Here is a 57,671-nt window from a genome sequence, read left to right on the forward strand (position 1 = left end):
CAAATCCTTTCGGATTTGCTATATAAGCTGATATCAACCTCAGTTGACAAAGAGCCGTTAAAACGTGGACGAGCAAGCAGATCCCGGCCATATAAGCCCTCTAACTTGATATTCCAAGAACAGGAATATCAAGTTAGAGGGCTTATATTCTGGGATCTAACCGCTTGCTCGCCCACTCTGTCATCCCAGTAAATAGGTAACCCCGGTTGATTCAGGACCAATAAAGCTTGCCATTTCTGGATTTGTTGCGATCATTGAAATCGGAACAAATGGGAATTCATCGCTCAACATTTTGTATAAAAAAGTTGCGCGTTGTGAGCCACCAGAATGAAGAATGGCAAGTTTAACAATTCGTTCATGGTGCATCGTCCTTAACTGCTGATCCCAAAATTTGTTAACCAGCTCCTCTTTTCGCCCCCGAGTGACGAATGAGAATTCATTGTTAGTGAATTGAAGAATGTATTGGACGTTCATTTGACGCTCTAGCAATCCACGCAGTTTTCCGACAATTTGATGGTTAACTAATTGAAGATTGCACTGGACGGAAAAGTAGATTCGGGTGTTGTTGCGAATGTTTTCAAGATCAGATTGAATTTCATGTAATGGTTTTCCCGTTTGAATGTCTTTTGCGGCGGTGGTGACTTGGTAGGCTAGGCCAGCGGCAGTGACTTGGCTATTAAGCACGGTTACCCGACTATTTGTCTTTTTCGCAGCTTTAACAGCATTAGCGTAAGTATCAGTTAGTTTGTCGCTGAGATGGATTGATAGAATTTGACTACCATCCGCACCAAGTTCATCATATGTTTTAACAAGTTTGTCAACGCTAACTTGGCCAATGACGGGTTTCTTAGTAGATTGGTTATAAAGTTGCAGGAACTTCTCACTGCTAATCTTATTAACATAACCGTATAATTTGCCATCCACTAAAATTGGTGGGTTCATGACGTGGATATGATAATTGTGGATATCAGCTGGGGATAAATGAATGGCGGAGTCCGTTACAATTTTGATATTGCTCATAAAGTTCACCTCTTTGCGAATTTGATGTCATAGTAGTTATTGTACCGCAAAAAATCGATAGTTGATAAGGTTCGCAAAATAATACCAGGAAAGTCTAATTTTGGGCATAATTAGATAAAGCACACAAGCGGTTTTGAAATTATTTATATGGGCATAAGGTTCTCTAATATTTAATGAGTCATTAGTAAATATGAGTGAATCATTTATAATATAAGTCAGGCACTATTTCAAATGAAAGGACTCGGAAAGATTGAAAGGTAAATATAAGGTTTCTCAGTATATTGGTGTTCCACTTGAAACGGATGATTCTGGAAATTATCAAATTAAACAGGATGAACAAGGAAATTTTAAACTTCACAGTTGGCGAACGGGAAAACATACAAAAGGAAAATATCAGAAACTGGGACAGGTATTTATCACAGAGAATAACTTAATGGTCGCAATTGTTAAAACTATCCCGGTCGCATTTAAGGATCGTCACGAATACACGCCATTGCAACGGTTTACGAGCGAATTTGTTTCAAATAAGTTGTTGGATAAAGCCCAAGGGAAGCTATAAAAGTCGGTATGATAATTATTGTGGGAAAAGGTTAGGCAATTGAAGACTTTTTTGTTAAGCGACTGGGGCAATAATCATTTTGCTCAGTTCCTTTTGGATAGTCATAATTATTACTAAGTGGGAATGTAAAAAACACCTAACACGAGTTGTGTTAGGTGTTTTTGGCCGAAAAAAATTACTTTTTAAGTAACTTTTCAGCGTCTGCTTTAAGATCATCGGTTGACATGTCCATATATTTTTCCATGTCTTGACCAGTTTTCATGGTATCGTGATCGTTCTTTTCCATGTAATAATCCCAAAGAGCATCTCGTACTGGAAGTTTACTATCGCTCCAGTCGAAAGCCTCATTCATATGCTTATTCAATAATGGGGATTCTGCACCTGGTTCTTCATTAATATCTTCTGCCATAAGTAAAACTACCTCCTTTTTGTATCTATATCCATTATAGATCAAATTTGAAATATGCAACCATTTTTAACTCAATTCATGAAAGAATTTCATTTGGCAGGTCTGATTTTCACGATCCAATTGGTTTTAGGATCGGGTTGATTCAACCGATCAATATCTTTACCAATCTCCTTGTTACGGTCAATGACTTTTCCAGCAACGGGTGATTTAAGCGTCTCTACCGACTTGTCACCTTCAATGTCTAATAGGTCATCATCAACCTGAACATCGGTAAGCTGAGTTGGAAAATCCGCGAAAGTAATCTTGCCAATTTGCTGATAAACAGATTCGTCAATTCCCAATAAATAATTGGCATCTGGATCGACTGTGTACCAGATGCCATCTTTGACCTTGGCCTCAACTGGTGCAGCTGCTTTTTTACCAGTGAAAAAAATTTTGACTTTTTGCCAGAAAGAAATTTTTGCCATAATGACACCGCCTCGATATTATTTACTTCAAGTATAACGTATAATGGACAATAGAGTTTGAAAACGGTTTATTTTGCAACATTTGAAATGAAAAATAGTGGTTTATTGGAGGGATTTACCATGTACTTAATTGATATTTCTAGAAACGGACAACCAAGCTACGACGCTCGGGTCAATCAATCACTGGATAATTATTTTGTTAACGATTTAAAGTTACCCGGCCATGGATTCATGTTTTATATTAATAAACCATCTGTTATCATTGGGCGAAATCAGAATGCGTGGGCAGAAGTTGACATTGACTATTTGCATGAACACAAGATTGAACTAGTTCGGCGAACATCTGGTGGTGGCGCTGTTTATCATGACATGGGAAACTTTATTTTTGAAAATATTTTAACCGATAATGCTGACGACTTTGGTGATTACGCACACTTTGCAGAACCTGTCCTGAAAGCTCTCCGTAAGTTAGGCTTAGATGTCCAAATGAAAGAAAACAGCAGCGACTTGATTTTAAATGGCAAAAAGTGGTCAGGGATGACGATGTTTAAGAGTGGTCAGGGTTTGGCAGCCGGTGGCACGATTATGTACGATCTTAACATTGAGAATGCCAAGCGGAGTTTAACCGAGAATCAACTTGAGAAGCAAAAACGGTTGGGCGTGTTGTCAAAACGGAGTGAAATCGTCAATTTGAAGGACTATTTACCAGATGGGATGACAATGGCCGATCTTCGGGAGTACCTTTTAAAAGAGATTTTTCAAGTGAAGTCGTTAGATGACATTGAAACCTATCACATGACCGATGAGGACTGGCAGCGTGCGGATAAACGATTAGAAGAGACGTATGGCACTGATGCTTGGAACTTTGGTCATAATCCCGGATATTATGACTACGCGGATAAAGAGCTGTCAGCGGGGAAATTAGGGATAAATTGGACCATTGATGATGGTAAGGTTGAACATCTAAAGCTTAATCCCTTCTTTAAGCTTGATGGTGACGTGGATACCATTGAGGCTTATTTAACTGGTAAAAAGATAAGCGAACGAGTTGTAAAAAAAGCGGTTAAGAAGGGTCACTTTGCTAATATTGATCCTGATGAATTAGCCGATTTCTTGATCGAAAAATTAGATTAATTATTTAAAGAGTGGGGCAAAAAACGCTTTGCTTCCAGAGTAAGGGGCTTATCCAAATATTCCGATCCTGAATATTTGGATAAGCCCCTTACACGGCCGGAAGCTGTTTTTGAGGCCTGGTTTAGTGACTAATCATTATTTGTTATCAACTTTTTTGTGGCACTTGATTAGTGAATAAAATTAATAAACATCTTTGTTACTAGTGTTTAATTTGTTTGGTTAACAGTCTGACAATTAGGGATGTTAATCTGAATAAAAAGAAATCAAGTGAGAAGGCAAACCGGTCAAACCCTATTCCAGTTAGTAACCGGGTTCGCATTTTTGAGGATCAAGAAGTCATAATTTATAGTAGTTAATGGGGCGAATACAAACCGAAAAGTGATCGCAAACCAACCAACCTTAAACGAGTGAAAAGTTAGATCATACCAATTTTGATTTCGCATCAATCCGGTTCGACAGCCAAAGTAATTATCGGAACGCTAAATCTGTATTCACATTATTTTTTAAAAAACTGTTGACAAATTCTAATCAAGTACTCATAATACGAACTATCAATTTGAATAACACGTTCACGTTAATTCAATTACAGAGAAGTTATCCGTGGCTGAGAGGTAACGTTGGATTCGGCGAACGTTTTGTTCATGCTTTATTTTTAAGTTGGTGAGCTGAAAGGTTAGCCAGCTTCGGCGTTGGCCGTTAAAGCAATTAACGAGTGAACACAGAATCTGTGTTTATGAAGGTGGTACCGCGGCCGAATGTCGTCCTTTTGTCAATCTGACAGAAGGGCGTTTTTTATTTGCGATTTTTTGAACTATCCAGTTAATTGTTTTAACGACGATTCTTACATAAGAAAATGAGAAAGGAAGTTAGTATTATGAAATATACAGTGTTAGGTGCAGGTGCAATGGGATTGCGTTATGGTGTTTTACTTCAAGAAGCAGGTTACGATGTTGATTTCGTTGATACTTGGGACAAACAAGTTGAAACAATTCGCGCGCAAAAGGGGGTCTATGTATCCCGAGACGGTCAAAATAAACATCTTGTCCCGGTAAATATTTATTACCCCGAAGAGTATCAAGGCGATCCAGATGTGTTGATTGTCTTTACTAAGCAGTATCAACTCACAGATTTTCTGAAACGCTGTGAGCGATTCTTTAATGATAAGCAGTATGTTGTGACTTGTATGAATGGAATGGGCCATGTTGAAAAACTTAACCAATATTTCCCTAAAGAACGATTATTAGGTGGAACGGCATTAATTGGAACTGTCCTGAATAAAGCCGGCGATGTTGATTTTATTGGGCCTAAGGGTGCCGGCTCAATGAATATTGCCAATGAAACTGAAGAGCCCGACCAAATGACGCATCAGATTGTTGATGAATTTACTCAAGCTGGGTTAAATCCTAATTTGACGACTAATTTCTTAGGTACCTTAATGGCAAAAGTAATCTTTAATTCAGTTATCAATACCCTTTGCACAATGTTTAAGATCCGAATGGGTGAATATATTCAATCACCAGTTGCTAAAAAGCTGGGCGTTCAATTAATTGATGAAGCCTTCGACGTGTGCGAACGGGCCGGAATTACTTTATTAAACACCCGACAGGAGGAATGGGAGACCGTTTCCTATGTTAGCCGGGTTTCTAATCCACTTCATTTCCCATCTATGTATCAGGATATTTCCAAGAATCGCCAAACCGAGGTTGATTATATCAATGGTTACATCTATGAATTAGGATTGAAGCATCATTATGAAGCTAAAACCCATGATTTTTTGAGAAATCTAGTTCACCTTGCTGAATTTTCCGGGACGTTTGACGTTGATGGTTATATTCAATCAGTTCTTGAAAGTGATAAGAAAAATGTTCAGGCGACCCAACAAGCTGAAGCATAGTTGGGGATGACCCGATCACATATTAAGCTTAAATGGTTACTATTCAAGTTAAGCTTAAATTCTCGTTATTTTGACATTTTGATTTCAGAAAATTAGCATGGACTTAGATGGATTTATAATAATTAAGTTCTTCCTGCCCAAATTCAAATTGTTGAAAGAAGGGAAATCGTCTACCTCAATTTGAGGTAGCATTCATAAAATGGATAAAGAATTACTTGAAAAGTTGCCAATTAAACCAGTTATTGACTACCATTCCGTTGGTGGCGGTGATGTCAATCAAGCATATAAGTTAACAAGTGAGGACCACCAAAATTACTTTCTGCTGATGCATCAAAGTGATACCAAAGATTTCTATAAAGAAGAGATTGCCGGTCTCTACTTACTTGGTCAAACTGCTGAGACACCGAAAGTGTTAGCCAATGGCATGTGGAAAAATGATGCCTATCTGCTACTGAGCTATATTAATTCTCAATCATTTGGTGATCAGTACGCGCTTGGCCGGGTTGTTGCCAAAATCCATAAGCGGACCAGTGTGAATGGTAAATTCGGCTTTAACGCTGATGATCCGGAGGGCAAGTCTGATCAAGGAGGTGTTTGGTATCCTGATTGGGCCTCGTTCTTCATCAATGAGAAGTTGGAATATCGCAAACAGATTATCATCAAGCGTGGATTGTGGACAGGCGAGATGGATGCTATGTATCAGCGCGCATTAACTCGTTTTAAAGAATTGATGACAACTCATGATTCGAAGCCGTCACTGCTTCACGGTGACTTCTGGTCTGGCAATTTCATGTTTGACTCAAAAGGGAACCCGGTTATTATTGATCCCGCAACTTTTTACGGTGACCGTGAATTTGATATTGGTGTCACCCAGGTATTTGCTGGATTTGAACCGGAATTTTATCAAGGATATCAGGATGAATATCCATTTGATAAGGGATACGAAGATCGGCTGCCGTTCTATCAGTTATATTACTTGATGCTTCATCTAGGTAAATTTGGTATGACTTATCAAGGAAGCGTTATGCAGTTATTGAGGATGGTGTCATAGAACAAACTCATTAATGTTATAAGGGTGCAGGATATGGTCGAGCCGTTATTGGCTTCGATCACATCCTGCACCTTTATATGTTGAACTCCATTGAAATGTACTGAATGAGGATAATTGAGAATGAACTGGTTAACAATCGTCATTTGTCTGCTAAAATAGATATGAACAGCATCTGAAAACGCTTTCGATATAGGTAAACAAATGAAAGGATGATTCATAATGAATACACTAGATGCGATTGTTAATAGAAAATCAGTTCGCAGTTATACTGGGGAGCCGACTTCCAAGGACGAACTTGATACGGTTTTGAAGACAGCTTATGCGTCACCGGTTGCGATGGGAAAATATGGGGATGTTTCGCTAACAGTCATTTCGAACAAGGAACTTCTTCAAAAGTTGGATCAAAATGCTCAGCAAACATTTCACACTGATCGATCAATGCTCTATGGTGCACCAACGTTTATCATTGTTTCGGCTAAACTGGTTGGATCACCAGCCGATAATTCAGCTTATTCAAATGGCGCAACGATTGTTGAAAATATGAATCTTGGCGCAGTTGAATTGGGGTTAGGTGCCTGCCATATTTGGGGTGTCATTGCCGCTTTAAATCAGAACCAGGCATTGCTTAAAGAACTAAATATTCCAGAAGGCCAAACACCGGTTGCTGGAATGACCTTGGGTAAGACCACCGAAACTTATGATCCACGTAAGGTTGATACGAGTCGAATTCAGACTAATATGATTGATTAATCCATAAAAATTTGATGAGATGGTATTAAAAAATGCAAGTTGATTCATATGTTGAGATCAACTTGCATTTTTTGAAATTATCATAATTAAAGTTTGTTGCCTGGTAACTTAATTTCACGATTAAAACATTCCCCGTTCACAGAAAATTCAAAGTCTACTAATAAAATATAACACAACCGATTAATTTTTAGGGAGTGTTTGAATGAAATGGGTTGGAGCAAGATTTAAGGTTAAACCTATGTTGGGGTTATTCATTATCATAGTTGCGATTATCATTTCTACATACACCATAAGGCGAAATGAATCGCCTGCCCAAGCGATGCCGACCAGTGTAAGTGGGCAGCAACTCAATAAGAAAAGCGTGATAGTATTCACTATTGATACTAAAGGAAATCAAGCCGTTTTCGGATTTACAAAAGTGCCAGTAAAGCAAGCACCTGTTTTTTTAGTTGTTCAATACCGGGACAAAGTTTTTGGCGGGTTCAAAAATGGGCGCAAAATGATTTTTAATTTAACGAGTGAGGAACGTAAATTCAGTTCAGTGGATAGCAGCGGTACTCATGGCTTTATGTTTGGAGTAGTAGCGAAGGGGCAACCAACACCGTCATTTGGTCATTTAGAAAAACAATCAGCCAAGGCCATGAAGAAAGCTTCAATTATTAACTATGCTAATCATAGAGTGTGGTATACATTTGTACCAGATGAAAAAGACAACTTGGCTAATTTCACGGGTAAGTTGCAGCAATAGTTTTTTGTTGTTCGGAGAATGATGTATTTCAAGGAAGCTGGAGAGTGCTTCTCTGCTTCCTATTATTAGTCGTTATTTGTCGTAAAGATGATAATTGGAAGGCAACCAATAGTGATTAAGCTGTCTGGACTCTGGAAGTTAAATGATCTTCGTTACCATATTGAGTTTAATAAAAAATGATATTAAAAAAGCCAGCGAAAAATCGCTGGCTTTCGAGTTAATAACTATTTAATTAGTCGTCAACAACAGTAACGTTGGCAGCTTGTGGTCCACGGTCGCTGTCTTCAACGTCAAGGGTTACGTGTTGGCCTTCGTCTAATGACTTGAAGCCGTCTTTGTTGATAGCTGAGAAGTGAACGAATACGTCACCATCGTCAGTAGTAATGAAGCCATAACCTTTATCAGCGTTGAACCATTTAACAGTACCTTGTTTCATAATATATGAAACCTCCTTGCGCTTTTTGCGCATCATAAATTTTAATGCATCTAGTTGAACTGATTCCAAGGAAGTTATTTCATAAAACTATAAAACAAGTACCTTTGAAAATCGACTCCTGAAACACATTGACTATAATATACCAATATTCGGGTAACCTGTCAACGTATTTTGCTTGGATCAATTACTTAGCACCTACGGATTCCGTTGATTTGGTAGGAACCACTGCAATTTCATCTTTATTTAAGGTAACATTGAAGTCTTTAACGTCTGGGTTTTCAAGATAACTGTTTGTCAGTTTATCAGTGATTTCTTTGGTGATAACCCGATGCATTGGTCGCGCACCTAATTCTTTACTATAACCCATGTCGACCAATTTGCTTTTAGCATCAGCAGCAACTGTGAAGCTGATACCACGTGACTTGTCAACCAGTTTATTCAAATCCGTTAGCATGAGATCAAGAATCTTTAGCAGATCAGGCTTGGTTAATGAATTAAATTGGATGATATCATCAATTCGATTCAGAAATTCAAGCTTAAAGTAGGGCTTCAATCGATCAATGACGTTTTGTTTGTTATCGGTTTCGCCTTGGCCAGCATTACTTGTCATAATGATAACGGTATTGCTGAAGTCGACGGTACGACCTTGAGCATCTGACAATCGACCGTCATCCAGGATTTGAAGCAAAAGGTTTAAGACATCTGGATGGGCCTTTTCGATTTCATCAAGCAGAATCAAACTATATGGGTGGCGACGAACCTGTTCAGTTAATCGACCGCCTTCTTCGTAACCAACGTAGCCGGGTGCTGAACCAATCAGCTTGCTGGCACTAATCTTATCCATATATTCTGACATGTCATAACGAAACATTGCTTTGGTTGTGCCAAATAGTTCCTTTGCTAAGGCCTTGGCAGTTTGAGTCTTACCAACTCCGGTTGGGCCAACGAAGAGGAAGCTGCCAATTGGCCGGTTGCCTTCAGTGAAGCCGACCCGGCTACGTTTGATGGCGGCTGAAATGGCATCAATGGCGTTATCTTGACCAATAACGTTGTGTTTCATGTCCTTTTCGAGATTATTTAATTGACTGACATCATTTTTATCAACATCTGTAACCGGAACGCCAGTCATCCGTTCAACAACATTTTTAATTGTTTCCGTCGTAACTTTGGGAACTTCAACTTTTGTACCATTATCAATGGCCTTAATTTGACCATTAACTTTATCTAACTTGTCACGTAACTTGGCTGCTCGTTCAAAATCTTCTTTCTTAGAAGCCGCAATCTTTTGTTTGTTAAGTTCACTCGCTTCTTGCTGCAAGGCTGACTTATCTTTGGTAATTGATGAGCCCATTGCAACTTTTGCGCCGGCTTGGTCAATCAAATCAATCGCTTTGTCAGGGTTCATTCGATCCTGGATATAACGATTGCTGAATGTCACAGCAGCTTTCAATGCGTCGTTGGTATAGTGAACATTGTGGAACTTTTCGTATTTTGGTGCTAATCCTTTAATAATAGTCAGTGTATCGGCTTCACTTGGTTCATTAACCATGATTGGCTGGAACCGACGGGCAAGCGCCTGATCCTTTTCAATGTCACGGTATTCATTACTGGTTGTTGCACCAATCAGCTGGAAGTCACCACGAGCCAACTTGGGCTTGAGGATATTACCGGCATCCATCTTGTCGCCTTCGCCAGTGGAGCCGGCTCCAATGATTTGGTGAATTTCATCAATAAACAGGATGACATTCTTATTCTTTGAAACATCATCGATTAATTGCTTCATTCGTTCCTCAAATTGACCACGGATACCGGTTCCCTGAACAAGTGAAACGACGTCAATTGAAATGATCTGCTTGTTTAAAAGTTTCTCGGAAACATCACCATTAACGATCTTTTGGGCTAAGCCTTCAACAACCGCGGTTTTACCGACACCGGCTTCACCGATCAGTACTGGATTGTTCTTAGTCCGGCGGCTTAAAACTTCTTCCATTTGCTCAATTTCTTTATCACGGCCAATTACAGGATCAAGTTGGCCTTCTTTAGCCATTTTAGTTAAGTCGGTTCCGTATTGATCTAATAATGTCTGTTTGTTTTGAGGAGTGCGCTCTTGTGTTTGAACTGGAATTCGATGCATTTCTTGGTGACCGTTACCTGCTGGAAAATTCTGCTTGAAGAATGGGTCATTAAAAAGATCATCAAAACCAGCGTCAAAAATATCATTAGCCATATACAATTCCCCCATATTTGTCATTTTTTTGATTGTGCGTTCCAAGAAGGAGAATGTCTGTTCCCCTAATGGACAACTATATATTATCATGAATTAGTTATGATGGCAAGAATTTACTTTAAACTTTTAGTTGGCTAAATGCTGTCAAATGGGGATCTATAAAATTAATTATAAAAAAATAGTGGTAAAAAATAGCACTCTTTTATTAGAGTGCTAACGGTCATTGTTATCTTATTAATTTAAAGACTGCTTTTAAAGTTGTTTGCCAATCTGACAATCACTTAAAATTGGATGAGGCCGTGAAAAATGACATTTTACCCAGCATCCTTTGTGACGATCAAAATTATTACCAGGTGAAGATGTGGAAAAATAGGCAACTTCCGGCCATGTAATTGAATTATCCAAGTATTCAATCCCGCAATATCTCGTTGAAGTTTTTTCTTAGTAGAAAAAACGTGGACCAGCAAGCAGACTCCGGCCATATAAGCCCCCTAACTTAATATTCCAAAATCAGGAACATTCCGTTGAACTTGTTACTTAGTTAAAACGTGGACCAGCAAGCAGACTCCGGCCATATAAGCTCCCTAACCTTAATATTCCAAAATCAGGAATATTAAGGTTAGGGGGCTTATATTCTGGAGTCTAACCGCTTGCTGGTCCACTCTGGTTCATTTAATCTCAAAAGAAAAGTCAACTGCGTCCTTTAATGTATTATGGACGGTACAGAGGTGAAGCGTTTCTTCGATAAACTTTTGGTTTTCCTCAGGTGGCAGATTGGTTTCACAATCCAGTGTGACGTGAATTTTACTAACACGGGATGATTTATCAGGGAACCGTTCTGTTTCGCCGTCGACTTCAACATCGAATTTTTTAATCTTGATATTTGAACTGGGGCGATGGACAATTGAAGCTGCACTTGCCCCCAAACAAGCACCAACCGATCCAAGCAGATATTGAACCGGGTTTGGACCCGCATCGGTTCCACGAAAGATGGTCGGTTCGTCAGCGATAAATTGATGAACTCCGGCCGTATTAATTGTTTGTGAGCCAATGTTTCTTAAAGTTGTATGAACGTTGTATTTTGCCATTGTTTTTCTCCTTTATTCAAAACGTGTTACGATACAATATTAATGAAGGACTTAATGAGAACCCGTGGCGGCAGAACGCCCGGTTTTTCCAATAAACATTGAAATGAAGTGATTAGTTGAAAACATTAATTATGGTTTCACATCCCAATATTGAACAATCAGCCACCGAAGCCTTTTTTAAAACCAGTGCTGATTTTGTTGATGAGAGTACTTGGTATTCTTTGGATCATCTTTATTCTAAAGCAAAAATTGATCCTGATCGAGAACAACGATTTATCCAAAATTTTGACCGTATTATTTTTCAATTTCCACTCTATTGGTATTCTTCACCGGCTAGTCTCAAACAGTATATGGATGATGTTTTCACCCGCAAGTTCATCGTTGCAACCCAGTCTCTAAAAAACAAGGAATTGGGAATTGTGGTGACGACAGGAGATGCATTAACAGATTTTCAAGCGGGTGGCAGTGAGCGATATACAATGTCAGAGATTTTGCGGCCATTTGAAGCGTTTGCCAACAAAGCGGTGATGGTTTATTTAAAACCATTCGTGGTTGATCAATTTAACTATAAAGAGGTTACTGATAAACAACGGTTATTAGTGGCCTATTTACAGTATCTAAATGCACCGATGCCGTTAAGTTTGGAAAATCGGGAGAAGTGGCTATTAGCTCAACTAAAACAAAGCAAACTCGATACAGCACCTCAACAGCAGCAAATACTTGATTTAGTAATTGGGGCAATTGATGATCAACAGGATCAAATTGATGATTTAAAAATGAATATCAAGTTAATTCGAGATCAGGAGGAGTGATTGAAATGACAGATACCAATGAGTGGTTGATCAAACAATTAGGGCAGTTGGAAAATGAGGAGCAGTCATTTATCAAAAAATCACTTTATTTGGCAGCTCAAGATTTGGTAAGGGAGCAGGGGAAGCGAATCGAACAGGCACAGCAGGAAATCGATGGGCGAATTTGGAGTCCGGATAAATGGTAACTTATCAATGAATGAGGTGAGAACAAAATGATCCTTGACAATTATTAAAATAAGTTTAATAATGAAACTGTTTCATATGGAAACACGAAAGGAGATTGTTTTGAAGGACTCTCAATTGATTGATCGCCTTGTTAAACCATTTGAACGGGTGGCAAGTTTATACAACGAATTAGAGCAGACAACTGATGATTATGGGACGGGAATTCCATTATTTCCATCTGAAATCCATGCGATTGCAACAATTGAAATGTATCCCAATGTTGCTTTAACCGAATTAGCTGGATATTTGGGAATAACCAAAGGCACAGCAACAAAACTCATTCAAAAATTGGTTAAGAAGAAAATGGTTATTAAGGGATTTGCTGAAGGCTCGGAAAATCGAGTGGCAATTAATTTGACGGAGCAGGGTAAACGAGCTGCTGATAGTCATCATCAGTATGTGAATGCAATGAATCAACAGTTGATTACGATCTATCAAGGGGTGTCAGAAGAATCCCTTGCAGATTTGATATCGATTAGCGATCAAACAGAAAAATTTTTACGAAAACTAATTAAAGAACGACAGCGGCAATAGCCGTTTATTTTTTAAGAAACTGTTTCATCATGAAACAGTTTCCAGAGAAAACGAATATAAAGGAGTACAAATGAAAAATAATTTAAAACAAAAGCTAGGATTGCTTGCACTTATGTTAATTATGTTTGTTGTGACACTTGATACCACGATTACGAATATTGCGTTACCGAACATTACAGACTATTTTGGTACAAAGCTTACAGTTAGCAATTGGGTGAGCACAGTTTATGTGCTAATACTATCTGTTCTAATGATTCCCGCCGCGAAGCTGGGGGATCAGTTGGGTCGTAAAAAAGTGATATTAAGTGGATTAATTATTTTTGGCTTCGGATCATTTTTATGCAGTATATCGCAAGCAATTGAAATGTTAATAATTGCTCGCGGGTTACAAGGTGTTGGAGGTGCAATTACAACGCCAATTCTTATTCCACTGTGTGTATCACTATTTGGTCGCAACCAAGCCAACAAAGTTGTTGGTGAGATTGGTGCAGTTGCTGCTTTAGCGGCTGCAATAGGTCCTGCTGCCGGTGGCGTAATCATTCATTATTGGACTTGGCATGTTATCTTTTTAGTGAATATACCAATTACGATAGTTACGATGGTTCTTGTTATGATTTGTTTTGAGGAGTCCTATGACCCAACAATTTCTCAACGAATTGATTACATTGGAATTACCATGTTAAGTGTGGCACTGTTTTTAGTCACGTTTATTTTATTAAAAGGATATGACTATGGTTGGACGTCTCCACGCATTCTCTCATTATCAATTACTGCAATTATTATAATAATTATTTTTATTATCAGTGATATTAGAAAAAAAGAATCTTTATTGGAGTTTTCACTTTTTAAAAATTTAACTTTTACGGCATCCACGTTAATCTATTTTACATGTGGATTTTGTATTGTTTGTTCCAGCGTCGTTTTTAATTTCTTTCTTGAAAATATCCGTGGTTATTCGCCATTGCGTGCTGGATGCATTATTATGTTTAGCTCAATAATGGTAATGATTGCGATGCCGGTAGGGAATAAATTAGGACAGCAATTGAGTTTTCGTTGGCCACTTATGGCAGGTACCTTAATGATGGCAACCGGTTCGCTTTTGTTAACACAGCTGACTTATTATGTCACTATTTTTAATATGATATTTGCCATGTGTGTGTTGGGACTAGGATTTGGTCTTGGTAGCTTATCCTTGGTGTCAGCAGTTCAGTATATTCCTGAGGAAAAAGCAGGAATTGCTTCTGGAATGGTGAATGCAGCCAGGCAATTGGGAACTTGCCTTGGGATTGCACTTCTTGTCGGTATGTTAAATCACAATGTTGAAGTTGGAGTTCGAACGACCCGGAATGATGCCATCAGAATTTTCCAAACAAAAAGTTTTTCAAAGAATTTGAGGAAAACGGGATTGCGTGAAATGAATCATCAGTTCAGATATAGCGGAAATTCGAACATTGATCGTCGAATAGATGTCAGTAAACTGCGTAAGGCGGCTGGTTCGATTAATGGATTATCTCAGCCTTCAAGAAAGTCCGATCTTTATTTCCTTTATCAGATTAATGATAAGCTTCATAGAAAAAATGTTGAATTAAGAAATGGTAAAAATGCATTTGTTACGCGGATTTTACGAGTTGCTGATAATGCTGGACTGACTAGTGGTAATCCAAATAATGATTTTGACAAGATTGTGATTGAATCAGGGAAACTTCGACAGGGTGATTCGCGGTTGGTATTAGGGCAATCAAAATTAACGACCATGATTTCCTTGTTCGCACAGAAGCAGGCATTATCCCAAGCCCTTAATCAAATAAAGAAGGATAATGATTATCAATTAACCCATGCGTTTACAAAAACTTTTATTGTTAGTACAGTCTTTCTTACTATCATGGTTCCAGTATCATGGTGGACAGATCGAGATATTACAAAGAAAAAGGAGCAATATTGACTTAAAGTAGTATCAGCATCATAAAAAGTACCTGTCGCAAACTAAGACGAGTTTGCGACAGGTACTTTTTATGATGACCGATTTGTAAAATGAGATTATAATTCGTCGGCCGGTGCCCAATGGTTAATTGGACCAAATTTGTGACCCACTTGAATCTCGTTTTTAATCGCAATATCTACAAACTTCTTAGCAATTCGAGCAGCTTGTTCGATATCGGTTCCTTTGGCTAATTCAGCAGCAATACATGCTGAAAGACTATCCCCGGTTCCGTTTTTTCGATCCGTTGGGAAGAAGTCGCCGGTTAACCAAAAACTCTTACCGGATTCCAAAAGTACGTAATCGGAAACCTTTGTTTGACCAGGGTTGTGGTGACTGCCCTTTAAATAAATATTCTTAGCGCCAAGATCCTTTAATTTCTCGGCGGCTGTTTTCATGTCTTCATCAGTTTTGATTTCCATTTCAGCCAATTTTTGGGCTTCAAAAAAGTTGGGCGTAATCACGTAAGCCAATGGGATTAACTCGTCCCGCAACGTTTTATAAGCGCTTTGTTCAAGTAACATGTTACCGTGTTTAGTTGTGATCACGGGGTCAACAACAAGGGGACCAAAGTCGTATTTTTGATAATTTTTAATGACAGTTCGAATTAAATCCGAGTCTGATAACATCCCGGTTTTACTTGCTCGAATATGATAGTCATCGGCCAAATCTTTAAATTCTTGGTTAATAAATGATTCTGGTAAATTAACGGCATCGTGAATCCCGTAGCTGTTTCCAGCAACGCACGCCGTCATGACCGATGCACCATAAACATGTCGTCTGAAGAAAGTATGCAAATCTGCTTGCATCCCTGCGCTACCGTCACTATCTGAACCTGCAATTGTAAGAGCTTGTGGAAATTCGTTTGCCAAAATAATCACCTCAAAATGTATTTTTATACTATTAACTACTAAGAATAACACAAAATAAGGAAATTGTTAGAGAAAATCTAATTTTAAAAAAGGAGATTGATTTGCGTTTGAGTGGTAATCTGTATTATAATAGTTTAGTCTATTGGAATTTAGAAATGTAATAATAAATAAGGAGAGTCTTATTATGCGTATTTGTCATCCACACGGCGTACAAGGACGTCGTCCAGTTAACCGTAAGAACGATCTTAAGCGAAACAAAGAATTAGCAGATTTGCAACACTTCTTGAAGCAAAAGCCTGCTAAGTAATGCAAAATCCAACCGGAGCTAATCTGGTTGGATTTTTTTTATACCTAAGTATTAGGAAATTTTGACTGAATGAGCGTGGGTGGCGGCTTGGAGTGAGGCAAAAGGCAACTGCCATGCAGCCAAATTATCCCAATATTTAAACCTGGAATACCTCGTTTAACTTCTTACTTAGTTGAAATGCGGTCCAACAAATAAAACCCAGCTGTATAGCTCCTTAATTTAATATTCCAAGATCGGGAATAGCTCGTTGAACTTTTTATTTAGCTGAAACGTGGCCCAACAAGCAGGCCCCGGCCATATAAGCCCCCTAACTTAATATTCCAAAATCGGGAATATCCCGTTGAGCTTTTTATTTAGTGGAAACGTGGGCCAGCAAGCAGACTCCGGCCATATAAGCCTCCTAACTTAATATTCCAAGATCGGGAATATTAAGTTAGGAGGCTTATATTCTGGAGTCTAACCACTTGCTGGCCCACTCTGGTTACTTAGTTGCAACCTCCTCAAACCTTTCGACATCTTTTAATGTTCCGATGATCGTGATGACATCTCCCTGTTCGATCAAGGTTGCCTGATTGGGGATCGCCGCGCCCTCCGTATCTGCGTGTGAGATGGCAATAACCGAAATTCCGTATCGGTTGGTGAAGTTAAGATCTTTCAGTGTCCGGTTGAAGAATTTAGAATTGGTTAATTCAAATTCAACGATTGATAGTTGGCCATTTAATTTTAAATCGTTAAGGATTTTTGGCTCCATTACGTGTAATGCGATTCGCTGGCCCATATCGCGTTCTGGCTGAATAATCTCATCGGCACCCAACTTTTCTAGTACTTGGGCGTGACGGGCATTTTCGGCCTTACAAACGAGATGTTTGACGCCCAGGTCCTTGCAAATTAGGGTTGTCATAATGCTGGCTTCCAAATCGGTTCCAATTGTGACGAAGACATTGTCAAAATTACCAATTCCCAACTGTTGTAAGGCCAGTTCGTTTTGGGTGTCAGCGACGATTGCCTCGGTTGCAATATCACGAAAGGAATTTACCCGGGCTTCATTTTTATCTATGACCAAGACTTCCTGATCGTGTTCCAGTAGCGTGTTGACAACACTGCTACCGAAAAGGCCAAGGCCGATGACTGCATAGTTGCTTTTCATAAAAATCCTCCTTGTCATTTGTAATTGTTATATTGATGTGTTCAGCCGATTTAGCCGATCATAATATTTTCTTCTGGATACCTGAATGCGTCTTCGGGGCGTTTGGATGTCAGTAATGAGTACATGACTGTGAAGACACCAACCCGGCCCATAAACATCAACACGGCAAAGATCAATTTACCGATAATGGTGAGGTGTGGTGTTAGCCCCAATGTTAATCCGGTCGTTCCAAATGCCGAAACGACGTCGAACAGAATATATTCAATCCCGAAATGTTTTGGAATCGTTTCGGTAATCGTTAAAATCAGCGTCGCAATTGATAGCACTACAGCAACTAAGAAAACCAAGGTTAATGACCGCTGAACATTGTCATCTGAAAAGCGGCGGCCCCAAAAAGTTGCATCCCGTTTACCACGCAACGTTGCCCAAACTCGAATTAACAGGATGCCAACGGTTGTTGTCTTTAAACCACCTGCAGTAGATCCTGGTGTCCCACCGATTAACATGAGAATCATGGTGAAAAACATCCCACCCATTGATACCTTGGTCATGGGATAGCTGTAAAAACCAGCGGTTCTGGGCGTTACTGACATAAAATAGGTGTTCATTAGTCGCTGAAAAACAGTTAGGTGTGATTCATTACTGAAGTTACCCTCAGTGATTAAGAAGACAATAAAGCTGATGATAATCAGGCCCAAGTAAGTTGTGAGTGCTAATTTGGTATGTAGACTCAGATAATGATCCTTGCGATATAATAACAGGTCCTTCCACACTAAAAAGCCCAAGGATCCGGAAATAATCAAGCAGGTCAAGACGAATAAGAGGTAGGGGTCGTTTTGAAAGCGGACGAGACTATTATTAAACAAGTCAAACCCCGCATTACAGAACGCGCTGATCGAATGAAAAATGCTATACCCCAGTCCTTTGACAAAACCATAGCGTGGGTAAAAATCAATAAAGATGAGTCCGGTGCCAAGCAATTGAATCGACAGTGATAATTCAATTACCAGCATGACAATACTTCTGGTGTTGGCGAAGGATTGTAAATTCAATGATTGCTGTGTAAGCAGCTGGGTTGTTAAATCCATTTTGCGGCGCATGAAAACAAACAGTAGGACCGCAAAGGACATAAATCCCAAGCCACCAATTTCAACTAAAATTAAAATGACAATTTTGCCAAATAGGCTCCAGTGTAACGCCGTATTAACAACCGTCATTCCCGTGACACAAGTTGCCGAAGTTGCCGTAAAGAATGCGTTAATGTAACTAGTGGCGTGTCCGGCGGCGCTTGAGAACGGTAGTGAAAGCAAAATAGTTCCGATCAAAATAATGCTTAAAAAGCCCAATGTTAAAATTTGTGGTAGGGCAAGTCTTCCCCTTGAACGCATGAGATCTGCCACCTTTCGATAATATTCTATGTGTATTATCTCACATTTGCGGGTGATGTGTTGGATCGAGTGAATGCCTTTTTCTTAATCAGCCAGGGGAATCAGTGTAAGTGCGGTATAATATTGATGACTAATTTTGCAATGGAGGATTAAAATGTTAATAAAAAATGTCCATATTCAGAATGCCCAACCACAGACAGACGTTCGAATTGAAGACGGCAAGTTTGTTGAAATTGCGGCGGATCTTGAACCTAAAGATAATGAACGGGTGATTGACGCGACTGATAAATTGATGTTGCCGCCGTTCGTTGATCCACACGTTCATCTGGACGCAACCCAAACTGCCGGTGATCCGGAATGGAACCAGACCGGGACGTTGTTTGACGGTATTCGGATTTGGAGTGAACGCAAGAAAAAGCTCACAATCGATGATGTGAAATCACGGGCAAAAAAAGCGATTAAAATTCAAGTCTCAAATGGTATTCAATTTGTCCGGAGCCATGTTGATGTCACTGATCCCAACTTAACTGCCTTAAAAGCATTGATTGAAGTGCGTGATGAGATTAAGGATCAGGTTGAATTACAACTGGTTGCGTTCCCTCAAGAAGGTATTCTATCATTTCCGCACGGCAAAGAATTAATGACTGAAGCGGCTAAGCTTGGTGCAGATGTTATCGGTGGCATCCCTCACTTTGAATTTACTCGTGAGTATGCGGTTCAGTCGTTGCAATTCTTGATGAAATTAGCTGAGCAACAGAATAAATTGGTGGATGTTCACTGTGATGAAATTGATGACCCACAGTCTCGAAGCTTGGAAACATTAGCGACCCTGGCTTTAGAAAGTGGCATGGGAGATAAAGTCACTGCCAGTCACACGACAGCGATGGGATCGTACAATGATGCTTACACGTACAAGTTGTTTAGACTGTTAAAAATGTCGCGAATTAACTTTATTGCCAATCCACTGGTCAATACCAATCTGGGTGGCCGATTTGACACCTATCCCAAGCGACGCGGAATGACCCGGGTTAAGGAATTGGCCGCTGATGGGATTAACGTTGCCTTTGGTGAAGACGATATTAAGGATCCATGGTATCCAATGGGGAATGGTAACATGTTGGATCCGGTTGAAATGGGGATTCACGTTGGCCATTTGATGGGCTATGATGATATTCTAAATTCTTATCAATTTATTACCACAAATGGTGCCAAGGCGATGCACATTACTGATCACTATGGCATTAAGGTTGGCATGCCGGCTAATTGTATTATTATGAATAATGATAATTTCTATAACGCATTAAATGAACGTTCTGAAATCCTGTATTCAATCCATCAGGGTAAGATTTTGGTTGAAACTAAGCCTAAAGAAGTTACTAATCACTTTACATTCTAAAAAGATCAAAAAAGCACACTAAGATAAGTTTTGAATTTTAAATCAAAAATCAAAACAAATATTAGTGTGCTTTTTTGAACCGGGCATCCCGGGAATAAATGTTTTTTAAGTGGCGTTGTCCTGATCGTTAATGATACAAGCGATGTCTCATCACGTACCGAATCTGATATTAAAAGTTGAAGGCTACAGGACCAATTATCAACTAAGCGCCCTTGTGTGCCGGGTTTTTCTTAGGTTGCTTCTTTTTAGCCAGTGCGGCTTTGCGCTCTCGTGAACGTTCCTTTAAAATGTTCTTGAGCGTATTAATGTCTTCTTCGTGTTTAACTTTCCACTGCTTATAAGATGTATTAGTATCAGTATCAGTTGGTTTGAGCCCTGTATCCAACCAGAATAGCGATTCCGTTAAGCTCGGAAAATTATGCATCCAAAGTGTCTGCCCATTTTCTGAATCAAACGCAACGTACGAACGGGCATGGCGTTGCAAAAATGTATGTTTACGAATCTTGAATGCTTCCCGTTTTCGAGTTAGACGGTAATCGGGTAAAATATACTTACCTTGTCTTTTTAATCGTGGGAAACGTTCGTTTATTTGATCTGAACGGTCTTTGAGTAACGCCTTGGCTTCATCGACCGTGATCAATGTGGCATTAGTTTGGGTCATATGAATTTGCCCCCTTTATTATTCATTTTCGCATAGATTTATCTAATTGAAAAGTAGATAGAAAGATTATAATCAATTATTAACATTTTTTCTGAAAAATTATTCATTAGGAGCGAAGTTATGAAATACTACGCAGTTAAAAAAGGCCGAAAAACCGGAGTATTTACATCTTGGAACGAAACTGAAAAGTTAGTGAAAGGATATCCCGGAGCCAAATATAAAAGTTTTAAAAATCGAGAGGAAGCTGAAGACTTTATTGGTAAAGCTTCAGCCACGCAATTAGATTTAGGACCAATTAATTCTAAATCCAAGCCAAAAACTGCTTCTCGTAAGCATGAATCAGCTGAAAATTTTGACTTTTCTGATGTGATTACTGAAGAAGGGACAATCATTGTATACACAGATGGCGGTTCTCGTAATCATGGTAACCATTTAGGCGGTCATGTTAAGGCCAGTGACAAGGCGGCGTGGGCTTATTTGATACTAACTGAGACACAACAGGTTTCTAATTCCGGTGGTGAATTTGGCGCGACTAATAATCGAATGGAGATTATGGGATTGCTTCAGGCACTGAACTATTTGATAACGAATGATCTGGAAAAAGAAAAGGTTACGGTCATTACTGATTCAAAGTACGTGTTGGATGCCATTACGAAAGGGTGGCTAGCTGGTTGGAAACGCAAAGGTTGGAAACGTGGCAGTTCGTCTCAGCCGACTGAAAAGCAAACGCTCAAGAATCGAGAACTTTGGCAGCAAATTGACGCTAATTTAGGTAAATTTAGGCAGCTTAATTTTAAGTGGACAAAAGGCCATGCCAGTAATGAGGGTAATAACTTTGTCGATGAATTGCTAAATGAAACGATGGATCGAATGGGGAAAGCCGATTATCAAGCATCGCTGACACCTAAAATAGAGAAACGAACGATGATGCAACAGGCTAAATCAGCCAAAGCGCAGGATCCATCAGATTCCAAACCTTCAAGTAAGAGGATCGGGCAGACTCAGGGTAGTCCAGTTCATGAAAAAATGAGTGATAAAACTAAAAAATCCGTCCAAGATGTTAAGGCAGCCCTTCGGCAAATGGGATTATTTGACGACAAATAATCCGGATTGGGTGTGAAATGATTTCTGGGGAATGTGAATTAGGAGAAACGGTGAAAATGGTTATCCTGCTTAATTGAAGCATGTAACGGCTATAAAAAAATAAAAGAGTCTGGAACAATAGTCATTTATCCAGGTCCTTGTTTATAATAATCACGATTATTACCAAACGGAAACGTAGAAAGAAGGGCAACTTCTGGCAAATGCAGTTAGTTTGGAATTGACTTAACTGTGAATAATAGAATGAATGTTTACCAAAACGTGCAAAGGAGCCACAGCTTCCGGCCATATAAGCCCCTTAACACCATATTCCAAATTCAGGAATATGGTGTTAAGGGGCTTATATTCTGGAAGCTAACCGTGGCTCTTTGCACTCTCACTTATTTACATGATGATACCGCGTATCAACTTCCTTGCTCCAGAATCCGCCCGATAATTGGACAGGTTCCTGGACCATGATAAACGCATCCGGTGACAGCTCCGTAATTTGCTCCATTAAGCGCCGGTCGGCCTTTCTTGGGGCCAAAATACTGAGGACCAGCCGATCGCCATCCCGACCATAGGCCTTACTAACTGTGACACCATAACCCAGATTTCGTAAATTTTCGGCCAATTCCTCATTGTGAGCATGGATCGGATTCTTAGGATCCACTTGAACGGTAACTTGGAAATTGACATATCCTAACGCAATTTTATTCTCAATCACAATGCCAATATAAATCCCGACCCCAAAACCAATTGCATAAGCAGCAATGTTTAATGGACTATCAATATGCTGCAAAGCAATCGCCAGAGCCATAACATAAACAAATTCTTCAAAAACTGCAACGATTGGTGCCAAAAATTGGTGCCCTTTGACGACTAGCATCGTTCGAAAGGTATTGATGGAAATATAAAGCGCATTTAAAACAAAAATTGTAATGGCAAGTTGCATGTCGAATTTCCTCCCAAGTTTAATTTGTAAATAGTGTAGCACTTTTATGATCTAAAACTGTGAAAACATGTTCGAAACGGTTCATTTTGATTAATAGCTACTACTAACGTATCGCGGTATAACAGTCGTTTAAGCACTGTTAACATTGACAACAATCGCAATTAACGGTATTCTGAAATTTGAACCAAATATCATAGTAAGGGTTGCTGACCACATGACAAATATAAAATTAATTCCATATCTAACCTTTGAAAACACGAAAAGTGCCCTTGAATATTACAAGCGGGTATTTGGAGTTACGGATGTGAAGCGCCAAGCACCAACACAAAAACAAGCTGAAGAAATGTCACTTAATCCAGATGTTAATCTTGATAATTTAACGATGAATGCTAGTTTTAGAATCCTTGGGAAAGATGTTTATTGTGCTGACAGTTTCTTAGGAAAACCAGTTGTTTCGTCATTGATTTCATTGATGTTTGAGGTTGATTTACATGATTCTGACGCAGCGTCGGAACTGGAAAGCTTGTACAAACGAGTTGCTGATTCTGAAGAAGTGAAGGTTATTATCACGTTTGAAAAGAAATCAAATGGCAATAAATATGGTCAAGTTGTTGATAAATACGGCGTTACATGGATCTTTAATGCAGTGAAATAAGTGATAATACTGATTTCACTGTATCGTGAGCTTAAAAATCTACATAGTTTGACTAATTAGGCCATTGGAATTAATTAAAAGCGGAGTTGAAAGCAAATCAGTTGTTTTCAACTCCGTTTTGAATACATAATAATAACAAGAATATGGTTGGCTAAGCAGTTGAATGATTAAAGTTGGCAATCATATCAATATCTTATCGAAATTCAAGGACAGAAAGGGATGTGATTACCATGCCTGAATTTGATCACATTAAAGGATTCTTGTTTGACCTTAACGGAATTATTACCGACTCATGGCGCTATCACAGTAAATCATGGCGTGAGATTGCAACCAAATTGGGGATCTCGTGGTCAACTCATTTAGAGGAAGCCATTAAGGGACGGGATCGGATTGACTCTTTAAATGCGATTTTAAAAGCTGGTGGGTTGGAAAATCAATTTTCTGATCAGGAGAAAGAAGCATTGGCTGACGAAAAGAATGCGATTTACCAAACAATGTTAGATAAAATGAATCCAAATGATATTTTACCCGGCATTCTCGATTTTCTTGATGAATTAACCCGTAACCATTATCAAATGATCATTGCATCGGCCTCTGCAAATGCGCCCAAGGAAATTCAAAAGTTGGAACTGCAAACCTATTTTCCATTAATTGTTGATATTAACCAAATTAAGCATAATAAACCGGCACCGGATGTTTTTGCCAAAGCAGCTGAAATTCTGGGCTTGCAGCCAGATGAGTGTGTCGGAATTGATGATGGTATTGTTGGGGTTGAATCAATTAATGCAGCGAAAATCGTTTCAATTGGGGTTGGTGATCCACGGGTCTTACATGAAGCCGACATTCATTTCACGACAACGAAAGAATTGACGTTGCAAAATATTCGTCAGGCTTGGCCTAAGTGATTTTCAAGATATTGTTTTAAGACAACGGCTTGATTATTTTCTCGATCTTTAGCGCCAAACAATAAAATGACGTTGTCACTTTTTAATTTATCCGCTACCATTGAAATAAAGTCGCTGGTTTTGGGATTATCATTAAGCTCGGCTATGTATTTGGCCTTGAAATCGGGAAACTTTTCCGGATCATGAGAAAACCAGGAACGCAACTCTTTGCTTGGGGCAATTTCCTTTTCCCATTCATCCAATTTGGCGTTGACCTTGGAAATTCCGCGCGGCCATAGGCGATCTACCAATACCCGGTATCCTGACAAGTCTTGTGGTTTATCGTAAATGCGTTCTAGTTTTAATTCCATGAAAATTCCTCCTAATAATTAATTTAAGTATCTCTGAAAGGGGTTGAGAACAATTGAGACACTATGATCCATTTTATGCCAGTGCGCCAACTAATCAAATTGCAAAAGAAATGTTGGGGATGCTGCTTACATACGATTCACCCAAAGGGCTGGTTGGTGGCTGGATTGTCGAAACCGAAGCTTATATGGGGCAAAAAGATTCGGCTGCCCACGCGTTTGGTGGTCGACGAACTGCATCCAACGAACCACTATACGGCCCCCCAGGTACAGTTTACATCTATTCGATTCATGGGCGTTATCTTCTTGATGTCGCCGCTCAAGAAAAAGATGTGCCGCAGGGGGTTCTAATTCGTGCTGTTGAGCCAACCATTGGTCAAAAAATTATGCTGGCTAATCGTAAAAAGCATGGATTTGACTTAACAAATGGTCCGGGAAAATTAATGGAAGCTTTTGGGATTGCCGATAAAGAGATGAACTTTGAGATTTTTGGCGATCATTCAAAACTGGCGATTGATCAGCAACGCAAAAAAGCCCCTGCACAAATCGAAACATCTAATCGAATTGGGGTTGCAAACCAAGGAGATTGGGCAACACGCCCGCTCCGTTATTTTGTTAAAGGTAATCCTTATGTTTCGGGAATTAAAAAACGGGATGTTGATCAGGAAAACTTTGGCTGGACAGTTCCTGTCAAGAAAGATTAAGTGAAGTGGCATATCAAGACAAATGAGGTTAAGAAGCTGGGACAATCATCGCTTTTATCCAGCTTCTTTTTTGATTTTCGATGATAATAAACTTTAAATGGAAATTTCATATTTGTTTATCTGGCTGAAACGAAACGGCTAGTTATTCTGGTGAGCAATTTTTGCTGAAACCGCACTGGCAATCGCACCCACAATATCGTCAATAAACGTGTTTGAGGTGCCGTCTTTAGCTTCGTCCAACTGTTTCACAATTCCGGACTTGTCGCGATCGATATAGCCGTAATTAGTGACACCAATTGTGCCATAGATGTTGGCAATGTTTAACGCAATTCCTTCGTCGACGCCGAAAACGCCAGAGTCATTCATGATAATACTTTCAAGGGGTTCTTTTAATAATCCCTGAGTAGCCAGTCGGTCTAATTCAAGACCAACCATTGCGTTATTCAGAACTTCTCGCTTATGCAGGACATCTGTGGTGGCCTTGCGGGCTTCGTCCATTGTGATGTCGGGAATAAATTGTTGCTGCATCTTGAATGCTAATTTAGAAATATCTTCGGGTGTAACACCACGTTCTTCTAATGCACTAATGACAAAGTTATAGGCAGCAGTATCTGGAAACTTAAAGTTTTTATTGTTCATGACTGATTTTCCTTTCTTAATTGATAATGATTAATTAATTGGTTCTCCTACTTCAAGTGTAGCGATTTGGAAGTAGAATGGCCAAGTTTAAGGCTTCTTTAATCTAAGATTTTCTTGAGAGTGATGTGCAATTAACTTCCATTTTAGATTGTTACTTAGTAATAGGTGTCATGATAATAAAAGAGACCGAGGCAAATTCATTTATTTGTCTCGGCCTCTTTTATTATCATGACATTGCGATAACGTCCTAAGTGATTTAGACACCTGATTTTTAATGTTTAAGAATTATAGTAGATATTTTTTGTCGATATCGGGGTCTTGGGATGTTAGGATCTTTGGACCATCTTTAGTGATTGCCAAAGTATGCTCGTATTGAGCGGATGGGGTTCCATCTGCTGAAACATAGTAGGTCCAATCGTCAGCTTTATCATAGCGATCTTTAATTTCCCAAGTACCAGTGTTAACCATTGGCTCAATGGTGATAGTCATGCCTTCTTTAAGCCGGAGACCGTGACCAGGAACACCATATGCCGGAACGTTTGGCTCTTCATGAATTGATGGTTGAATACCATGACCAATGAGTTCACGGACATCGCCCATGTGATTTTCGTCTTCCACATAAGTTTGAATGGCGGCACCAATATCACCAAGACGATTACCGATGACAGCTTGGTCAATGCCTAAATAGAGGCCCTTGCGAGTGACATCCATTAACTTCTTGATTTCGGGTTTGACTTCGCCAACCGCGTAGGTCCAGCAAGAATCACTTTCGAAGCCATCCTTGTTAACACACATATCAACTTTAAGCACATCACCGTTTTGTAAGGCTAGTCCCTTACGAGGAATACCATGAGCGACTTCATCGTTGATGGAAATACAAGTCGCAAACTTGTAGCCGTCAAAGCCCATTTCTGAAGGATAAGCGTCATGATCCTTAATAAATTTACGAGCAAACATTTCGATGTCCCAAGTATCTAGACCAGGTTTGATGATTTTGCGGAGTGCCTTATGAACACCAGCCAAAACTGCACCAGACTCAGCCATTTTTTCAATTTCACGTGGTGATTTAATTGTAATCAATTATTTTTGCTCCCTTAAAAATATTTTTATTAATTCTAACACTTATTTATCATACTACTAATTTTTAGCATAAACGAAAAAGGCCTCGAGCAAAACGGCAGTTCTGTCTCAACCTTGATAACCAACATTAGCCCCAATTAGGGGGGGCAGCGAGCTGGATTCAGCACAAAAGGCTATTAGACCCAGCAATTTGACACAACAAATTCATGGATCACTTACGCTTCATCAATAATTCCCTTCTGGAGTGCCTCCAGAATTAACTTGACCTCGGTAATTTTTGAATCGACCAAGTATTCCATTGTTTCATTTTTATCCTTTTTAGCTGAACTCATTTGATCATTAAGAAACTTAAGCTGATCGTGCAAGTATTCGGTTAATTTCATATCAATCACCTCACAGGTCCTCTATAACTATATTATATATCATTACTGGCAAGTTGCCATTAATATCTACCCTGGCGACTAGTTTACATGCTTTATAGCCAAAATAGCAATTGATTTGTTTACACATTAGAATTATTCTAAAGTATGGAGGCGATTTGATATGGTAAATAATATTTGGTTACGTTGGTTCTTTGTTCTATTTTATATTGTCATGTTTGTGTTACTTTACCTTGGCAGCAGCATGATTGTCATGTACATGATGGTGATTGGGATGTTGGGGGAAGCGCTGGTCAGTTTACTGCAGTATTACGAAAAGAAATGACAAACCTGGCTGACGAATGAACTAAAGCGTTACATAATGAGTTTCGGTTGTTGCTTAAGCTTGTCGCTCGGAAATAAATTAGGCTAAAAGTTTAAGCAAACATCGAAAGTGACATACAATTAAGCTGTAAGTAATTCTTGGGGAAGAAGGGATGTTACATGGTAAAGGATAAAATAGATACTCCGGCACTTTACGTAAATCCAGACCGTAGTGTTGCCGTGATCGATTACAGCAAAAAATTTGTTAAAAATGCTTTTCAACTTGCTAATAGTGATGAGTTTCGCCAATTAGCAGCGTTATATTTGGACAATGACAGTTATCACAATACGCCTTCTGAATTTAGCCAAGTGTCAGTTGACGACTTTATGAATACGATGAAGGATATTTTAATAGACCGGATGGCTGATTTAAAGTATCCTGTTCGGGATATTTTAGATACGGTAAAAGATTTCTATGCCTTTTATCGATCATTGTTACGGGTTTCAACGATTAATATGCATCAAAATGATATTGTTGCCAATAACTTTATGAATATTGACAATCATTTTAATGAATTGGTTCTTGAGCTCTATCGTAACGTTGAGGAAAAATTGCAGGGACATGCCAATCATCTTTATCGACAGGTCAACGCGGGGACCAACGCTTGTATTTTGACGCAAACAATTAAATGGCCTGTTCCGGATATTTATGAAAAGTTGGCTGGCATTCAGTTTATTGATACATTAATGGTTCGGCCACCAATGATGGTGCATACTAAGAGCAATAAGCGTGAGGGAACCTTTAGTGAGACCCGGCAAAATCCAATTGATAATTTTACTGGTCATCGTGACAGCTGGTACTGTTACCCTGCCTGGGTCGGCGAAAGCTTAGCTTATATTTACTTTGACCGTGATTACTTTGCCAATGGGATCGCACTTGGCAATCTGTTTCATTTAGCAGATCGGCAAACGGTTCAGGGACGCAAACCGGACATTATTTTATTGTTTGGTTCCAAGGGAGCGGAATCTGATAACGACGATGGCTGTCACTATTATTATGATGACCAGAATCATATTTATGTTGGTCAAGTGCCTTATAATGACAAGACAACTTATTTTGGCTACATGAAGAAGATGGTATTAACGTTGCATAATCTTCACATGATTAACGTGCATAAGCTGCCAATTCATGGTTCTATGGTTAATATTACGTTCTCAAACGGTAAAACAAAATCGGTTGTCTTCTTTGGCGATAGTGGTGCCGGTAAATCTGAAGCAATTGAAGCACTTCAGGAGGTTGCCAACGACAAAATTATCAGTATTGAAACGATCTTTGATGACATGGGTAGTTTTACATTAACCAAAGATGGTAATGATATTTATGCGCAAGGAACGGAAACAGGTGCCTTTGTCCGTTTGGATGATCTGAGTTCGGAAGTTGCTTTCAGTAATATGGATTTGGGAATTTATATGAATCCGGAGTTATCTAATGCCCGATGCATTATTCCGGCTAACAGTTATGAGGAAATCATCAAGCATCATCCAGTTGACATGTGGCTTTATGCCAATAATTACGATTCAGATATTGGGGTTCACCGGTTTGAAGACGAAGATGCGGCCAAGGATGTCTTTGTTTCAGGTAAGCGAAAAGCACTGGGAACAACGGACGAAGTTGGCATGAGTACGACGTTCTTCGCTAACCCGTTTGGTCCGGTTCAACGGCAAAAGGATACGCAGCCAATCATTGATAAAGTCTTCCACACAATGTTTAAGAAGGGAACATTTGTCGGTGAAATCTATACCCACCTGGGTAATGACAAGAAGAAGTCGAGTTTAAACGAATCGGCGGAGAAGTTGTTGGAACTGATGATGAAGTAAAGAGTGCTCAAGCAAACGGTTAGCTCCCAGAATATAAGCCCCCAATTCCAATATCCCTGATTTTGGGATGTTGGAATTGGGGGCTTATATGGCCGGGAGCTGTTTGCTTGAGCACGTTTCGGCAAAATAACCAGTCCATTTAGCTTGGAAGCATCAAAGACCATTGGCTTATATGGCCGGAGACTGCTTGGCTCAGCACGTTTCGGCATGGCAGCCAGATTGGTTTTGGGGCATGGCCGTTAAGCCGCTTGTGCCAGTCCATTTGGTTTGGAAATATTACTATTTTAGGCTCAAGTGCTACTGACATCGAAACATTGAACTTGGGCAAAGTTTCAAGCTTATAATTGCAAAGGCTAGAGCAGCTTCCTGGCCATATAAAACAGGATCCAGTCAGAAACTGACAAAATCAGCTTCTGACTGGATCCTTGTTTTGTTACATTGATAGTTAACCGCTTTTTATCCCGCGCTGCTTGTATTCTGTAAGCTAATCGTTTGGTGAATCACGCGCATACTTTAGTAAAGCTACTAATGTCGTGCGTTTTCTGCTTGATCGATCTTTTGATATTCTTCGTCTTTTTTCTTCAATTGCTCATCTTTGGCCTTTAAGTCAAATACTCGCCAACAAACCAACGCAATTGTCCAAGTTAATGCAAATAAGCAAACCAATAAAATACCTAAAATATTGAAATTCAAAGCTTGGGCCCATTTGATGATGGTTGAATGCCAGTGTAATTCAGTCCCAAGTGCCTGTAAAACATCAACAATGCCAACAAAGAAGGCGGCAGTTACTGATAATCCGGTTAAAGCTAAATTATAGTAGACTTTTCGGAACGGGGATGAGAAGACCCAACTATAAGCAGTACTCATGAACAAACCATCGCTGGTATCCATTAAGCACATTCCAGCAGTAAATAAAATTGGAAATGAGAAAACAGCAAACCAAGGAACCCCTTTACTGGTTGCGACGGCCGAAGTGGCCAGAACCGCAATTTGAGTTGCGGTATCAAATCCCAGCCCAAACAGGAAACCAACACAAATGACCTGCCAGCTGTGATTGATTAAGTTTAGACTCTTTTTGAATATTCGAAAAATTCGGGTGTTCGTCGAAGCATTTGCCTGCTTAAAATCGCCGGAATTGATCTCCTTAAACGATTTCCAAATGCCAACTAGAATCAGTAGGTTGATTGATCCCAACAAGAGCAACATGAATCCGGCAAACAATGTACCAAAAACACCGCCGAGGTCCTGTAGTTTAGGTAATTGATTTTTTGACCATTCAACGAAGAAAATGGTAATCAACGCCATGATGACCACGACTAAAGAATGCCCCAGTGAGAAATAAAAACCAACGCCATGGGTGTTTTTGCCGTCATTAACAAGTTTCCTGGTCATGTTGTCAATTGCCGTAATATGGTCAACGTCAAAGGCGTGCTGCAGACCAAAAGTGAACGATAAGAAGGCCATCGCCAATAGTGATGGGTAACGGGTCAAGTACGATAAAACCAGCGCCCAGCCGGCGATAAATAATACTAAAATATAAGTTCCAAACTTAAGAATATCCGGCCGAAGCGCATAGTGATGTTGAAGATTAGCTTCCAAAATAATTACCTCCACAAATTTTTTAGTAACTTGTGGTTAACAATAACTAAGAGAAAAACCGACTGATTGATCTTATTCAGCATTGCGTTGTTGTATCACTCTTAGTTTTGATAATTAATATTCCCTTTAGCACAGACGTTACGATCACGTTTGGTTGAAAAGTTTATTAATTAACAAAGTCAGCCCTAAGAAACTTTGTTATTAAGCTATTGTTCATATCCTGACTTGATTTCGACTGACAGCCTACATCTTCCCAGTTACCCAGTGATTGTCGTAGCGTCATCCATCATGCAGTACAAGAGACTGTAAAGGATTTGAACCCTTTTCCGAACCAATAACCTTTTTACTTAACGGGGTGAGACTAACACAGGAATTTGTGACTATTTTATTGTGATAAAAGGCGCAATGAATACTATCCTAATGGTCTTTAAATCATCCTGTTACTGTGAGTAAGACTATTTTGTCTGTTTGATTGTGAAAATACGCTAAATTTAGCGTATTTTCGTAAAAGTTGGGTATAAAAATAGCACAAAACGAGAATAAAGTGGGCTCCGACAATTCAAATTAACTTTAAAAGATGGTGACAAAGTTGGAAAAATCAATTGAAACAAAAAAACGGGCAGTTGGCATTGTAGTTTTATCGGCATTATTGTATGCGTTTTATCCACCGGTTGCAAAAATACTATTACATCATTGTCCACCAATTATTTTAGTGGCGCTCCTTTATTTAGGAACCGGGATTGGCATGCTCATTATATTCCCTATTATTTCTTGGCTTTCTCCAAAGAAGCATCATGAGCAATCGATTCAGAAAAGCGATGGATTAACATTGGTGGGGGTCATTGTTGCAAACATTATTGCAGGAATTTTAATGAACTTGGGAATTGAATATTCGAGTGCTGCCAGTGCTTCATTACTTGGAAATTTTGAAGTTGTTGCCACAACCCTTTTAGCAGCAGCTTTATTTCATGAACCGGTTAGCAGGAAGCTATGGCTTGCAGTCGGCGTTGTTTTTGTGGCCAGCTGTTTATTGAGTATTCGCAATTTTGAAAAATTCACAATTTCATGGGGCGCAATTCTGGTTATTTTGGCAACTTTTTGCTGGGGGATGGAGAATAATTTTACGAAAGTATTGTCAAAACGTGATCCCCTCCAGGTTGTCATAGTTAAGGGGTTGGGAGTTGGTGTCGGAAGCCTGTTGATTTCGGTATTGAGCCATGAAAACTGGCCATCATTAAAAACAATACTCATTGCAGGGTTATTGGGGTTTGTTTCGTTTGGCCTCAGCATATTCTTCTATATTCTTGCACAACGCTATATTGGGGCTGCCAAGACTAGTGCTTACTATGCAATTGCACCATTTCTTTCAGTGATTTTAGCAATTGTCTTTTTAGGAGAAACAATTACTTTTCAATTTATCATTGCGTTAAGTCTCATGATTATTGGCAGTTATTTGGTCACTGTGGCCAATTGACCAAGCGAAAATTAAGTAGAACAACTCTGAATTGATTCAAAAATGGATTAAGTTGTCGCGGATAGACGACAACGAGGCAGGTATTTTTAATTCATCTGTAAAGAAGTAAACATAGTGAAATCTTGATAATTCAGCAATGTAATCGGTACCATTTTGACATTTGTTAATTTTTTGCTTTCACACTCAACATTCATGTCATTTTTAATGGTAATACTATGAAAATAGTCCTAAGCGACCATGCTAAAATAAAAGCGTTAATTGTGATTTAACAAACTAATCAAAGGTGGGTGACATGTATGCATGGTTTTATTGGTGAATTTTTTGGCACAATGATTCTCATTTTATTCGGTGCCGGTACAGGTGCTGGATTAAATTTGAAAAAAACATATGCCAAAGGGTCAGATTGGACGTTTGTGTGCCTCTCATGGGGTATCGCTGTTACTATGGGAGTTTACGTGGCAGGTTCTCTAGGGTCTGATGGTCATTTGAACCCAGCCGTTACAATTCCATTTGCAATTTTTGGATTCTTCCCATGGTCTGATGTGCTGCCATACTTGGCAGGTCAATTTTTAGGAGCGTTTGTTGGGGCCACAATTGTTGCGATTCAATTTGCTCCACATTTCAAACAAACGCCAGATGCGCAATCGGGTAATGTTGTTGGAATCTTTGCAACAATGCCGGCAATTAAAAATCCATTATTTAATTTCCTGTCAGAAATATTCGCAACGTTTGCTTTTATTTTTGTTCTTCTGAATCTCGGCAATTTTACTGTTGGTTTAAAACCATTTATTGTTGGAACTTTGATCTTCGTTGTCGGAACTGGTCTTGGAACGACCACCGGGTTTGCGATCAATCCAGCCCGGGACTGGGGACCACGGCTTGCTTATACGCTGCTGCCGATTCCAAATAAAACCAGTGCCCATTGGGAATATTCATGGGTCCCAATGTTTGGTCCACTAATTGGTGGTTCAATTGCTGCATGTTTGCAGTTCTTTATCAAATAAATTTTGTTTGATAATGATGAAGTCCTTACTTGAGGTTAATTATCCAAGAATAATCGCAAGGCTTTTTAACTAGATCCTTGGGGTAAAGAATTTAGTTTGACCATCGAGTTTAAACAAATCAAATGAAAAAGCACGTTGCATTGCGCCCGTTCTCAGACGTTGTGCGACGTGCTTTTTTGGTGGGGTAATTGTTACCGGATTTACCCGTTTTTGAGAAGATTTTCACCAGAGTGGGCCAGTGAGCGATTAGATCCCAGAATATAAGCCCCCTAACTTGATATTCCCGATTTTGGAATGTTAAGTTAGGGGGCTTATATGGCCGGGGTCTGCTTGCTGGCGCACGTTTTCACTCGGTAAATCAACAAATTATTACTGAGATAAAACGTGAAACAGAGAGGCAGCTCCCGGCCGTATAAGTGACTGATTCAAATATTCCAGAATCAGAATATTCGAATCAGTCACTTATACTCTGGGAGCTAAACGCCCTCTGTCTCACTCTACCTGAATATTCGCCGACTATTTCGATACTGCACATCCGGTTTTCCCTCCAAGAAGTTAGCGTATCTTGCCGCAGCGAAGAAATAATCCGATAGTCGGTTAATAAAGACTAGAACCTTTGAATTGATTTCAGCCTTTCCCTGCAATGTCACGATCCGACGCTCTGTTCGTCTTGTCACTGTTCGATCAACGTGCAATGCGGCTGCTGTTGCTGTTCCTCCTGGAAGGATAAATTTATCGACTTGGGGCACAACCTTGGTGTATTCGTCTATCCGGCTTTCCAGCCATTTTAAAGGATCTAAGTCTCTGCCAAAAATAAAGGGTCGTTTGGCATTGTCGCCAGGATTGGCAAGATCGTTTCCGGCATCAAAAAGTAGTTGTTGGATTTCTTCTAATTCTGGCTGCAATTTGGCCGTCTTTTCAGTAAGGGTTGTAATGGTGAAGCCGACCTGAGAGTTGAGTTCATCAACCGATCCATATGCCTCAACCCGATCATCATCTTTGCTCACGATGTGCTTGTTGATGATCCGTGTTTGGCCTTTATCACCAGTTTTAGTATATATTTTCACGAGTATGCCTCCGCCTTTCATTTTGAAATCATTTTAAATTCATTGTACAGAGATTGATTAGAACAAAACTATTAAAAAATGACGTGCGATTTCTTAGATGAAAAATCAATTGATTATTGACAAAAATTTGACGGTTAAAGCGTCTCAAAGTCAAAATTGTAGTATTAGAGGCGCATTATCTTGTGATTACGCATTGATATTGTCGAATCAGCACTAATTCCGGACGATCGTAGCCTGTATGCTAAGAACACCCAAGAGAACGAATCCCCGAGGTATCATAATTCCGCTTGTATTCTTACCAAGCGAGTTAAAAGTCGGTCGCCACAATTTTGCACGAATTAAGTAATGTATAAACAAAATTGTTGAATCCTTCACTAAGTATTGAAACCGGTGTCAATAATACGTTAATCTTTTTACTGGAGCTTGGCAGTGCTGTTTTAGCTGACGAGTAGCACAGGACATGTTCTGAATACATCCTTTTAGGCTTCTTAAATTTTTGAAATGAAGGTGTCACAATGACTCAATCACTTAGATTAAAGCGACTGACACTGGTCGCAGTTTTACTGGCGTTGTGTGTGGTGGGGGCTAATGTCAAGATCATGGGCTCGATTGCCTTTGATTCCGCGCCGGCTTTCCTGGGGGCAATTTTACTTGGTCCGATTGATGGTGCGTTTTTAGGCTTTTTTGGGCATATGGTTTCAGCTGCATTATCGGGATTTCCATTGACACTGCCGATTCATTTAGTGATTGCTGTAATGATGGCCATCTGCATGTTTGCCTTTGGTTGGATTCGGAAACGATTTGGCCGCAGTCGCTTGGCAACAATCGTTATTTCAGACATCGTCGGCTATTTGATTAATGTCCCCCTTGAGATTGCACCGTTGTACTTGATGATGAATGCTGCCATTTTTGCCTTTTTTATTCCGCTGACAATTGCGACTGTGCTTAATTTAGTTGTTTGTGAATTGGTTTATGCATTCTTGCCACAGTCGATTAAGACTAAGCCGTATTTAAGGAGTGAAATAAAATGAAAGTCATTCATGGTGGAAATCGTGAGGAAATTAGTCGAAAAACAGGCGTCGATGCTGATGAATTAATTGATTTTAGTGCCAACATTAATCCGCTTGGCCTATCTTCAAAGTTGGCACGAGTTATCCAACAAGCCATTCCGGACGTGATTTATTATCCTAATCCCAAGTATCCCGAATTGAAGCACGCCATCGCGAGCCATTATGAGGTGAATGATGATGACGTCTTTGTCGGCAACGGGGCAGTTCAAATGATTTTTGACACTGCAGTTGCCCTTAAATCTAAAACGGCTTTGGTTTTAGCTCCGACATTTGGCGAATATGAACGGTCATTGTCCCGGGCTGGTGCTAAAGTTGAGCATTACATCCTAAGCCCAATTAATAACTTTCAAGTCAATGTTGATCACTTACTGGACTACTTGATGGATCATCCCCAAATCGACTTGATTTGTCTGTGTAATCCTAATAATCCAACTGGGCAAGTTATCGCACCCGAAAAAGTGCAGCGGTTAGCAAAATATTGTCGAACTCATCAAATTTGGTTGATTTTGGATGAAGCATTTATGGATTTTGTTGCTGAAGATTCATTGAGTTATTTACATTTATTAGATCCAAGTGATCCGGTTATCATTATTCGTTCGGCAACTAAATTCTTTGCGATTCCGGGCTTACGGCTTGGATTTGCAATGACAAAAAATGAATCGTTAAAGCAGCAATTGAGTATGCAGTCCGAACCGTGGTCGGTCAATACACTTGCCCAAAAATTTGGTGAACATATGTATGAAGATCAGGCTTACATTGACCGAACTTATGACTGGTTGCAACAGGAAAAGGACTATCTATATCAACAACTACAGACGATTCCGTATTTAAGTGTTTATCCATCAAAAGTTAACTACTATTTATTAAAGAGTAAGGTGCCAAATTTGCGTGAGAAACTATGGCCGCTAAAAATTATGATTCGTGATTGTTCCGACTATTACGAATTAGGATCCAAATATTATCGCGTGGCTGTTCGATCACATCAGGAAAACGAACAGTTAATTGCGGCGCTGAAAAAGCTGACTGCCAATGTGTTGTAGGTTAAAGAGGTGTTTCGATGAAGAAAATTTTAATTGCAGGAGTTACCAGTGGCTCTGGCAAAACTAGTGTCACGCTGGGAATTCTTAAAGCGTTAAGTGATCGTTATCAAATTCAGGCTTACAAAGTGGGTCCCGATTACGTTGATACCAAATTTCATACAAGAATCACCGGTCGACAATCCCGAAACATTGACAGTTTTCTTGTCCCCGATACGAAAGCATTGGATTACCTATTCAGCCGCGGCACCGAAACCTTTGATTTAGGGATTGTTGAAGGTGTGATGGGGCTATACGACGGGCTCGGGACTGATAAGGACGCTCATTCAACAGCCAGTATTGCCAAAAAGCTGCATATTCCAGTCATTTTGGTCGTAAACGGTCGGGCAGCATCAACATCGGTCGCCGCCATTATCAAAGGGTTTACGGAATTTGATCCCAAAGTGCCGATTGTCGGTACGATTATCAATAACGTGATGAGTCGCAATCATTATCAACTCATTAAGGGAGCCATCGATCGTTACGTTGGCTTACCGGTGCTTGGGTATTTACCTTACCGTAAGGAAGTGGCTTTGCCATCGCGCCAATTAGGATTAGTTCCCGATAACGAACTGCCGGCTGTTGATCATAAAATTGAGTTGCTGGGCGAAATGGCAAAACAGGATATTGATCTCGCGAAGATCGTTAAAATGGCTGCTGACAACACCATTCCCGATCAACCGCCATTTAGTCCACAGCCGGTTCATTTAAAATTAGGGGTGGCGATGGATGACGCGTTTAGCTTTTATTATGAGGATAATTTGCACTTATTAAAGGCCGCTGGGGTTCAGCTCAGTTATTTTAGCCCAATTAAGGATCATGAATTGCCTGATGTTGACGCGCTTTATCTTGGCGGTGGTTATCCGGAAGAATTTGCCGATCAATTGGCTGCCAATACCGAAATGAAAGCCGCAATTCGGCGGTTTTCAGAGACCGGCAAGCCCATTTATGCCGAATGTGGTGGCTTGATGTATCTTGGTCGAACATTGACAACTCATGATAACCGTTATGAAATGGTTGGCATCTTTAACGGTGACAGTCAAATGACCCCTCGTTTAAAGAAGTTTGGTTATTGCCTGGCAATTCCTAATCAAGACGTTATTCTTGGCAGGCGGGGAGCAGAAATTGCCGGCCATGAATTTCATCATTCAATTTTTGTCCCACGGGACAACCAATTGAAGCCGGTTCTAACTTTGAAAAAAGTTCGGGATGGTAAAGTGGCTGATCAGTGGCAGGGAGGATATCAAGTGAAGCGAACCTTCGCAAGTTATCTCCATGTTCATTTTTATCAAAATCCAGCCTTATTTGATCAGTTGATGAAGAATTTAGGGGCGAATGCGTATGCAGTGGATTAGTATGATTGTCTGTGGCTTTGTTTTAGATCTACTACTTGGTGATCCTCCCCGCTGGCCTCATCCAGTCAAAGCCATCGGTCATCTGATTGCCTGGCTGACAAAGTGGTTTAACCATCCAGCTTATTCTGCTGTGCAACGGCGAGTTTTAGGTGCTGTCATGTGGCTGATAACGGTTGGCATCGCTTGGGGCATCGTTGCCGGTTTGATGTGGTTGACCAGTGGGATTGTTTGGCTGAATTTTGTCATTGGAACTTACTTTTGTTACACCTGTTTATCAATTAAGGGATTGGCAATTGCAAGCAATGGTATCATCAAGAGTTTACGCCACCAAGATCTGTCTGAAGCCCGGAAACAAGTTGGGATGATTGTTGGTCGGGATACTGAACAATTATCTGGTGAGTCGGTTTGTAAAGCCACGATTGAAACAGTTGCAGAGAACACCAGTGATGGTGTGATCGCACCGCTGATGTATCTGATGATTGGTGGGCCGGCATTGGGAATGGCCTATAAGGCAGTCAATACTCTGGATTCAATGGTGGGATATAAAAATGAGCAATATGGCGACATTGGATTGGTTCCTGCAAAACTGGACGATCTTTTTAATTATATTCCAGCTCGGTTAACATGGGCCTTTCTCATGCTGGCAACTGTTCTACTGGGGTATGACGTTCGTGACGCATTTGAAATTGGGACCCGTGATCGTGAAAATCATCGAAGTCCCAACAGTGGTTTTTCGGAATCGGTCGTTGCCGGCGCCCTTAACTTACGACTGGGTGGCCCTCATTACTACTTTGGTGAGCTGGTAACCAAACCCTTTATTGGTAATCAAAATGCGAATGCAGCCACCACCGTTGATATTCAAAAGACAATCAAAATGCTTTATTTGACATCTGTAATTGGACTCATTATTTTTGCAGCGTGCCGAGGAACAATCATGATTATAGGAGGCTTTGGCTAATGGCCGATGAACATTACATTACAATTCCAAATAAGATTACAGATAAAAGCTTTGAAATGATTCAGGATGAAATCGATCAAATTGATCCAAATTTTCAATTTAATTCTCCAATTGAAGAAGCCATTATTAAACGGGCAATTCATACAACGGCGGACTTTGATTACTTAAAGAATTTAAAATTTCATGGGGATGCCATTGAAAAAATTGCCCATGTCATGATGAACCACGGCACGATTATTACGGATACAACAATGGCGCTGGCAGGTATTAATAAGCGTAAATTGGATGCGATTGGCTGTCACTATCACTGTTATATTCGGGATCCGGAAACCTTTGCCTTGGCCAAGGAGCAACAAATAACCCGTTCAATGGCTGCCATCGAGATTGCTGCCAAAGTACCAACCGAAAAGGTCTTTGTAATCGGCAATGCCCCAACGGCGTTATACAAAATTCTGGAAATGGTTAAAGAAAATCGATTGGATCCGGAAGCAGTGATTGGAGTGCCAGTGGGCTTTGTTGAAGCGGCCGAAAGTAAACAGGCATTGTATGAGAGTGACATTCCGGCCATTGTGGCTTTGGGCCGCAAGGGCGGCAGCAATTTGGCCGCGGCACTGACCAATGCCATTTTATATAACTTGAACATAGCAGAGTAAGGCGGTGCAGAAACGTGTCAGAAGATGATTATGTTTATTATAACGGTCGAAAGTTGCGCAAAGGTTATACAACCGGGACAACGGCAACGGCCGCATCAGTTGCGGCAACTAAGGCAATTTTAAATCAGGAGCTTCAAACTGATGTTTCGGTTCATGCGGCCAATGGTCAAAAGGTTCAGTTTGAAATTCATAACTGTTCGTTTGATGACCAGAAAGCCAGCGTCGCGATTACAAAAGATGGTGGCGATGATCAGGATGCAACTGATGGGATGCTGATTTATTCAACCGTCCAATTAAGAAATGATAATCAAATCACTTTGGATGGCGGTAAGGGAATCGGTCGGGTAACTGAGGAAGGGTTAGCCAATCAACCAGGGATGGCCGCGATTAATCCAACGCCACGGAAGATGATTAAGCAAAGCGTTCGCCGGGTTTTAGGGCCGGATAAGGGTGCTGATATTGTGATTTCGGCACCTGAGGGTGAAAAAGTCGCTAAATTAACTTATAACCCCAAGCTAGGCATTGTTGGCGGTATTTCAATTTTAGGAACTAGTGGCATCGTGACGCCGATGTCCGAAGAGAGTTGGAAGCATTCCATTTCAATTGAGATGAATATTCACCGGAAACGTGGTGACGAGTCGATCGTGTTAACCCCCGGTGATATGGGTGAAGATTTTGCTAAAAATGAACTTCAGATTCCAGTTGCCAAACAGGTTCAAATGAGTAATTTTGTCGGTTATGTGTTAAAAGAAGTTCAACGATTAGGATTTCATAAAGTGTTGATTGTTGGCGACATGGGCAAACTGATTAAAGTATCTGGTGGTATTTTCTCAACTCATAGTAAGGATGCCGATGCGAGAGCTGAGATTATGGTTGCCAATCTGGCGTTAATGGGTGCGCCAACCGATCTGTTGAAGAAGGTTTATAACTGCTTGACCACCATTTCAATGATTAAGTTGATTAATGAAGCCGGCTACCAAAAGGTTTATCAAATAATTGCCGACAAGATCAAGTTGCGATCGGAGAAGTTGCTTGCTCATCGAAAGCCCACGGTTGAGATCGATGCGGTTGTCTTTTCCAGTAAGGTTGGTTTATTAGCGGCCACCCAGCCGATTAAAGAAATTGAGGCGCAATGGCAATGATAACTGTTTTGGGAATTGGACCGGGAAGTGATGATTTAATGCTGAGCGGTTATCAACGATATCTCGATCAAGCTGATTTGGTCATTGGCTCAAAGCGACAACTTGGGTTATTTGAAATTGACGATTCAAAGCAAAAACTGTTACCTAAATTGAGTCGACTTCGGGAATTTCTGCAGGCCAACCTGAATCGCCGGATTGTGCTTTTGGCATCCGGAGATCCGCTGCTCTATGGCATTGGTAACTGGGCAATCACCAACTTTGGCAGCGAACATGTCAAAGTGGTCCCTGGTATCAGCTCGATTCAATATTTGTTTAATCAATTGGGCCTGTCAATGAACGATACCTACTTAACCAGTAGTCATGGCCGGCAACCCGATTTTGATTTTTTGCTGGCTCACCAAACAGTTGGGATGGTGACTGATCAAGTGATTGGGCCTTATCAGATTGCTCAAGAAATCAAGAAGCGTGGTCAGCACCGCCGAATCTATGTCGGAGAATTGTTGAGCTATCCAGAAGAAAAGATTAGTACCTACACAGAAGCAACGGTGGAAAACCGAGACTATCAAATGAATGCGGTGATTATTACAAATGCGTGATGAAGACTTTTTACGAACAAAAGTGCCAATGACTAAGTCAGAAGTTCGGGCGATTAGTTTAGATAAATTAAATTTGCAGGGGAAAAATTCCTTGCTGGACGTCGGGGCAGGAACCGGCAGCGTGAGTTTACAAGCTGCCCTTGAGTTCCCTGACTTACAGGTCATATCGATTGAACAAAAGGATGCTGCCATTGACATCATGACTCAGAACATGGTGCATTTTCACACCGGCAATATTAATTTATTGAAAGGGACGGCTCCAGAAGACATTCCAGACCACTTATATGACGCAATTTTTGTTGGTGGTAGTGGTGCCAATCTGGATGCCATTATTGATTTTTCACTGGCTCATTTAAACGCAAGCGGTTCGCTGGTTTTAAATTTTATCTTGAATGAGAATGCCATGACGGCTTATCAATATTTGGCAGCTAAGTCGATCACAAATTTAGAAATGATTCAAGTGGCTGTTTCCAAATGGCACGGACTGGGTAAGGGACATTATTTTAAGCCTCAAAACCCAACGATGATTATTAGCTGTCAAAAAAACTAAAGGAGAAATAATATGACAATTGTAAGTTTTGTAGGTGCTGGACCTGGCGATAAAGACCTCATTACATTAAAAGGGTACCGCCGGTTAGCTGATGCTGATGTGGTAATTTATGCGGGTTCACTGGTTAATCCGGAATTATTGGACTATTGCAAAGCTGGCGCCAAGTTATCCGATAGTAAGGGAATGACTCTTGGCCAGATCATTGACGAGATGGCTGAATCGACTAAAGCCAATAAAAAGGTCGTTCGGCTTCAAACCGGTGATTTTTCAATTTATGGATCGATCCGTGAACAGATTGAAGAGTTAAAGAAACGGTCAATTGACTACGAATGCATCCCAGGTGTGAGTTCGTTTTTGGGTGCTGCTTCGCAAATGGGCGTGGAGTATACCGTTCCTGAAGTTGCGCAGAGTGTCATTATTACCCGAATGGCTGGCCGGACCCCGGTTCCTGACAGTGAATCCTTAAGATCACTAGCTGCTCACAAAACGTCAATGGTGATTTTTCTTTCGGTTCAAGGAATTCGCAAAGTGGTCCGTGAATTAATCGCCGGTGGGTACACCGATGAAACACCTGCTGCCGTTATTTACAAAGCAACCTGGCCTGATGAAAAGATGGTTAAAGGAACCTTGGGCGACATTGCCGATAAAGTGAAGAAGGCTGGTATTTCTCGGACAGCGCTCATCATGGTGGGTGAATTCTTGGGTGATGAATATACCTATTCCAAGTTGTATGATGCCAGCTTTACCCACACGTATCGCAAAGGCGTTAAAAATGCCAAATAGTTCAGCCAATCAGGTTTCAGTAATTGCGCTCACACAAATTGGCGCAGCGTTAGCTCGGAAAATCCAGGGTCAATTACCGATTAGTCAACTGGTCCTGCCTGAAAAATATGCCGTTGATGGTGAGCAAAGTTTCGGTCGTTGCCAATTTAAAGCAACTTGTCAAATGTTATTCAAAACGTCAGATGTTGTGATTTGTATTATGGCAACTGGGATTGTTGTTCGGACGATTGCACCGATTATCAAAGATAAAACTGTCGATCCGGCCGTTTTGGTCATTGATGAACGGGCAAATCATGTGATCAGTTTATTATCTGGTCACGTTGGTGGCGCTAATGCTTGGACCAACCGAATTGCGAAATTGGTTAAAGCCGATCCGGTAATTACGACTGCCACCGATACCGAACATGTTCAAGCGTTAGATACACTCGCCCAACGGTTTGATGGCTGGTATCCGGATTTTAAATATGCGACCAAATTAATTAATGGCCGGTTAGCTGCTGGTGATCGGGTTAATATTTATATCGATTCGGATTTTCGCGGTATTGTGACTGACTTAACGGGATTCACCGAAATTAATGAGGTTGCGGATGACCGATTCGACGTACCACTGGTGATTATTTCAGATAAAACCGGATATCCCAAACGTCAAAACAGCATTCAGGTTATCCCCAGAGTTAACGTACTTGGCGTTGGCTGTCGTAAAGGAATTCCTTATGACGCCATGCAGGCGGCGTTTGTGGCATTTTGCCAACAACACGGGCTCACTTGGCGGTCATTTTATCAAGTGGGTTCGATTACTAAAAAGCAACATGAAAATGCCATCCATTATTTGGCTGCCACTTTGAATATTCCGGTTAAATTTTATTCAGCTGATAACTTACAAACGGTAGCTGACCATTATTCGCAATCCGCTTTTGTAAAGAAAACGGTTGGTGTCGGTAACGTTGCCAACACGGCTGCTGAGCTTGCTTCCGGCAGCCGGACGTTCACTGATCGATTTGCAACCGATGAAGTGACGTTGGCGGCTAGTCGAAAAAAATTGAAAGTAGATGATTCTTAAATGTTATACATTGTTGGATTAGGTCCCGGTTCAAAAGATATGATGACCCAGGAAGCTCTGGATGTGATCAAGAAGGTACCAACCATTGTTGGCTACATTACCTATATTCATTTAATTCCGGATTTATTAGAAGGAAAAGAAATTGTCACTACCGGGATGCGTGGTGAGGTTGAACGGTCACAGAAGGCCATTGAAATTGCGGCCAGTGGCAAGGATGTCGCAATCATTTCCAGTGGTGATGCCGGTATCTATGGTATGGCTGGATTAGTTCTTGAAATGGCTTCTAAGATGGAACAACACATTGACGTGCGGGTGGTTCCCGGCGTTACCGCCAGCATTGGGGCTGCCGCTGCTTTGGGGGCACCATTAATGAATGATTTCTGCCACATTAGTTTGAGTGATTTGATGACGCCGTGGGACGTGATCAAGCAACGGGTTGATGCCGCAGCCAAAGCAGATTTTGTAATTTGTCTGTATAACCCACGTAGTAAGGGGCGGCCGCATAATTTGCGCGAAGCTTTAGATATTATTTTGAAATATAAATCCGATCAAACAGTAGTTGGGATTGGCAAAAATGTGGGTCGTTCCCATGAAATCGAAAAAATTACGACCATCAAAGATTTGGATGAAACAGAAATTAACATGACGACTATCGTGATTGTTGGTAATAAAAATACTTACGTTGCGGACGGCCGAATGATTACGCCAAGAGGGTATACATTATGATCTTGTTATTGGGAGGAACCAGTGAAAGTTTAGAAATTGCCGATTATCTGAACAGTTACGACCTTCCATTTATCCTTTCGGTCACAACAGATTACGGTGCCGATTTGGCGCATCAACACGCGAAATATGTATCGGAAGGGCCTCTCTTACCAGATCAATTTCATGATTTCTTTAAGAAATATCAAATCGATTTAATTATTGATGCCACCCATCCCTTTGCCCGGATGATTTCAACTCATATTATCCAAGCCGCTCAGGAACAAATGATCCGCTATATTCGGTTTGAGCGACCGGATAGTTTACCGAAAAGTCCATATCTTGAGTTAATGCCTGACTTGGATCATGTGGTTGATTATCTTAAGAAAAGAACGGGGATCGTTTATTTATCGACTGGGAGCAAGACGGCACCGGAATATGCGGCTAGGTTGGGTGTTGAACGGCTCCATGTTCGAGTATTACCCACAACGCGGGTCATGACGTTATTGACCAAGGCTGGTTTTGAAGCTAATCAGATTGATGCCATTCAAGGGCCATTTTCAACCGCCCTAAATGTTGAATTGATTAAGCGAACGAACGCTGTGGCAGTTGTGACCAAGGAAAGTGGGCGCGCTGGTGGTGTTCAGGAAAAGATTGCCGCCAGTCAACAATTAAAGATTCCCTGCCTTGTGATTAAACGACCGGCAATTGCCTATCCTGAGGTAGTTTCAACGATTAAGGAATTGGATCATCAGCTTGAAATAAATTGGAGGTAGCAAAATGAGTGGATTTGTATCGTTAGTCGGTGCCGGACCCGGCAATCCAGAATTATTAACGTTGCTTGGAAAGCGTCGTCTGCAGGAAGCCGATGTTGTGGTTTATGATCGGTTGGTTAATCCAGCATTGTTATCGCCTTTGATGGCTGAAAAAATTGATGTTGGTAAATTACCACATCATCATAAATTTAGCCAATATCAAATTAATGATTTATTGGTTAAGCTTGCCCGGGAAGGTAAACGGGTCGTCCGTCTAAAGGCCGGTGATCCTTATGTTTTCGGCCGGGGTGGCGAGGAAAGCCAATATCTTCGAGAACGAAACGTTGCGTTTGAAGTGGTTCCCGGCATTACCAGTGCAATTGCCGGATTAGGGGCAGCGGGAATTCCGATTACCCATCGGGATTTTGCTTCAAGCTTCCACATTATTACGGGTCATCATAAAGCGGCTGGCAAGGAATTAGATTGGCGAAACATTGCTCACCAGGAAGGAACAATTGTCTTTTTGATGGGGATGGAAGAGTTGGGACGAATTACCCAGCATCTGATTGAAAACGGGAAGTCGCCCCAAACGCCAGTGGCTGTTATTCAATGGGCTACGCATTGGAAACAACGGGCAGTTAAATCTGATCTGGCCAACATTAGCCAAGTGGTGACTGAAAACAAAATGAGTTCGCCGGCACTGATTGTGGTTGGCGATGTGGTTGGCCTGATGGATGAACTTTATCCGCATCTACCCCTTCAAGGCCTGCATTTACTGGTTCCGTTTAAGGAGCCGTCACAACTATTTGCCAAATTACAAGATCAAGGGGCTGCCGTAAATTTCTTTGATCGTCGTTTAAAGATGCCATTGAAGTTTGATTTACCAGATATTTCTCATGGTGGCACACTTGTCGTAACGGATTTTGCTGCCTTTCATTTCTTCCAACAAACATTATTAGCAAGTGGTTTTGATCATCGGGCATTGTTGTACTGGCAGATTCTGACAACTAATCATATGGTGGATCGAAAACTGCGGGATGCCGGTATTATTTCTGACGGTAATTTTGATATGGAAAATTCACAATATCGAGATCCTGTCATTGTTTTGGGGGAACAACAAACGTTATCCCATTTACCGGGGCATTATTCCGAGAAAATTGCAACATACCAAGCTAAGCCAGTTGCTCAACAGATTGACCTGACGAATTTTCATGCTGTCATTTTTCCCAGTTCCGCTTCTGCAAGCGATTTAGTTGAAGGGTGTGATGCTGATCAGCGACAACGGTTGGTATTGATGCCATGTTTTGCGATGGGGACAATGGTTGCCGAGGAATGTCATCGATTAGGATTAGAAAATGTGATTGCTGTTGAACCAACGTTTGATGCCGTTGTTAATGCAGTTGAAAGGAAGTTTCAAAATGAATCGAGTCGCAGTACTAGTCGTCAGTTTCGGGACAACATATCCCCAAACCCGGCAAAAGACAATTGAAGCAACTGAAAATGCTTTTAGAACGGCATTTCCAAACACTAAAGTATTCCGGGCCTTCACGTCTAACGTTGTCATTTCACGGATTAAGGCTCACGAAGGCCTTCAAATTGATACGCCGGAAGAAGCCTTGGATCGAATTAAAGATGAAGGCTTTGAAACGGTTTATGTTCAGTCGCTCCATATGATTCCGGGAATCGAATATCATCGTCTGCTGCAGCAAGTTACGAAAGTTAGGGATCGATTTAGCAAAGTAGTTGTTGGTAAGCCAATGTTGGTTTCATATATCGATTACGTAAAAGTTATTAATTTTCTAAGAGGGGTTGGCGGTACGTTGGCCGATAACGAAGCTGTTCTATTTATGGGACATGGTACTTCCGATCGGGCGTTTACCGCGTACGCTTGTTTGGATCACATGCTAATGGGGAGTCAACACTATTTAGGAGCAGTTGAGAGTTATCCGGATATTCAATTCGAAATTAACCGTTTAAAAAAAGATGGGATTACTCGAGTTCGCCTGCAACCGTTTATGCTGGTTGCCGGCAATCACGCACATCAAGATATGGCATCTGACAAGCCGACTTCTTGGAAACGTTTATTGGAAGCCAGTGGCATTCAAGTTGATGCCCAGCTTAAGGGGATGGGTGAGTACCCATTTATCCAGCAACAATTTATTGAACATCTTAAGAAGCAATTGAAGGAAGTGAAGTAACCTTATGGCAACATTTTTTGGGATTGGTGTTGGTCCCGGTGATAGTGAGCTGATGACCGTCAAGGCAGTCCACACGATTGAACATCTGGATATTCTTTATACACCTAAGGCACACAAATCTGGAACCAGCGTTGCCGAGCAGATTGCGGCACCTTATTTTCCGGAGAGCTTGATGATTAAACGGCGTCATTTCCCAATGACCAATGATTGGGAAGAAAAGCGGAAAAGTTGGCAAGTGATTACAGACGAAATTGTAGCAGATGTTAAAGCGGGCAAGAATGTTGGCTTTGTGACACTGGGTGATCCATCGGTTTACAGCACATATAGTTATTTACTTGATTTGATTGATGATCAAGTTGCGGTTGAAACTATTGCCGGAATTTCATCGTTCTCACAAATTGCCGCTGAAGTTTCCATTCCACTAACGTTGGATGATGAATTATTAGAAATTATTCCTGCAACAGCAGATGAGCAGCAGATTGCCAAGGCAATTGACGTTAACGATAATATTGTGATTATGAAGATTTCGACCAATTTGCCCAAGATCTACCAGCTACTAAAGAAACGAAACTTGTTGACCAAAGCGTTGGTCATTTCAAATGCGTCGATGGAAAAGCAAAAAACGTTCCGGCTGTCGGAAATTAACCCGGAGGATAAGCTGCCTTATTTTTCGACAGTGTTGGTGAAAAAGAGTGCGGACGGAAGCGTTTAGATCCCAGAATATAAGCAAATCATTTAAATATTCCTGGTTCTGGAATGTTTAAATGATTTGCTTATATGGCCGGGATCTGCTTCCGGGAGCACGTTTCGGCAAAGTAGCCAGTCATATTCCGGTTCTGAATATTAGGTTTAGGTAGCTTATATGGCCGGGATCTGCTCGCTGGCGCACGTTTTGGCAAAGTAGCCGGTAAAATATTCCTGATCTTGGAATGTTTGAATTAATCACTTATATGGCCGGGATCTGCTTCCGGGAGCACGTTTCGGCAAAGTAACCAGTCATATTCCGGTTCTGAATATTAGGCTTAGGTAGCTTAGTTCGGAGATCTATTTTCGAAAACACGCGTTTCAATAGGGAAAGCATTAGGGTTACAAAAGAACATCAGTCAAAAAAACTGATGTCTCAAATTAAAGGAGGAACTTCTTTATGAAGGATTACATCAAAAGACATATTCCCATGACTAGCCTGGTTTTAGGGACAATTGGGTTATTATATGGGGCACTATACCCAACGACCGCCCATGCGATGCATATCATGGAAGGGATGTTGCCGCCAGTTTGGTGTATTTTCTGGTTTGCTGTCAGCGCACCATTCTTCATTTACGGTTTGTACCGGATGCGGAAAATCGTTGATTCAACTCAGCAAAATGCCAAAATTATGTTGGCACTTTGTGGTGCGTTTGTGTTTGTTCTTTCATCACTTAAAATGCCATCCGTTACCGGGTCTTGTTCACATCCAACCGGAGTTGGTCTTGGAACGGTGATGTTTGGTCCCGGTGTGATGTCGGTTCTGGGCGTGATTGTGTTATTATTTCAAGCTTTGTTACTTGCTCATGGTGGTTTAACGACCCTTGGGGCAAATTGTTTTTCAATGACCATTGTTGGGCCATTTGTTGGATTTGGTGTTTGGAAATTGTGTCGGGCATTTAAGGTTAACCGGTCCGTCTCATTGTTCTTATGTGCCATGTTGGCTGACTGGTCAACCTATGTCACGACGTCATTCCAATTAGCGATTGTTTTCCCAGATCCAAGTTCAGGAGTTGTTGGGGCTGCAATTAAGTTCTTGGGGATTTATGCCATTACGCAAATTCCATTGGCGATTGCTGAAGGGTTCCTAACCGTAATTGTTTATAACTTAGTCATTAGCAACAACTTGTGGAAGGAGACCGCTTTACAATGAAAAAGTCGAAAACCAAGCAAAACATCATTTTATTAGTATTAGTTATTATTTTGGTCATTTCACCATTTTTCATTGTTAAAAATGGGACTTTTTCTGGGAGTGATGATGAAGGAACCGAACAAATCAAAAAGAATGATCCTTCCTATAAAGTCTGGGCCCATCCGCTTTGGACGCCGCCCTCGGGTGAGGTTGAGAGTCTATTATTTACAGTTCAAGGAAGTCTTGGGACTGGCATTATTGCCTACGTAATTGGCAATGCTCGTGGTAAGAAGAAGGAACGCGAACGACAGCTTCGTGAACACGCTGAAGATGTTTCAACAACTCAGGGTCACTGAAATCAGGTGGAAAGATGTTATCAATTGATAAGTATGCCTATTCAAATCGAATTTTAACATGGCGGCCGCAAATTAAAGGGCTGATTTGGTTACTGGGAATTATTTTGGCGTTTCAACCCATTCTTTGGATTAAAGGGGTTTTGATTATTGTTGCCGTTGGTCATACCTTGTATGCTGCGCACCTTTCCGTCCACCAGTATTTAAAGTGGTTTTATGCAATTCTACCTTTTATCCTATTAAGTATTATTGGGATTGTTTTTACAATGTCGGCTAATAAGCAGATTATTTATTATCCCATCCGATTATTTGGTTATTACTTCGGTGTTTCAAAAACGATGTTGCCGGTGGGCTTACATTTAGGTGTTCAGGTTTTTGCGGCGGTTGTTTGTACGTATTGGTTTGCCTTGACGACACCGTTTCAACAGATCATTATTACGTTGAAATCGTGTCACCTGCCAAACCTGATGATTGAAGAAATTATGCTGATGTACCGGTTCATATTTATCTTTATTGAAGCATTTGAACAAATCTATCGTGCACAAAAATTACGGTTTGGGTACAAAAATTTCAGATTATCACTGCACTCATCCGCAATTTTAGCGAAAATGCTTTTTGAACAGGTGATGGTTAACTATGAGCATATGGTTCATGCGTTAGACGCTAAATTATATGACGGCGAGTTTAAGGTATAAGGAAACGGGTGTGCCGATGATTGAATTAAAGCATTTAAATTTTTCATACGAGAAAAACAAACCAATTTTAAAGGATGTTTCGTTAAATCTGGGTGAACCAGGGGAAGACGTTGTTGGGATTATTGGCCCAAATGGTTCGGGTAAATCAACGCTCTTTTTAAACCTCGTTGGCATGTTAAAGCCGACTTCCGGTAAAATTGTCGTGGATGGTCAGCCCTTGAAATATCATAAAAAGGCTTTGAATCAATTACGGCAAAAAATCGGGATTGTTTTCCAAAATTCCGACCAACAAATCTTCTATTCAATCGTTAAAGATGATATTGCGTTTGCATTGCATAATTTGGGACTACCCGAAGATGAAATTAAAAATCGGGTTGATCGTGTGCTCGAAGAATTAGATATCGTTAGTCTCAAGAATAAACCCATTCAATATTTGAGTGGTGGTCAAAAAAAACGGATTGCCATTGCCGGTATTTTGGTTTTGCGCTCGGAATGGCTGTTGCTTGATGAACCAACCGCCGGCTTGGATCCTGATGGGACTAAGCGAATGATTTCATTAATTAAGCAGCTGATTGGTCGCGGACAAAAGATTATTATTTCCAGTCATGATATGGATTTTATGTATGAGGTTTGTGACCATTTTTATATCTTGCGGGATGGTCAAATTGTAAAATCCGGCCGTAAACAGGATGTCTTTTTGGATGATCAATTGTTAGAATCAAGTAAACTAACGCAACCCTGGTTAGTCCGGCTGCATGATAAGTTACATTTACCGTTGTACAATACGGCGGCTGAACTATTTGCCGATCAACACTTAGCGGCCGAAATTGCCAATCTGAAAAAGGATAAGGAGTAGCGTTATGAAAACGAAGTCGATCATGTTTCAAGGAACTGCATCCGATGCGGGAAAAAGTTGGGTGGCAGCCGGGCTCTGCCGAATTTTGAAAAATCGTGGGCTTCGAGTTGCTCCTTTCAAGTCGCAAAACATGGCCCTGAACTCATTCATTACTAAAAAGGGTGACGAGATGGGGCGAGCACAGGTCTTTCAAGCTGAAGCCGCGGGGGTTGATCCGGATGTTCGGATGAACCCATTACTACTCAAACCGTCTACAGATCAAGATTCACAGGTCGTCTTTATGGGTAAGGTATTAGCGAATATGAGTGCAGCTGAATATTATGATTACAAACCGCAATTGAGAAGCAAGGTTCTTCAAGCCTATCGTTCCCTGGCAGCTGAAAATGATGTCATGGTCTTGGAAGGGGCGGGTTCCCCAGCTGAAATTAATTTGAATGACCGCGATATCGTCAATATGGGAATGGCTGAAATGGCGGATGCACCGGTTATTCTGGTGGCTGATATCGATAAAGGTGGGGTCTTTGCGTCAATTTACGGCACAATCAAGCTTATGCCGCCAGCTGATCAAAAACGAATCAAGGGCATTATTATTAATAAGTTTCGTGGAGATCAGTCACTGTTGGCGTCTGGTAATCAAATGATTGAAAAATTGACCGGTGTTCCGGTTATTGGGGTCTTGCCAATGACCAGCATTGATTTGGATGATGAAGATAGCGTCGTGCTTTCAAGTAAGTCGCAAGTTAAGAATCAAACCAAAGCACTTGATATTGCGGTTATCGCGTTACCCAAGATTTCTAATTTTACTGATTTTCACAGTTTGGAGATTCAATCAGATGTTTCCGTCCGTTATGTTGTTAAACCAGAAGAAATTGGACGGCCAGATGTGCTGATTCTTCCGGGAAGTAAAAATACCAATGAAGATATGGCTTATTTAAAGAATCGGGGATTTGTCAAACCCATTCGGGCACTTCATGAACAGGGAACTCAGGTGGTTGGTATCTGCGGCGGCTACCAGCTGCTTGGAAATCACATGGTAGACCCTTATCACGTGGAGTCTGATTTGAAATCACAGACCGGGCTTGGATTATTAGATGCTCAAACTGTATTTAGTAAAGAAAAAGTAACTACCCAAGCGACCGCCAGGCATGGTAATTATGAGCTTCATGGATATGAGATCCATATGGGAGAAACAACGTTGGGACCCAATGTTGAGCCGTTTTCGACGATTACGTCTAATAACGGTCAGGCCACTGTCAGGTCTGATGGTGCAGTTAGTGCTGACGGGAGTGTTTGGGGGACTTATTTGCATGGACTTTTTGATAATGAGAATTGGACCCGAAATTTCTTAAATCAGCTTCGTGAACGAAAGGGACTCAAAGCATTGGCAGATTCAGATAACACCATTGCCAAGTATAAGGAACGTCAATATGAAAAATTGGCAAATGTATTTGAGGATAATGTGGATATGAAGAAAATTGATGCCATTCTTAAAGGAAGCGTGACGATTCATGGATAATCCATATCCGGTTAATTTGGACCTAACTAAAAAAACAGTTGCGGTTATTGGTGGCGGCAAAGTGGCGGCCAGAAAGATTAAGACTCTGGTTAATGCCAAGGCCCATGTCACCGTAATTAGTCCCGCACTTGACCCGAAAATTGATCAGACAACGATTACTTGGATAAGAAAAGCGTACGCTGCTGGAGATATTCGGGATATGGATGTCATTATTGCCTGCACAAATAATCCGGCGGTTAATCAACAGGTTACCGACGATGCCAGTCATTTTCAGTGGGTCAATAATACCAGTGATAAAACGCAATCAGATTTTTATAATGTGGCTCAAATTGAAACCGATCAACTATTATTAACTGTTTCAACCAAGGGGCATTCACCAGCGACCGCTAAACATATTAAGAAGGAATTATTAACTTGGTTGAAAAGCCAAAAATGGTTTGGGGAGGGCCGATAATTATGTTTATCATATATGTAAGTTTGAATTATCAGAAACTACCAATTGATATTCGGGAAAAGTTCGTCTTGTCAAAAGATGAACTGGTTCAGGCAAATCGCTTGTTGAACGAAGAAAAGAGTATCTTGGAAAACGTGATTTTATCAACCTGTAACCGGACTGATGTTTATGCCGTCGTTGATCAAATTCATACCGGCCGGTATTATATCAAACGATTTTTAGCAAACTGGTTTCATATGGACTTAGACCAAATTAACCGTTGGGTCGAAATTGGCACTAAAGAAGCTGCTGTTACCCATTTGATGCGTGTTTCGACAGGCCTCGAATCATTAATTGTCGGTGAGCCTCAAATCTTAGGCCAGGTTAAAGATGCGTTCTTTCTTGCCCGTGACAACCAAACAACGGGGGCCATTTTAGACCATTTGTTTAAACAGGCGATTACATTTTCTAAGAAGATGCATACCGATTATCGAGTTAGTGAACTTGCCCAAACTTCCGGTCAAGTTGGATTACATCAGATTAAACAGACCTTGGGAAGTGTTGACGGGAAGCGATTGGCCATCGTTGGACTCGGAGAAGTCGGTGATCATGTCTTAAAAAATGCCAGTACGATGGGATTTGGTCAAATTTTGATTCTTAATCATCATGATTCGAAGGCTATCGAACAAGCCGGCCAGTATCCTGAAATGATTGATGCCCGACCTTGGCGGCAGTTATTGGCGACCCTCAAGCAATCTGACGCAGTGGTCATGGCAACTTCTTCAAAGCAGGCGTTGTTAAGTGGTGACGCAATTGCCAACACATCTGCTTTAAAGATTATCATTGATCTAGGTGTTCCTAGAAATGTTACCAAGGCTGGATTGCCTGATCATGTCAGTTATTACGATATTGATCATATTACCGGGATTATTACAGAAAACAAGATTGAGAAGCAACAGATGCTTAATAAGATTGCGGATCAGGTTCCAGCTGCCGTCCAAGACTTTTTCGTTTGGCAAAAGCAGCTTCATGTTGTCCCGGTTATTCGTCAATTGCGAGAATCTTCACTAAATGTTGAAAAAGTGGTTTATGATAGTTTATTGAGGAAACTTCCTGATTTGGATGCCCATCAGCGAAAAGTGATTAGCAAGCATATGAAGAGCATTATTAATCAGATGATCAAGGGTCCCATCAAGGAGATTAAGGAGTTATCAGTTCAAGATGGGGCCAATGCTGATCTCAGATTTTTCTGTGATATTTTTGGACTATCGTTCGATGAGATTATCAGCCAACAAAGATCATCAAAAAAAGAGAAATCTAAGCAATCGCAAGATGCCACTAGAGAGGTGCAAAAAGTTTATGAAAAGTGAATTTACGGTTGGAACCCGAAAGAGTCAACTGGCAATGGTGCAGACCAAATTAGTTGTCGAGGCTTTACAGCAACATTTTCCAGATGTTAAATTTGTGATCAAGAAGATTACGACCCAAGGTGATCGAAACCTGAAGGATAGTTTGCAAAAGATCGGTGGCAAGGGTGTTTTTGTGAAAGAAATTGAGCATCAACTGGAAGATCAATCAATTGATTTCGCGGTTCATAGTCTCAAAGATGTGATGCCTAATTTGCCGGATGATTTAACAATTGGCTGTATTCCAAAACGTAATTCACCTTTTGATTGCCTAATCACGCCGAAGCCGATTAAAGCAATTACGGATTTGCCTCAAGGTGCCAGAATCGGCACAAATAGTCTTCGTCGCCAGGGACAATTATTACATCAACGACCAGATCTGGAAATCATTCCAATTCGGGGTAACGTTGAAACCAGGATTAAGAAGATTGCCAGCGAACATTTAGATGGTGTCGTACTTGCCGAGGCTGGATTGAATCGGCTGGGAGTTGACCTCGCCGGACTTTATCGATTAACCCTTGAAGGGGTCATCTTACCGGCGACCGGGCAAGGGGCAATTGCCATTGAATGTCGTAAAAATGATCCAGATACTCTGCAGCTATTAAGCATGATTGCAGATGAGCCAACGCGGCAAAGTGTGTTGGTTGAACGATCGTTTTTACGACGATTAGGTGGTAGTTGTAATTATCCAATTGGTGCTTATGCCTACCATGATGGTAACCAGATTCAGTTTAAAGGCTTGGTTGCGTCAGCTGATGGTAAACACTTATTTGCCAAGCACCAAGCGGGTCAGCCGGATGAAACTTTGGGCACCAAAGTGGCTGATTTGCTTATCAGCGAAGGTGCGTTGGACTTGATTCAATAATTTTAGATACTAAAAATTAGGAAAGAAGATATTTTATAATGGTAACTTTTGATCGTCATCGTCGTTTACGTTCCAGTGTTGCAATGAGAGATTTGGTTAGAGAAAATCATCTGGATAAAGATGATTTGATTATGCCGGTTTTTGTTGACGCAACTATCAAAGATCGTGAAGAAATTAAATCAATGCCGGGTGTCTTTCGGTACTCGTTAGACTCAATTCTTGACGAAATTAAAACAATTGTGGATCTTGGGGTGAAATCAATTATTATTTTTGGCATCCCGGATCATAAAGATGATGTTGGTTCCGGTGCTTGGGAGGATGATGGAATTGTCCAACAGGCAATTCGCAAGATTAAAAAGGCTTATCCCGACTTAATCGTGATTGCAGATACCTGCATGTGTGAATATACGTCAACTGGCCACTGCGGGATTGTTAAGGATCATAAAGTCTTAAATGACGAATCTTTAGTTTATCTTACGGATACGGCGGTCAGCCAGGTAAAGGCCGGCGCCGACATTATTGCACCATCCAATGCAATGGACGGATTTGTTGCTGCAATTCGTGAAGGCTTGGACAAGAATGGATTTAAAGAAACACCGATCATGTCATATTCCGTCAAATATGCCTCAAGTTTCTACGGTCCATTTCGGGATGCAGCTGACGGTGCGCCTAAATTTGGTGATCGGAAGGGTTACCAAATGGATCCGGCTAATCGTCTTGAAGCCCTTCGTGAAGTTGCCAGTGATGAAAAGGAAGGTGCCGATTTTGTAATGGTTAAACCTGCAATGGCCTTCCTGGATGTGATGCGTGATGTCCGCGACCGGACTAATTTACCATTAGTGGCCTACAATGTTTCCGGTGAATATGCAATGATTAAAGCAGCTGCCCAAAACGGTTGGATTAATGAAGACCAGATCGTTAAAGAAACTTTGGTTGGTATGAAGCGCGCTGGTGCTGATCTCATCATTACTTATTTTGCCAAGGATGCAGCTAAACGAATGAACGAACAAAGGTGGTAATCAAATCGTGTTAAATTTCGAAAAGTCTAAGCAAGCGTTTAAAGAATCAAGCCAATATATGCCGGGTGGTGTTAATAGTCCCGTTCGAGCATTTAAGAATGTTGGTGGCGACCCACTTTTTATTGAAAAAGGGGCTGGCTCACATATTTTTGACATTGACGGTAATGAGTATATTGACTACGTGTTATCATGGGGTCCGTTAATTTTAGGCCACGCCGATCCGAAAGTTGTTAAAGATTTACAGGATGCTACCACCCGTGGAACCAGTTATGGTGCACCAACTTTATTGGAGACAGAACTTGCTAAGAAAATCCATGAAATCGTGCCATCAGTTGAAATGATGCGAATGGTTTCATCTGGTACCGAAGCAACTATGAGTGCTATTCGTCTTGCTCGTGGTTATACACACCGAGATAAAATTGTTAAGTTTGTTGGTAACTATCATGGCCATAGTGATTCTCTGCTTGTTGATGCCGGTTCAGGTGTTGCAACGTTTAATGTTCATGATGCTCCGGGTGTTCCAAAGGACTTGGCTTACGATACATTAACGGTTGCCTACAATGATGTTGCCGGCATTAAGA

General features: G+C 40.7%; 62 protein-coding genes and 1 riboswitch (1 of these 63 running past the window's edge). Of the genes, 45 read left to right on the plus strand and 17 right to left on the minus strand.

Features of this window, described 5'->3' with window-relative positions; genetic code table 11:
- Positions 1-180 precede the first annotated feature (180 nt).
- Positions 181-1,020 carry a DegV family protein gene (locus tag FC85_RS14245; protein ID WP_057866187.1) on the minus strand — a complete coding sequence of 280 codons (840 nt, stop codon included), beginning with the start codon at positions 1,018-1,020 and terminating at the stop codon, positions 181-183.
- A gap of 250 nt (positions 1,021-1,270) precedes the next feature.
- On the opposite strand from FC85_RS14245, the gene FC85_RS14250 reads away from it, so the two are divergent.
- Complete coding sequence (locus FC85_RS14250; protein WP_057866188.1) at positions 1,271-1,579, plus strand: DUF7671 family protein; 309 nt, start codon at positions 1,271-1,273, stop codon at positions 1,577-1,579.
- Positions 1,580-1,754: 175 nt separating this feature from the next.
- Here FC85_RS14250 and FC85_RS14255 read toward each other — a convergent pair whose 3' ends face one another.
- Both FC85_RS14255 and FC85_RS14260 read right to left on the minus strand, forming a co-directional pair.
- Positions 1,755-1,988 (minus strand): P8 family protein, encoded by a 234-nt coding sequence (locus FC85_RS14255; protein WP_057866189.1) that lies wholly within the window; start codon positions 1,986-1,988, stop codon positions 1,755-1,757.
- 89 nt (positions 1,989-2,077) lie between these two features.
- Positions 2,078-2,455, minus strand: coding sequence for a biotin/lipoyl attachment domain-containing protein (locus tag FC85_RS14260; RefSeq protein WP_057866190.1), 378 nt, complete (start codon positions 2,453-2,455; stop codon positions 2,078-2,080).
- 120 nt (positions 2,456-2,575) lie between these two features.
- On the opposite strand from FC85_RS14260, the gene FC85_RS14265 reads away from it, so the two are divergent.
- From FC85_RS14265 to FC85_RS14285, 5 genes are all read left to right on the plus strand, one after another.
- The gene (locus FC85_RS14265; protein WP_057866191.1) at positions 2,576-3,589 is read left to right on the plus strand and encodes a lipoate--protein ligase; all 1,014 of its coding nucleotides are present in this window, start codon (positions 2,576-2,578) and stop codon (positions 3,587-3,589) included.
- Between the two features lie 874 nt (positions 3,590-4,463).
- Entirely contained in the window at positions 4,464-5,483 is a 1,020-nt protein-coding gene (locus tag FC85_RS14270; RefSeq protein WP_057866192.1) for a ketopantoate reductase family protein, read from the plus strand.
- 199 nt (positions 5,484-5,682) lie between these two features.
- Positions 5,683-6,534, plus strand: coding sequence for a fructosamine kinase family protein (locus FC85_RS14275; RefSeq protein WP_057866193.1), 852 nt, complete (start codon positions 5,683-5,685; stop codon positions 6,532-6,534).
- Between the two features lie 219 nt (positions 6,535-6,753).
- Positions 6,754-7,284 (plus strand): nitroreductase family protein, encoded by a 531-nt coding sequence (locus FC85_RS14280; protein ID WP_057866194.1) that lies wholly within the window; start codon positions 6,754-6,756, stop codon positions 7,282-7,284.
- A 202-nt stretch (positions 7,285-7,486) separates the two neighbouring features.
- Entirely contained in the window at positions 7,487-8,032 is a 546-nt protein-coding gene (locus FC85_RS14285) for a hypothetical protein (RefSeq protein ID WP_057866195.1), read from the plus strand.
- A 232-nt stretch (positions 8,033-8,264) separates the two neighbouring features.
- Here the strand turns inward: FC85_RS14285 and FC85_RS14290 are convergent, their stop codons facing one another.
- The 3 genes from FC85_RS14290 to FC85_RS14300 form a co-directional block, all read right to left on the minus strand.
- A complete protein-coding gene (locus tag FC85_RS14290; RefSeq protein ID WP_035178119.1) occupies positions 8,265-8,468 on the minus strand; it encodes a cold-shock protein in 204 nt (67 codons plus the stop codon).
- A gap of 184 nt (positions 8,469-8,652) precedes the next feature.
- Positions 8,653-10,695, minus strand: a complete 2,043-nt coding sequence (locus FC85_RS14295; protein ID WP_057866196.1) for an ATP-dependent Clp protease ATP-binding subunit — start codon at positions 10,693-10,695, stop codon at positions 8,653-8,655.
- 668 nt (positions 10,696-11,363) lie between these two features.
- On the minus strand, positions 11,364-11,783 hold the full coding sequence (locus FC85_RS14300; RefSeq protein ID WP_057866197.1) for an OsmC family protein: 420 nt from the start codon (positions 11,781-11,783) through the stop codon (positions 11,364-11,366).
- 116 nt (positions 11,784-11,899) lie between these two features.
- Here FC85_RS14300 and FC85_RS14305 point away from each other — a divergent pair, with 116 nt between their 5' ends.
- The 4 genes from FC85_RS14305 to FC85_RS14320 all read left to right on the plus strand — a co-directional run bounded on the left by FC85_RS14305 (position 11,900) and on the right by FC85_RS14320 (position 15,296).
- A complete protein-coding gene (locus tag FC85_RS14305) occupies positions 11,900-12,595 on the plus strand; it encodes an NAD(P)H-dependent oxidoreductase (protein ID WP_057866198.1) in 696 nt (231 codons plus the stop codon).
- A gap of 5 nt (positions 12,596-12,600) precedes the next feature.
- On the plus strand, positions 12,601-12,780 hold the full coding sequence (locus FC85_RS14310; RefSeq protein WP_057866199.1) for a hypothetical protein: 180 nt from the start codon (positions 12,601-12,603) through the stop codon (positions 12,778-12,780).
- Between the two features lie 76 nt (positions 12,781-12,856).
- Positions 12,857-13,354: a MarR family winged helix-turn-helix transcriptional regulator gene (locus FC85_RS14315; protein WP_057866200.1), complete on the plus strand. Its 498-nt coding sequence runs from the start codon at positions 12,857-12,859 to the stop codon at positions 13,352-13,354.
- 70 nt (positions 13,355-13,424) lie between these two features.
- Positions 13,425-15,296, plus strand: coding sequence for an MFS transporter (locus FC85_RS14320; protein ID WP_057866201.1), 1,872 nt, complete (start codon positions 13,425-13,427; stop codon positions 15,294-15,296).
- Positions 15,297-15,391: 95 nt separating this feature from the next.
- Here the strand turns inward: FC85_RS14320 and thiD are convergent, their stop codons facing one another.
- Positions 15,392-16,204, minus strand: a complete 813-nt coding sequence (thiD, locus tag FC85_RS14325) for a bifunctional hydroxymethylpyrimidine kinase/phosphomethylpyrimidine kinase (RefSeq protein ID WP_186825103.1) — start codon at positions 16,202-16,204, stop codon at positions 15,392-15,394.
- Positions 16,205-16,388: 184 nt separating this feature from the next.
- On the opposite strand from thiD, the gene FC85_RS16220 reads away from it, so the two are divergent.
- Positions 16,389-16,511: a hypothetical protein gene (locus FC85_RS16220; RefSeq protein ID WP_263862689.1), complete on the plus strand. Its 123-nt coding sequence runs from the start codon at positions 16,389-16,391 to the stop codon at positions 16,509-16,511.
- Positions 16,512-16,992: 481 nt separating this feature from the next.
- Here the strand turns inward: FC85_RS16220 and FC85_RS14330 are convergent, their stop codons facing one another.
- Both FC85_RS14330 and FC85_RS14335 read right to left on the minus strand, forming a co-directional pair.
- Positions 16,993-17,658: a potassium channel family protein gene (locus FC85_RS14330; RefSeq protein WP_057866203.1), complete on the minus strand. Its 666-nt coding sequence runs from the start codon at positions 17,656-17,658 to the stop codon at positions 16,993-16,995.
- 50 nt (positions 17,659-17,708) lie between these two features.
- Complete coding sequence (locus tag FC85_RS14335; protein ID WP_057866204.1) at positions 17,709-19,046, minus strand: TrkH family potassium uptake protein; 1,338 nt, start codon at positions 19,044-19,046, stop codon at positions 17,709-17,711.
- Between the two features lie 154 nt (positions 19,047-19,200).
- Between FC85_RS14335 and codA the strand changes: the two genes are divergently transcribed.
- Complete coding sequence (gene codA, locus FC85_RS14340) at positions 19,201-20,442, plus strand: cytosine deaminase (protein ID WP_057866205.1); 1,242 nt, start codon at positions 19,201-19,203, stop codon at positions 20,440-20,442.
- 202 nt (positions 20,443-20,644) lie between these two features.
- Here the strand turns inward: codA and FC85_RS14345 are convergent, their stop codons facing one another.
- Positions 20,645-21,103: a hypothetical protein gene (locus FC85_RS14345; RefSeq protein WP_057866206.1), complete on the minus strand. Its 459-nt coding sequence runs from the start codon at positions 21,101-21,103 to the stop codon at positions 20,645-20,647.
- Positions 21,104-21,223: 120 nt separating this feature from the next.
- Here FC85_RS14345 and FC85_RS14350 point away from each other — a divergent pair, with 120 nt between their 5' ends.
- Positions 21,224-22,207: a ribonuclease H family protein gene (locus FC85_RS14350; RefSeq protein WP_057866207.1), complete on the plus strand. Its 984-nt coding sequence runs from the start codon at positions 21,224-21,226 to the stop codon at positions 22,205-22,207.
- A 373-nt stretch (positions 22,208-22,580) separates the two neighbouring features.
- Here the strand turns inward: FC85_RS14350 and FC85_RS14355 are convergent, their stop codons facing one another.
- Positions 22,581-23,138: a DUF2179 domain-containing protein gene (locus FC85_RS14355; protein ID WP_057866208.1), complete on the minus strand. Its 558-nt coding sequence runs from the start codon at positions 23,136-23,138 to the stop codon at positions 22,581-22,583.
- A gap of 214 nt (positions 23,139-23,352) precedes the next feature.
- Between FC85_RS14355 and FC85_RS14360 the strand changes: the two genes are divergently transcribed.
- Together FC85_RS14360 and pgmB are read left to right on the plus strand one after the other, a co-directional pair.
- Positions 23,353-23,793 (plus strand): VOC family protein, encoded by a 441-nt coding sequence (locus tag FC85_RS14360; RefSeq protein ID WP_057866209.1) that lies wholly within the window; start codon positions 23,353-23,355, stop codon positions 23,791-23,793.
- A 230-nt stretch (positions 23,794-24,023) separates the two neighbouring features.
- Positions 24,024-24,698 (plus strand): beta-phosphoglucomutase, encoded by a 675-nt coding sequence (pgmB, locus tag FC85_RS14365; protein ID WP_057866210.1) that lies wholly within the window; start codon positions 24,024-24,026, stop codon positions 24,696-24,698.
- On the opposite strand, the gene FC85_RS14370 is transcribed toward pgmB, so the two are convergent.
- The gene (locus FC85_RS14370; protein WP_057866211.1) at positions 24,680-25,048 is read right to left on the minus strand and encodes a DUF488 domain-containing protein; all 369 of its coding nucleotides are present in this window, start codon (positions 25,046-25,048) and stop codon (positions 24,680-24,682) included. The two genes, pgmB and FC85_RS14370, sit on opposite strands and share 19 nt — an antisense overlap.
- A gap of 119 nt (positions 25,049-25,167) precedes the next feature.
- Here FC85_RS14370 and FC85_RS14375 point away from each other — a divergent pair, with 119 nt between their 5' ends.
- Positions 25,168-25,749, plus strand: coding sequence for a DNA-3-methyladenine glycosylase (locus tag FC85_RS14375; RefSeq protein ID WP_371862976.1), 582 nt, complete (start codon positions 25,168-25,170; stop codon positions 25,747-25,749).
- A gap of 138 nt (positions 25,750-25,887) precedes the next feature.
- Here the strand turns inward: FC85_RS14375 and FC85_RS14380 are convergent, their stop codons facing one another.
- The 3 genes from FC85_RS14380 to FC85_RS15915 all read right to left on the minus strand — a co-directional run bounded on the left by FC85_RS14380 (position 25,888) and on the right by FC85_RS15915 (position 27,851).
- Entirely contained in the window at positions 25,888-26,388 is a 501-nt protein-coding gene (locus tag FC85_RS14380; RefSeq protein ID WP_057866212.1) for a phosphatidylglycerophosphatase A family protein, read from the minus strand.
- A gap of 285 nt (positions 26,389-26,673) precedes the next feature.
- A complete protein-coding gene (gene map, locus FC85_RS14385; RefSeq protein WP_057866213.1) occupies positions 26,674-27,468 on the minus strand; it encodes a type I methionyl aminopeptidase in 795 nt (264 codons plus the stop codon).
- A gap of 215 nt (positions 27,469-27,683) precedes the next feature.
- A complete protein-coding gene (locus FC85_RS15915) occupies positions 27,684-27,851 on the minus strand; it encodes a hypothetical protein (protein WP_169788448.1) in 168 nt (55 codons plus the stop codon).
- 160 nt (positions 27,852-28,011) lie between these two features.
- Between FC85_RS15915 and FC85_RS15920 the strand changes: the two genes are divergently transcribed.
- Both FC85_RS15920 and FC85_RS14390 read left to right on the plus strand, forming a co-directional pair.
- Entirely contained in the window at positions 28,012-28,173 is a 162-nt protein-coding gene (locus FC85_RS15920; protein WP_169788449.1) for a hypothetical protein, read from the plus strand.
- A 158-nt stretch (positions 28,174-28,331) separates the two neighbouring features.
- A complete protein-coding gene (locus tag FC85_RS14390; RefSeq protein WP_057866214.1) occupies positions 28,332-30,029 on the plus strand; it encodes a phosphoenolpyruvate carboxykinase (ATP) in 1,698 nt (565 codons plus the stop codon).
- A gap of 525 nt (positions 30,030-30,554) precedes the next feature.
- Here FC85_RS14390 and FC85_RS14395 read toward each other — a convergent pair.
- Positions 30,555-31,628, minus strand: coding sequence for a HoxN/HupN/NixA family nickel/cobalt transporter (locus tag FC85_RS14395; RefSeq protein ID WP_057866215.1), 1,074 nt, complete (start codon positions 31,626-31,628; stop codon positions 30,555-30,557).
- 193 nt (positions 31,629-31,821) lie between these two features.
- Positions 31,822-31,980: riboswitch (cobalamin riboswitch) on the minus strand.
- Positions 31,981-32,217: 237 nt separating this feature from the next.
- Between FC85_RS14395 and FC85_RS14400 the strand changes: the two genes are divergently transcribed.
- Both FC85_RS14400 and FC85_RS14405 read left to right on the plus strand, forming a co-directional pair.
- Positions 32,218-33,102: a DMT family transporter gene (locus FC85_RS14400; RefSeq protein WP_225427632.1), complete on the plus strand. Its 885-nt coding sequence runs from the start codon at positions 32,218-32,220 to the stop codon at positions 33,100-33,102.
- Positions 33,103-33,398: 296 nt separating this feature from the next.
- Positions 33,399-34,106 (plus strand): MIP/aquaporin family protein, encoded by a 708-nt coding sequence (locus FC85_RS14405; RefSeq protein WP_057866216.1) that lies wholly within the window; start codon positions 33,399-33,401, stop codon positions 34,104-34,106.
- A 497-nt stretch (positions 34,107-34,603) separates the two neighbouring features.
- On the opposite strand, the gene FC85_RS14410 is transcribed toward FC85_RS14405, so the two are convergent.
- Positions 34,604-35,173 carry a cob(I)yrinic acid a,c-diamide adenosyltransferase gene (locus FC85_RS14410; protein WP_186825095.1) on the minus strand — a complete coding sequence of 190 codons (570 nt, stop codon included), beginning with the start codon at positions 35,171-35,173 and terminating at the stop codon, positions 34,604-34,606.
- A 515-nt stretch (positions 35,174-35,688) separates the two neighbouring features.
- Between FC85_RS14410 and FC85_RS14415 the strand changes: the two genes are divergently transcribed.
- From FC85_RS14415 to hemL, 25 genes are all read left to right on the plus strand, one after another.
- A complete protein-coding gene (locus FC85_RS14415) occupies positions 35,689-36,204 on the plus strand; it encodes an ECF transporter S component (RefSeq protein WP_057866218.1) in 516 nt (171 codons plus the stop codon).
- Positions 36,201-37,283 carry a threonine-phosphate decarboxylase CobD gene (gene cobD, locus FC85_RS14420; protein ID WP_057866219.1) on the plus strand — a complete coding sequence of 361 codons (1,083 nt, stop codon included), beginning with the start codon at positions 36,201-36,203 and terminating at the stop codon, positions 37,281-37,283. The genes FC85_RS14415 and cobD overlap by 4 nt, the downstream gene beginning before the upstream one ends.
- 17 nt (positions 37,284-37,300) lie before the next feature.
- Positions 37,301-38,674 carry a cobyrinic acid a,c-diamide synthase CobB gene (locus FC85_RS14425; RefSeq protein WP_057866220.1) on the plus strand — a complete coding sequence of 458 codons (1,374 nt, stop codon included), beginning with the start codon at positions 37,301-37,303 and terminating at the stop codon, positions 38,672-38,674.
- Entirely contained in the window at positions 38,661-39,632 is a 972-nt protein-coding gene (cbiB, locus tag FC85_RS14430; protein ID WP_057866221.1) for an adenosylcobinamide-phosphate synthase CbiB, read from the plus strand. The genes FC85_RS14425 and cbiB overlap by 14 nt, the downstream gene beginning before the upstream one ends.
- Positions 39,632-40,285: a cobalt-precorrin-8 methylmutase gene (locus FC85_RS14435; RefSeq protein WP_057866222.1), complete on the plus strand. Its 654-nt coding sequence runs from the start codon at positions 39,632-39,634 to the stop codon at positions 40,283-40,285. Before cbiB ends, FC85_RS14435 begins: the two co-directional genes overlap by 1 nt.
- Positions 40,286-40,299: 14 nt before the next feature.
- Complete coding sequence (gene cbiD, locus FC85_RS14440; protein ID WP_057866223.1) at positions 40,300-41,427, plus strand: cobalt-precorrin-5B (C(1))-methyltransferase CbiD; 1,128 nt, start codon at positions 40,300-40,302, stop codon at positions 41,425-41,427.
- Positions 41,424-42,023 (plus strand): cobalt-precorrin-7 (C(5))-methyltransferase, encoded by a 600-nt coding sequence (locus tag FC85_RS14445; RefSeq protein ID WP_057866224.1) that lies wholly within the window; start codon positions 41,424-41,426, stop codon positions 42,021-42,023. The genes cbiD and FC85_RS14445 overlap by 4 nt, the downstream gene beginning before the upstream one ends.
- Complete coding sequence (locus tag FC85_RS14450) at positions 42,016-42,573, plus strand: decarboxylating cobalt-precorrin-6B (C(15))-methyltransferase (RefSeq protein WP_057866225.1); 558 nt, start codon at positions 42,016-42,018, stop codon at positions 42,571-42,573. Before FC85_RS14445 ends, FC85_RS14450 begins: the two co-directional genes overlap by 8 nt.
- 12 nt (positions 42,574-42,585) lie before the next feature.
- A complete protein-coding gene (locus tag FC85_RS14455) occupies positions 42,586-43,356 on the plus strand; it encodes a cobalt-precorrin-4 methyltransferase (RefSeq protein ID WP_057866226.1) in 771 nt (256 codons plus the stop codon).
- Positions 43,346-44,416 carry a cobalt-precorrin 5A hydrolase gene (locus FC85_RS14460; RefSeq protein ID WP_057866227.1) on the plus strand — a complete coding sequence of 357 codons (1,071 nt, stop codon included), beginning with the start codon at positions 43,346-43,348 and terminating at the stop codon, positions 44,414-44,416. Before FC85_RS14455 ends, FC85_RS14460 begins: the two co-directional genes overlap by 11 nt.
- Entirely contained in the window at positions 44,417-45,142 is a 726-nt protein-coding gene (gene cobJ / locus FC85_RS14465; protein ID WP_057866228.1) for a precorrin-3B C(17)-methyltransferase, read from the plus strand.
- Complete coding sequence (gene cobK / locus FC85_RS14470; protein ID WP_057866229.1) at positions 45,139-45,894, plus strand: precorrin-6A reductase; 756 nt, start codon at positions 45,139-45,141, stop codon at positions 45,892-45,894. Before cobJ ends, cobK begins: the two co-directional genes overlap by 4 nt.
- Before the next feature lie 4 nt (positions 45,895-45,898).
- A complete protein-coding gene (gene cobA, locus FC85_RS14475) occupies positions 45,899-47,362 on the plus strand; it encodes a uroporphyrinogen-III C-methyltransferase (protein ID WP_083485153.1) in 1,464 nt (487 codons plus the stop codon).
- Positions 47,292-48,071: a sirohydrochlorin cobaltochelatase gene (locus FC85_RS14480; protein ID WP_057866230.1), complete on the plus strand. Its 780-nt coding sequence runs from the start codon at positions 47,292-47,294 to the stop codon at positions 48,069-48,071. The genes cobA and FC85_RS14480 overlap by 71 nt, the downstream gene beginning before the upstream one ends.
- Positions 48,072-48,075: 4 nt before the next feature.
- Complete coding sequence (locus FC85_RS14485; RefSeq protein WP_057866231.1) at positions 48,076-48,783, plus strand: cobalt-factor II C(20)-methyltransferase; 708 nt, start codon at positions 48,076-48,078, stop codon at positions 48,781-48,783.
- A gap of 462 nt (positions 48,784-49,245) precedes the next feature.
- The gene (locus FC85_RS14490; protein ID WP_371862964.1) at positions 49,246-49,968 is read left to right on the plus strand and encodes an energy-coupling factor ABC transporter permease; all 723 of its coding nucleotides are present in this window, start codon (positions 49,246-49,248) and stop codon (positions 49,966-49,968) included.
- Positions 49,965-50,303 carry an energy-coupling factor ABC transporter substrate-binding protein gene (locus FC85_RS14495; RefSeq protein ID WP_057866233.1) on the plus strand — a complete coding sequence of 113 codons (339 nt, stop codon included), beginning with the start codon at positions 49,965-49,967 and terminating at the stop codon, positions 50,301-50,303. Before FC85_RS14490 ends, FC85_RS14495 begins: the two co-directional genes overlap by 4 nt.
- A gap of 14 nt (positions 50,304-50,317) precedes the next feature.
- Complete coding sequence (gene cbiQ / locus FC85_RS14500; protein WP_057866234.1) at positions 50,318-50,995, plus strand: cobalt ECF transporter T component CbiQ; 678 nt, start codon at positions 50,318-50,320, stop codon at positions 50,993-50,995.
- 16 nt (positions 50,996-51,011) lie between these two features.
- Positions 51,012-51,851: an energy-coupling factor ABC transporter ATP-binding protein gene (locus FC85_RS14505; protein ID WP_057866235.1), complete on the plus strand. Its 840-nt coding sequence runs from the start codon at positions 51,012-51,014 to the stop codon at positions 51,849-51,851.
- 4 nt (positions 51,852-51,855) lie between these two features.
- On the plus strand, positions 51,856-53,367 hold the full coding sequence (locus tag FC85_RS14510) for a cobyric acid synthase (protein ID WP_057866236.1): 1,512 nt from the start codon (positions 51,856-51,858) through the stop codon (positions 53,365-53,367).
- On the plus strand, positions 53,360-53,821 hold the full coding sequence (locus tag FC85_RS14515; RefSeq protein WP_057866237.1) for a precorrin-2 dehydrogenase/sirohydrochlorin ferrochelatase family protein: 462 nt from the start codon (positions 53,360-53,362) through the stop codon (positions 53,819-53,821). The genes FC85_RS14510 and FC85_RS14515 overlap by 8 nt, the downstream gene beginning before the upstream one ends.
- A gap of 2 nt (positions 53,822-53,823) precedes the next feature.
- Positions 53,824-55,170 (plus strand): glutamyl-tRNA reductase, encoded by a 1,347-nt coding sequence (gene hemA / locus FC85_RS14520; protein ID WP_057866238.1) that lies wholly within the window; start codon positions 53,824-53,826, stop codon positions 55,168-55,170.
- The gene (gene hemC, locus FC85_RS14525) at positions 55,160-56,071 is read left to right on the plus strand and encodes a hydroxymethylbilane synthase (protein ID WP_057866239.1); all 912 of its coding nucleotides are present in this window, start codon (positions 55,160-55,162) and stop codon (positions 56,069-56,071) included. Before hemA ends, hemC begins: the two co-directional genes overlap by 11 nt.
- A 38-nt stretch (positions 56,072-56,109) precedes the next feature.
- On the plus strand, positions 56,110-57,090 hold the full coding sequence (hemB, locus tag FC85_RS14530; protein ID WP_057866240.1) for a porphobilinogen synthase: 981 nt from the start codon (positions 56,110-56,112) through the stop codon (positions 57,088-57,090).
- A gap of 7 nt (positions 57,091-57,097) precedes the next feature.
- Positions 57,098-57,671, plus strand: partial view of a glutamate-1-semialdehyde 2,1-aminomutase gene (gene hemL, locus FC85_RS14535; protein ID WP_057866241.1) — the 5' portion only. Its footprint extends 719 nt past the window's final position; 574 of the gene's 1,293 nt are visible here — the first part of the coding sequence; the start codon lies at positions 57,098-57,100; its stop codon lies off the right edge, out of view.

This window comes from Lentilactobacillus diolivorans DSM 14421, from assembly GCF_001434255.1.
GTDB lineage: Bacteria > Bacillota > Bacilli > Lactobacillales > Lactobacillaceae > Lentilactobacillus > Lentilactobacillus diolivorans.

Coding starts and splice junctions, on each gene's coding strand:
- FC85_RS14245 (WP_057866187.1), bottom strand. CDS start 1,020: ATGAGCAATATCAAAATTGTAACGGACTCCGCCATTCATTTATCCCCA.
- FC85_RS14255 (WP_057866189.1), bottom strand. CDS start 1,988: ATGGCAGAAGATATTAATGAAGAACCAGGTGCAGAATCCCCATTATTG.
- FC85_RS14260 (WP_057866190.1), bottom strand. CDS start 2,455: ATGGCAAAAATTTCTTTCTGGCAAAAAGTCAAAATTTTTTTCACTGGT.
- FC85_RS14265 (WP_057866191.1), top strand. CDS start 2,576: ATGTACTTAATTGATATTTCTAGAAACGGACAACCAAGCTACGACGCT.
- FC85_RS14270 (WP_057866192.1), top strand. CDS start 4,464: ATGAAATATACAGTGTTAGGTGCAGGTGCAATGGGATTGCGTTATGGT.
- FC85_RS14275 (WP_057866193.1), top strand. CDS start 5,683: ATGGATAAAGAATTACTTGAAAAGTTGCCAATTAAACCAGTTATTGAC.
- FC85_RS14280 (WP_057866194.1), top strand. CDS start 6,754: ATGAATACACTAGATGCGATTGTTAATAGAAAATCAGTTCGCAGTTAT.
- FC85_RS14285 (WP_057866195.1), top strand. CDS start 7,487: ATGAAATGGGTTGGAGCAAGATTTAAGGTTAAACCTATGTTGGGGTTA.
- FC85_RS14290 (WP_035178119.1), bottom strand. CDS start 8,468: ATGAAACAAGGTACTGTTAAATGGTTCAACGCTGATAAAGGTTATGGC.
- FC85_RS14295 (WP_057866196.1), bottom strand. CDS start 10,695: ATGGCTAATGATATTTTTGACGCTGGTTTTGATGATCTTTTTAATGAC.
- FC85_RS14300 (WP_057866197.1), bottom strand. CDS start 11,783: ATGGCAAAATACAACGTTCATACAACTTTAAGAAACATTGGCTCACAA.
- FC85_RS14310 (WP_057866199.1), top strand. CDS start 12,601: ATGACAGATACCAATGAGTGGTTGATCAAACAATTAGGGCAGTTGGAA.
- FC85_RS14315 (WP_057866200.1), top strand. CDS start 12,857: ATGGAAACACGAAAGGAGATTGTTTTGAAGGACTCTCAATTGATTGAT.
- FC85_RS14320 (WP_057866201.1), top strand. CDS start 13,425: ATGAAAAATAATTTAAAACAAAAGCTAGGATTGCTTGCACTTATGTTA.
- FC85_RS16220 (WP_263862689.1), top strand. CDS start 16,389: ATGCGTATTTGTCATCCACACGGCGTACAAGGACGTCGTCCAGTTAAC.
- FC85_RS14330 (WP_057866203.1), bottom strand. CDS start 17,658: ATGAAAAGCAACTATGCAGTCATCGGCCTTGGCCTTTTCGGTAGCAGT.
- FC85_RS14335 (WP_057866204.1), bottom strand. CDS start 19,046: ATGCGTTCAAGGGGAAGACTTGCCCTACCACAAATTTTAACATTGGGC.
- codA (WP_057866205.1), top strand. CDS start 19,201: ATGTTAATAAAAAATGTCCATATTCAGAATGCCCAACCACAGACAGAC.
- FC85_RS14345 (WP_057866206.1), bottom strand. CDS start 21,103: ATGACCCAAACTAATGCCACATTGATCACGGTCGATGAAGCCAAGGCG.
- FC85_RS14350 (WP_057866207.1), top strand. CDS start 21,224: ATGAAATACTACGCAGTTAAAAAAGGCCGAAAAACCGGAGTATTTACA.
- FC85_RS14355 (WP_057866208.1), bottom strand. CDS start 23,138: ATGCAACTTGCCATTACAATTTTTGTTTTAAATGCGCTTTATATTTCC.
- FC85_RS14360 (WP_057866209.1), top strand. CDS start 23,353: ATGACAAATATAAAATTAATTCCATATCTAACCTTTGAAAACACGAAA.
- pgmB (WP_057866210.1), top strand. CDS start 24,024: ATGCCTGAATTTGATCACATTAAAGGATTCTTGTTTGACCTTAACGGA.
- FC85_RS14370 (WP_057866211.1), bottom strand. CDS start 25,048: ATGGAATTAAAACTAGAACGCATTTACGATAAACCACAAGACTTGTCA.
- FC85_RS14375 (WP_371862976.1), top strand. CDS start 25,168: ATGCTGCTTACATACGATTCACCCAAAGGGCTGGTTGGTGGCTGGATT.
- FC85_RS14380 (WP_057866212.1), bottom strand. CDS start 26,388: ATGAACAATAAAAACTTTAAGTTTCCAGATACTGCTGCCTATAACTTT.
- FC85_RS15915 (WP_169788448.1), bottom strand. CDS start 27,851: ATGAAATTAACCGAATACTTGCACGATCAGCTTAAGTTTCTTAATGAT.
- FC85_RS15920 (WP_169788449.1), top strand. CDS start 28,012: ATGGTAAATAATATTTGGTTACGTTGGTTCTTTGTTCTATTTTATATT.
- FC85_RS14390 (WP_057866214.1), top strand. CDS start 28,332: ATGGTAAAGGATAAAATAGATACTCCGGCACTTTACGTAAATCCAGAC.
- FC85_RS14405 (WP_057866216.1), top strand. CDS start 33,399: ATGCATGGTTTTATTGGTGAATTTTTTGGCACAATGATTCTCATTTTA.
- FC85_RS14415 (WP_057866218.1), top strand. CDS start 35,689: ATGACTCAATCACTTAGATTAAAGCGACTGACACTGGTCGCAGTTTTA.
- cobD (WP_057866219.1), top strand. CDS start 36,201: ATGAAAGTCATTCATGGTGGAAATCGTGAGGAAATTAGTCGAAAAACA.
- FC85_RS14425 (WP_057866220.1), top strand. CDS start 37,301: ATGAAGAAAATTTTAATTGCAGGAGTTACCAGTGGCTCTGGCAAAACT.
- cbiB (WP_057866221.1), top strand. CDS start 38,661: ATGCAGTGGATTAGTATGATTGTCTGTGGCTTTGTTTTAGATCTACTA.
- FC85_RS14435 (WP_057866222.1), top strand. CDS start 39,632: ATGGCCGATGAACATTACATTACAATTCCAAATAAGATTACAGATAAA.
- FC85_RS14445 (WP_057866224.1), top strand. CDS start 41,424: ATGATAACTGTTTTGGGAATTGGACCGGGAAGTGATGATTTAATGCTG.
- FC85_RS14450 (WP_057866225.1), top strand. CDS start 42,016: ATGCGTGATGAAGACTTTTTACGAACAAAAGTGCCAATGACTAAGTCA.
- FC85_RS14455 (WP_057866226.1), top strand. CDS start 42,586: ATGACAATTGTAAGTTTTGTAGGTGCTGGACCTGGCGATAAAGACCTC.
- FC85_RS14460 (WP_057866227.1), top strand. CDS start 43,346: ATGCCAAATAGTTCAGCCAATCAGGTTTCAGTAATTGCGCTCACACAA.
- cobJ (WP_057866228.1), top strand. CDS start 44,417: ATGTTATACATTGTTGGATTAGGTCCCGGTTCAAAAGATATGATGACC.
- cobK (WP_057866229.1), top strand. CDS start 45,139: ATGATCTTGTTATTGGGAGGAACCAGTGAAAGTTTAGAAATTGCCGAT.
- cobA (WP_083485153.1), top strand. CDS start 45,899: ATGAGTGGATTTGTATCGTTAGTCGGTGCCGGACCCGGCAATCCAGAA.
- FC85_RS14480 (WP_057866230.1), top strand. CDS start 47,292: ATGAATCGAGTCGCAGTACTAGTCGTCAGTTTCGGGACAACATATCCC.
- FC85_RS14485 (WP_057866231.1), top strand. CDS start 48,076: ATGGCAACATTTTTTGGGATTGGTGTTGGTCCCGGTGATAGTGAGCTG.
- FC85_RS14490 (WP_371862964.1), top strand. CDS start 49,246: ATGACTAGCCTGGTTTTAGGGACAATTGGGTTATTATATGGGGCACTA.
- FC85_RS14495 (WP_057866233.1), top strand. CDS start 49,965: ATGAAAAAGTCGAAAACCAAGCAAAACATCATTTTATTAGTATTAGTT.
- cbiQ (WP_057866234.1), top strand. CDS start 50,318: ATGTTATCAATTGATAAGTATGCCTATTCAAATCGAATTTTAACATGG.
- FC85_RS14505 (WP_057866235.1), top strand. CDS start 51,012: ATGATTGAATTAAAGCATTTAAATTTTTCATACGAGAAAAACAAACCA.
- FC85_RS14510 (WP_057866236.1), top strand. CDS start 51,856: ATGAAAACGAAGTCGATCATGTTTCAAGGAACTGCATCCGATGCGGGA.
- FC85_RS14515 (WP_057866237.1), top strand. CDS start 53,360: ATGGATAATCCATATCCGGTTAATTTGGACCTAACTAAAAAAACAGTT.
- hemA (WP_057866238.1), top strand. CDS start 53,824: ATGTTTATCATATATGTAAGTTTGAATTATCAGAAACTACCAATTGAT.
- hemC (WP_057866239.1), top strand. CDS start 55,160: ATGAAAAGTGAATTTACGGTTGGAACCCGAAAGAGTCAACTGGCAATG.
- hemB (WP_057866240.1), top strand. CDS start 56,110: ATGGTAACTTTTGATCGTCATCGTCGTTTACGTTCCAGTGTTGCAATG.